This is a genomic window from Sporomusa acidovorans (assembly GCF_900101845.1).
Lineage (GTDB): Bacteria > Bacillota > Negativicutes > Sporomusales > Sporomusaceae > Sporomusa > Sporomusa acidovorans.
This window is the reverse complement of the sequence record NZ_FNAM01000003.1, coordinates 76,850-134,520: the sequence shown is the minus strand read 5'-3', so window position 1 is coordinate 134,520 and position 57,671 is coordinate 76,850. Positions and strand designations below refer to the sequence as shown.

The following is a 57,671-nucleotide window of genomic DNA, read 5'->3' as shown; positions in this document are numbered from 1 at the left end:
CATACCGTTCATACCCATATTCATACCTTGATTCATACCATTCATACCCATATTCATGCCTTGGTTCATACCGTTCATACCCATGTTCATGCCTTGGTTCATACCATTCATACTCATATTCATGCCTTGATGCATACCGCCCATTCCATTCATCATCATTAGTAGGCCCTCCTTGATTGTCTTTTGGTTTGGTTCTGTTATTAAGTATAACAAACAAAAATGAATATCTTATGAATAGTAAGTGAAGTTTTTATGGAGTTTTTCGGTGCCTTATGCTGAAATGTCGATAGTGTTGCCTAGCTTTGGATCTACACTAGTCGTCTTGCTGGCACTATTAGTATCCTGCTGTGCTGCAGCCTTACCAGTATTACCATGTTGATGTGAGCCACTGCAACCAGACATACCCGCCATACTACCTGCTGAACTACCTGCTGAACTACCTGCTGAAATTCCAGACATATTCATTGTTGAATTCCTCCTATTTTTTTGGTTCAAAATTACTGCCTAGGTATATTGTAGCAAATCAATATGAATATCTTATGAAGAATTCATCACAGCAACAAAAAAGCGAATCTTCAAGATTCGCTTTTTTTACTATCCGTGGTGACCGCTATGTTGATTTGCTTGACCGTTATCGGCTGGTGGCTGCACTTGTTGCTCGCTTTGTTGGGTATTATTTTCCTCTGCCATTGCAATCGGTGATACTAAACCTGCCGCTGCAATGAAGGCCCACAACATCAATCCTGCAACTATTTTAGATAATTTCTTGTTCATATTATCTATCTCCTCTTTACTATGTAGTATCTAGGGCTTTGTTTAACTCCCTTTATTTACTTTAATTTAACCATACAAATATGAAGAACTTATGAATATTTCATGAAGATTTTGTGCGAATTTCAAATGTAAGACCTCTACGCAAGTAGAGGTCTACATTATATCTGTAGGATTTTTTTAATGGCTATGACTGCTTAGATCGGTTTTAACTTTAGGCAATAAATCTTGCAGTTCTTTTATCTTAGCATCAAGACCAGTCTGATCAACTTTTGCCGCATGAACAGCCTCTTTAATAGCAGAAGCACTTTGGCGAGTCTTATTTCTAAGTCCCTCATCCATAATATGCTGTGCTAATTTATCGGCGGTTTGAACAAGCTGTGCGGAAACTTTCTGCGCATCAGCTACCTGATTAGCTTTTTGTTTAGCTGCAACATCAGCAACCTGTTTTTCCATTTCAGCTAAAATCGGCATCGGATCACCAGCTGGCATCGAGTGGGTTTGCATATTATGTCCCGAATGTTGTTGTCCGACGGGCTGTTGATCCGCTTGTTTTGCCGGTTGGGCAGTTGGTTGGCTGGTGCCACAACCTGCAGCTAGTGACATGGATAATAATAGTGCGATACCACCTAATACTACTTTTGCTTTCTTCACGAATAGCCTCCTCGAATACATATAAGCTTCATGCCTTTCGTTCCTATTATATCAAGTCATTATGAAGAACTTATGAAGAGGAAATGGTTTTATAAAAAAGACCTGTTGCACGAGTCTACTTTGAAACGTATGGTAAATAAACCAAAAATGTTGTTCCCATATTTAGGCTACTATCGATCAGCACTTTACCGCCGTGAAATTCCACCAATTGTTTTACAATCGCAAGGCCCAATCCTGTCCCTCCGCTTTTTCGGTCACGAGATTTTTCTCCCCGGTAAAAATGATCAAAAACATGCGGTATATCGTCTGGTGCAATACCCGGCCCGTTATCACTGACTACAATTTGAAGATATCGCTGACCATCCTTTTTTTCAAGCTTTGTTGTTACTAAAATCTTACCTTTATCTGGTGTATATCGTAGAGCATTGAGAAAGATGTTGCTAAACACCTGATTTATACGATCTGGATCAACCTCAATCTCAGGCAGTTTATCATTTAGGTTTAATTCTACGGCCATTTTCTTTTCTTCAATTGTCGTTTTCATGAGTCCAATCGTTCGACGAATTAATTGATTAATATTTGTTGGTTGCTTCTCAAGGGAAAGCTGGCCAACCTCCGCCAATGATAGGTCTTTTAGATCTGTTATGAGACGGTTAAGCCTAATTGTTTCCTCATGTATTGACGCAACTTCTTCTTTATTCATATCTATAACATCATCTAACATGCCTTCCAGATGTCCTTTGATAATAGCAATTGGCGTCCTAAGCTCATGAGCAATATTAGCCAATAATTGCTTTCTCAATTTCGCGTTGCTTTCGAGTGTGTTTGCCATTCGATTAAATATTACGGCTAAACGCCCCACCTCATCCTTAGACATGACCGGTACTCTCTGATCAAAATTTCCTTGTTCAATGGCCTCAGCTGCATTGCTCATCTTACGTAATGGCACAACAATACTTCGCCCAAGTGAGTAGCTTGCTAATAATCCAAGCAAAATGAGAATCGCTCCAACCCATATTAGCGACTTATGAACAGAGGCTAAGAATGTCAATTCAGGTTGCCCCATATGATGCATCATTCCGCCACGATTCATGATTAGCAAATATTCTCGAAAGAGCTGATTCATCTGGTAGTCCGCAAGATAGATAAGAAGTAATACAGTAAAAGCTACAAATCCGAACATAAGGCCAGTAATGCGATAAACAATACTATTCATCCTTGTTCACCCCGGCTATTTTATAGCCCATTCCATATACGGTAAGAATGTACTCTGGCTCTTTCGGATTGACCTCCAGTTTGCGGCGTATGTTTTTTATATGAGCATCAATTGTCCGCTCGTACCCTTCAAAGGTATAACCGTGAATTTGCTCAGCTATTTGCAGACGACTGTATACCTTCCCGGGGCTTGTTGCAAGTAATTCCACAATTTTAAATTCAGTGGGAGTAACTTCCATAATCTCTCCGTCTCTGCGTATCTGATACGAATCAAGATCAATTGTAAGACGCCCTACTTTAATCGCCTCTTTTTGTAAAACAGCCCTATTAGTTCGCCTGAGTATAGCTTTAGCACGGGCTACGACCTCTTTAGGACTAAAGGGTTTAGTAACATAGTCATCGGCACCTATTTCTAATCCCACCAGCCGGTCACTCTCTTCATCCCGAGCTGTAAGCATAATAATTGGAATGTCATTATCTTTTCTAAGCCGCCTACACACTTCCCAACCATCGATGCCTGGCATCATTAAATCGAGCACCATTATATCTGGCTTGTGTTCGCGCACAGCCATTAATGCTTCAATCCCATCTGACGCAGTATAAACAATAAACCCATCTTTTTCAAAATATATTTTTAGTAATTTTAGCAGTTTATCATCATCATCTACTAGTAACACCGAATTTTGCACCATTATATACCTCCTCATTTGCGGAATTATCCTTGGGGTTCATATACGGTAACGCATAATATAGTTTAGTATTTTCCCAAGTTTAGCCTGGTTAACACCAGTATACATATCTAATATGAAGAACTTTTGAAAAACCTGTGAAAAACTTATGTGAATTGCATTTGTATAAACATGATATTCGATAATAAGAGCGCAAAGGTTCATAAAGATTGCATAGTATCCTTAAAATAGTAATCGCACAGTAGTAAAGTTATAGGCCCGGCAATTGCCGGGCCTATCTTTTTCCACGAGTGAAGTCTAAAACTTCACCTGCGGCACTTGTTTTGAAGCCTCATCGGCTTTGAAATACTCTTTAGAGGTAAATCCCATCGGACCGGCAATGATGCTCGCTGGCAGCGAGCGAATGGCCGTGTTATAGGCTTGAACGCTTTCGTTATAATCTTTACGGGCAACTGCTAGGCGGTTTTCCGTGCCCGAAAGTTCATCCATTAGGGCTCGAAAGTTTTTATCTGCTTTTAAGTTAGGGTAGTTTTCCGATATTACTAACAGTCGGCTTAAGGCCGAACTTAATTCGTTATTAGCCTCTGCCTTGGCTACCGGCCCTTGGGCGCCGCCCAGTTTAGCGCGTGCATCGGCTACTGCTTGTATGGCTTGCTGCTCATGGCTTGCGTAACCCTTTACCGTATTGACCAGGTTAGGGATCAAGTCAGCTCGGCGCTGAAGCTGATTTTCGATCTGACTCCACTTACCATTTACATTCTCGTTCATACTAACTAAGTTGTTGTATCCAGAAAAAATACTTACTGCTATTACTGCTACGAACGCCAAAACAATCCACAGTGTCTTATTCATAGTAATTCCTCCATGATGTATTCTTACTAACCGCCTCTGTATTTCTGACTAAAGGGGGTTGTTTGAACTTAATTTATGGTTTCAGTATACACCATAATTATGAAGAAGTTTTGAAGAAAGAGTGAAGAAATTGTAGTATTTTGTTGGCATTAAAACATTCTCACTTTTTAATTAGCTTTGGGTAAATACCCTAATGCTAAGCAAAATATCATTTAAGAAGTTTCATCCCGGAACTGCTAAATGGAATAAAGCCAGGAGTGACCGCTGCATAACTAGCATATTCCTCGCCAAATTGCTCCAATGCTTCTTTTTCTTCTTTACGCGCCAACCATACGTACATGCGAACCAGTACCGGATACATCAGCACGGTAAGTAGTGTTGGCCACTGAATTAAGAAACCCGTCATAACAGCGATAAAGGCTATATACTGTGGATGGCGGACGTAGGCATATGGTCCGCTGGTTGCAACTACGCCCTTTCGCTGAGCTCGATATAAAAACATCCAGGTAAATCCTAAAAACATAAGCCCACCTGTAATCAGGAATTCACTAACTCCGTGGATTGGATTATTATGCGGATCACCGGTAAATCCAAGCAGCGTATACCAAAGATGTCCGTTATCGTGAGAAAAGATATCTAGCGCCGGGTAATGACTGCCAAGCCAACCAGATAATAAATATATTGTCAACGGAAAGCCATACATCTCCGTGAATAGCGCAACCACGAAAGCCGAGAAAGTTCCGAAGGTACGCCAATCTTTCAAGGAACGCGGACGCGAAAAACTAAACGCGAATATGATAATAATTAGTGAGTTGATAATCACTAACGGCCACAAACCGTAATGTGCCATCGTTACCTACATCCTTTCATCTATCTATTGCTATATTGCTGATAGCTTATTTTTTAATTTCAGCCACCTTATTCTGTCTTGCCCACCAACCCCAGAGTAAACTGGCTACGAAAGCAGTAAGTAAAGCGGTTAGCTGCGCGGCTTTGAATCCACCAACCAGGAGACTGTCTGTGCGCAAAAACTCTAATCCAAACCGCGCCAGCGAATAAAGTACAAAATAAGCGAGCGCCACCTGACCGTCAAATTTCTTGCGGGGATATAAATATAATAATATCCCGAGAATCAGCATATCCAAACCAGCCTCCATTAATTCGGCTGGCACTAATGGCACACTACCCCAGGCACTAAACGCCGGAGTCCCTGATTGATAGACTACCCCATACCAGGCATCTGTAGGTTTACCATACGCATCTCCGTTTAACAGGCATCCAATACGTCCAATAGCTTGGCCTAAAATCAGCGAAGGAGCGCCGATATCAACAAAACGCCTGAACGACAATCCTTTATGGGGAAAATACCACAAAGCTAGCAAGACATTGGCCAAAACGGCACCTTGAATGGACAAGCCTCCTTCCCAAAACATCAAGGCGTGCCAAGGATTGAGCACGTATTGTTGCCAGGAAAATGCGACCTCCCATAGCCGTGCTCCTATGATTCCGACGAAAAAGCCACACAACACATACTCTTGCAAAATATCCTCGGTAAATTCATTGTTTTTTGCCAGTCGTGTCGCTAGCCATAAACCTGCCAGCACTCCAAAAGCCACCATAAGACCCCATGCACGAATCTCAAAACCGTAAATACTAAATAAAATAGGGTACAAGTTTTCCCTCCTTTCGTCGTTAGGAACGCATGGCGTAAACCATCGCCATTACTGTCGTTGTCCATGCCCCCAACTTAAACAATTGGAGAACCGCTTTTTGCCATGGTGAATATGCTTCTGTAATTTCTGATTCAGGCAGTTCTTGTTTATTTGGTTCCACTATGTTTCCTCCTCACCAAGTACTATGTATTATCCTAATCTTATCATGCAATTTTGAAGAACCTGTGAACACACTATGAAGAAATTATGTTTTTTCAAAAAACAAACAGCCCTCCTTGAGTCGGAAGGCTGCTTGCGCAACGCTATTTATTGTCGTAGCTCAACATTAACCATGATGACCGCTGTGGCCGTCAGATGGATTACCCGAAGGTTGTTCAGCTTGAGTAGAGTTGCTATGATCGCTGGTCATATCCACAGAATTAACTAGATCAGACATCATTTGATGAAAGCTCATATCCTGTTGGAGCATTTGTTTCATAACACTTTGCATTTCGGGTGTTTTCATGACATCTTTCATGGCCTTTTGCATCTCCGGGTTTTTCATCATTTCGATGCACTGTTTTTGCATCTCCGGAGTTTTCATCATTTCAGCCATAGCCTTAGGATCCATGGTTCCCATCATAGCCCCTGTTTGATTTGCCTGCATAGTACAAGGCTGAGGTACTTTCTCAGCCGCACTAGCTATGCTAGGACTAACACCAAATCCCAATACAGAAGCACTTACAAGCCCGCCAACTACTAACATTGCTAATTTCTTCTTCATACTAAAACCTCCATAAAATATATTTTTTATCATACCATTTTGCAAATCACAATACTCGCTTTGCCCCGTAATACCGTTTAACAAAATAAGCATCATTCATATCTGCAATAGCCACAATACCCTGCGAAAAGGATGTATGGATAAACTTATTATTGCCGATATAAATGCCTACATGAGATGCGCCCGGTTCATAGGTGGTAAAGTATACCAGGTCGCCCGGTTGCAGAGCTACCGGCGATACTGTTCGCCCGACAAGAAACTGCAAGTCAGCCGTACGCGGCAAAATAATGCCGTTTTGCCTATATACATACTGCACCAAGCCGGAGCAGTCAAAACCCTGGGCTAAAGAAGCTCCTCCCCACACAACAGGCTGTCCCAACAAATTTCGGGCACTTGTCACGATTTGCGCAGCCTGTCCATTCAGGCTAAAGGAACGAACGGATGGCAGCGGTTCATCAGCAACCGGCATCACGGCACCAGTGAGGACTGCGTCCAGCGACTGCATAAATTGGTTATACCCGGAAGCCGGAGCGGCCTCAGCTGCTGACACTCCGCTTAGCAGCGTGCCAGTCAGTACGGCGATCAGTATCCATCTAACCATGACCGCTCCTCCTTTCCGAGTCATTAATGACTCATGCTCTGCAGATGCGTGGTAGTTTGCTTCATAATTTCCTGCATAGCTTTAACTTTACCTTCTAAAGCACTTGGATCAGTTTTGCCGGAGTTTACACTATCTTTAATGTCCACAGCTGCTTTACGCAATGTATTCTTTAAGCCATCATCCATCATGTGCGGCATAATCTTATCAGTAGTACTTACCAGTTGTGCAGCGCTTTTCTGCGCATCCATTGTCTGTCCGGCCTTCACTTGTTTAACCATGTCCTGCAACGCTTTGTCCATATCTTTCATCATTGGCATGGGATCTTCCTTAGGCATTTTCATGTTACTCATATCATGGCCTGAATGTTGCTGGGCTGCTGGCTGTTGCGCAGCAGGCGTCTGTTGAGTGGCTGCCGGCTTATCATTAGAGCCGCATCCCGCAACCAACGTCATCGCTAAGGCAATGGTTAAGCTACCAATTAATGCTTTATATTTTTTCATAAACAGCCTCCGTTTGTTAATTTTAACTCATTTTTTATATAGGGGGAATAATCCCCCTATAGTTTCACTGTCCGTTTATCATTGTCTACTCAGCCGCCTGCGAATTACCTTGTACCCGTGGTTTTTTGCGATCACGCCACTGGTTCCACACCAGATAGATGCACGGCAACACAATCAATGTCAAAATCGTCGATGTCACCAGACCGCCTACGACAACGGTAGCCATAGGCCTTTGTACCTCAGCACCAGTGCCAGTTGCAAAGAGGAGCGGGAACAAGCCTAAGCTGGCGACCAATGCTGTAATCATAACCGGTCGCAGACGGGTATAGGCACCTTCGATAATGGCTTCTTCTAGTGATCGGTGGTCTCGCAGGTGTTTAATATAAGTCACCATGATGACCCCGTTCTGCACGGCTATACCAAAGAGGGCAATGAAGCCGACGGCTGCCGCAACCGTTAGGTAGGTACCGGTCATGTACATAGCGACAATACCACCTACCAGAGAAAATGGAATGTTCATCAGAATCAGAAAAGCATCGCTCATTGAATTAAAGCTCATGTAGAGTAAAAAGAAGGTGAGTACAATAACTGCCGGTACGACGACTGCCAACCTGTCTTTCGCCCGTTGTTGATTTTCATACTGACCCGTCCACCGTAAGGAGTATCCAGGAGGCAAGTCCACCTTTTCTTTGATAACTTTATTAGCTTCATCCACAAAGCTGACAACGTCCCGACCTCGCGTATTCATCTGGACAATCATCCGATACGTTCCGTTTTCGCTGCTGATCATCGATGGTCCGTCAACTACTTTAAACTGTGCAACTTCACCTAGCGGTACATAGGCTCCGGTCGCTGGTTTTGCCGAAGTGGCTGCACCACCACCCATGCCACCCATACCGCCACCGGCACTTGACGCTGCCGCTGCACCGCCGCCGGTTACCGGAATAAGAATATTTTGCATGGCATCAATGGTTTCGCGATTTTCCCGGTTATAGCGCACCAGAACGTCAAAGCGTTTGCGCCCCTCAATCGTGGTAGTCGCCGTTTTACCGCCAACCGCGAGTTCAATCGCATCTTCCACATCAGCAATGTTCAACCCATACCGGGCCGCTTTGTCCCGGTTAACCTGAATTTCCAGATACGGAGCGCCAAAAACTCGTTCAGCCAAGAGATCGCTTACACCTGGCACAGTTGCCAATGCCTTCTCAATATCAAAAGCTTTTTGTTGTAATACACTGAGATCTTCCCCGTAGAGTTTGATACCTAATTCAGTGCGAACACCGGTAGTCAGCATGGACAAGCGACCGGCAATGGGCTGAGTAAATGCTAAGTTAAGTCCAGGAATATTGGCTAATTTAACCATCATTTCCTGTTCGATACTCTCTTTTGTCACACCCGGTCGCCACTGGTCTTTGGGCTTTAACGTGACAATGGTTTCAATCATGTTGATCGGTGCCGGGTCCATCGCCGAATTGGCTCGACCAACTTTGCCCACCGACATATCGATTTCCGGAATTTCCAGAATGACTTTATCCATAGTTTTAGCCGCTTCCACCGCTTCTGTCAGCGACACACTAGGCAGCATGGTCGGCATCACCAGGAATGTCCCTTCATCCAAAGCCGGCATAAAGGTAGTGCCAAGAAGCGGTACTAGCGAAAAGCCGGCAATCATTACAACAATGGCAATAACAATTGTTGTTTTATGGAACTTCATCACTGTTTTAAGAAGCGGTACATATGCTTTATGCATCTTAGCAACAATCCAGGTATCTTTCTCCTGAATTTTCCCTCGTAAAAGCAGGGTGCATAGTACTGGCACCAGTGTAAACGCCAAGAGCAGCGACCCGCTCATTGCAAAGGATTTAGCCCAGGCCATCGGGGTATACAGCTTCCCTTCGGTACCTGTCATGGTGAATACCGGCAGGAAAGTAACAATGATAATCGTGATGGAAAAGAAGATAGGCGCAGCAACTTCTTTAGCTGCTTCCAGCGTAACCTCGATAATATTTCGCCGTCCCTTATCTTCGGCTAAATGCCGGAAAACATTTTCAACCATAACAATAGCTGCGTCGGTCATAACACCAATGCCGATGGCAATACCACCCAGTGACATCAGGTTAGCTGACAGGTGAATCTGTTTCATGGCAATCAGGGCAATCAAAATGCCAATCGGGATGGCGCTGGTAACAATCAAACTGGTCCTGACATTTCCTAAGAAGGCAATGACAATGATCGATACCAGAATGAATTCTTCAACGAGTGCTCTGGTTAGCGTGTTGACCGCCTTTTTCACCAAATCAGTTTGGTCATAAAACGGTACAATTTTCATGCCTTCCGGTAAGGTTGGCTGAATCTCGTTGATTTTAGTTTTAACCTGATCGATGACATTCAGCGTGTTTTCCCCCATACGCTGAATGACGATACCACCAGCCGCCTCATAACCGGATTTCGTCAGCACACCCCGACGGAAATCCGGACCTGCGGTGACGCTGGCTACATCTTTAATATATATCGGCACATTGTTGTTCTGGGCAACCACGATGTTCTTAATATCTTCCACCGACTGGATTAAACCCAGACCACGGATAATATACTCCTGACCGTTCTGTTCGACGACCTTGGCACCGACATTGGCATTATTGCTGCCAAGAGCACCAAATACCTGATTGAAGGTAACCCGGTAGCTTTGCAAGAGATGCGGGTCAAGATTAATCTGATACTGCATCACATAGCCGCCGATGCTGGCAACCTCAGCCACACCGGGAACGGCACTCAGTTGCGGCTTAATGGTGAAGTCTTCTACCGTACGCAAGTCGGCCAGGTTGTGGCGGTCACTTTCTAACGTGTACATAAAGACTTGCCCCATCGGGGTACTGACTGGTCCTAAGGCCGGTTGCACACCACGCGGTAGACGAGGTATGGCCTGCTGCACTTTTTCATTGACCACCTGGCGGGCAAAGTAAGGATCGACTCCATCTTCAAAGATTACAGTAATCAGTGACATTCCAAAAGACGATGACGAACGCACTTCTTTGACCTTGGGCAATCCCCTAAGAGCCGTCTCTAGCGGATAAGTAACCTGATCCTGGATTTCCTGCGGTCCCCGACCCATCCAATCGGCCGAAACTAGCACCTGATTTTCACTTAAATCAGGGAAGGCGTCAATCGGTGTATCCCGTACGGTAAAGACGCCCCAGACAATGACCAGTGCAGATAATACCAGGATAATCACCCGGTTTTTCAAAGAAAACTCAATTAATTTGTTTAACATGCCGCGCCCCCTTAATGACCGCTATGGCCGCTGTGTTCGCCACCAGCAGCTGGTGCAGATGGGGTTTGAACAGGCGCTGTTATACCACTATTGGAACCGCTCGGCGCAGGTGCAGGTGTTGCGCTTCCTTTGGCAGCTCCTCCGCCGCCATGTCCGGCATGGCTGCCAAAACTACCTAGCTTGGTTTGTGAATCAATAAGGAAGGTCGCCGCAGTAACTACCGTTTCACCAGACTGCAGACCGGATAGAATCTGAACATAGCCATCGGCTTGCTGCCCAGTAACCACTTCCCGCTTAACAAAGGTATCTTCACTTTGGGCCACAAAAACAATTTTACGACTACCGGTGTCAAGGAGACTGGATTCCGGAATGACCAGACTATCGCCTAGCGGAATTTGAACATTGGCATTAACAAACATATTGGGTTTCAGTTTACCTGTAGGATTGGCCATTTCGACCCGCACTTTAACTGTCCGGGTGGCGTCGTCCATTACTGGGTTAATAAAGACCACATTGCCGGTAAAGGTTTCCCCTGGATAAGCACCGCTAGTTACCACCACTGGCTGACCTGGAGTAATGCCGGCGATGTCTTTTTCATAAATATCGGCATAAAGCCAAACAGTAGATAAGTCTGAGAGGCTATATAGTTTATCACCCGGCATAATAAACGCTCCCGGCAACACTTGCTTTTCCAAAACGGTTCCGCCAAACTGCGCATAAATAGTCATATGATCGTTAGGCTGCTGTGTATGTTCCAAATGGGCAATGTCACCATCTGCAACATTTAGCAACTGCAGTTTGCGTCTGGCAGCGTCTCGAAGGCGATTATTGATTTGAACGATATCTTTACTGGCATTACGTAATTTCTGCACGTTTTCGATTGCTAATAAATATTCTTCCTGAGCCGCTATATAAGTTGGACTATACACAGACGCAATTGCCTGACCGGGGGCAATATATTCGCCATCGGCGGTTATATAGAGTTCATCGACCCGGCCTTCAACCCGAGAAGTTATATATGTCCGGCCACTTTCGTTCATGGCAATTTTGCCGGTAGTTTTAATTTCCTTTGAGAGCGGCTTAATTACTGCTTGCGCCGTTTGCACCCCAGCTAACTGCCTGGCTTTGGCATCCAGGGTAACGGTATCACCCATGGCCATAACCGGGGTATTTGTGTTGTGCCCGCTATGATCCACCGCCGGTTTATTGTGCTGCGTATAGTAGTAGCCGGCTCCACCGACTACCAGAACACCGGCAGTCACACCAATAATAAGTTTCTTTTTGGCCTGTATTTTATCGATCATGCTGTCCTCTCCTTTTCGTGCTTACTTATTACGGTTGTGTACCACTGGTGAACAAGGGCTTGCCTACTGCTTTTTCCAGATTGACCGCCGCTTTTTCATAATCCACTTTTGCTTTATATAGCCCCAACTTGGCATTACGCAGGGTATTTACCCCTTCCAGAACTGTCATGAAGTCCACTTTACCGTTGGTATAGCTGATAACGGCAGCCTGGTAGGTTTGCTCAGCCTGAGGAATGAGGGTATTTTTATATAATTCAATTTGACGCCAGGAGGCTTGGGCTTCAGTAAGCGCCATTTGGACGTCAAGTTCGGTCATGTTTTTCATATTCTGCAGAGCAGCCTGAGATGCTTCCAGGCCGGCTTCTGCCGACTTTATTTCTGCTTTGTTTTTTCCTTGCCAGATAGGAAACATTGCCATAACTTCAATTTTCCAAGTAGGCTTCCGGTCTCCCAGCATTATAGTGGTTTTCATGGGATCCATAGGGTCAACTTCAGATTCGACCATCGGTTCTTTATTCTTTTTGTAACCCAGACTGACTTCAAAATCCGGCAGTTTTTGCTTTTTCGCTAACTCGACTCCATTTTGGGCCATTTCCACCCCATACCGCATACCAACAACTGATGGCTTGCCTTCGGCAGCCGTTTTTATGAGACTGTCCAAATCAAAATTTGGCGGCGGAGCCATAAATTCTTCTTTCACTTCAAAACTGGTATTCGTACTGCGCCCCATGAGATTATTAAGCTTTGCCTTTGCCACAGCCTCCATTGATGCCATGTTTAAAAGATCACTTGTCATCTGTGAAAACTCAGTCTGCGCTTTCAAGGTATCCTGCAGCGGCACCATGCCGGTAGAGTAATTGATCTGAGCCAGTTTCGCCAGTTGTCCCATAAGCTGCTGACTTTCTTTTCCGATCACCAAGGCCTGCTTGGAATACAGGTAGTCGTAATAGGCTTGTTTAGCCTGTGCATAGATTTCAACTTGTTTCTCGTTCCAACTGGCTTTAGTCATGTTGGCTTCACTTGCTGCCATCTTGCCCATGGCTCTAAGTTTGGACGAATTCATAAATTCCTGACTAATACTAAATTCCGTCATCATACCTTTGCCGGGATTGAGGCTCGAAGTTGGGATATCATCTTTCATAAATCCCACTTTAAGATTAGGCTGCGCCGTGACAGCAGGAATGCGACTGGATTTTTCTTCCCACTTTTTTTGAATTTCTGTGACCGCCGGATTGTTATTGATAGCGGTATTGACGATCTCTTGCAGGGTCATGGGCTGATCTTCTGCAAGCACAGGCTGCAAATTAGCGGTAAACATAATACTTCCTACAATAAGTGCTCTTGCAATTCCAGCCTTGGGAAAACTATTCATTATTCAACCTCCTCCAACTCCAGTTTAACTTCTTAAAATCAAAAATCGTACAATGTGTGAGAAAAGTACCGTTGTAACTATTCAACATATCTACATTTTATCATATAAATCGATATTTTTGCCTCAATTTTCTAAATTAACTACATTATTTTGTATATTTCGCCAGAAGTTACCTCTTTCTCGTAGAGTGTACCAATTGTCTGTTTTATAAAGAATTAACGTTGGGGCTTTGCTGATTAGAATGACAATTTGCTTGTTGCTCAACCATACTGTTATGTAACTCGCCCATTTGTCGGTCATCTGCGCATGGTATATCCTGTTGTGCAAACGCGAACGCGGCTCCTAACGTGATAACCAGCGCGGCAAACTGCCCCAATAAGAAAACGTTTTTTCATTTTGTAATCCTCCTCCTTATTTTTGATCTGTGTAAATTATAGCAGTCAATTATGAATAACCTGTGAAGATGTCTTGAAGAACTTATGCGATTTTATGTCATAACCTATTTTTTTTATAAAAAAAATACGCAAAAGCCCATTCTCAGGCTTCTGCGTATTAACAAAATCGTCTTAGACCACGTCAAATCCAGCATCTTCTACTGCCTTGGCCATCGCTGCACGATCACCCGTACCTTCAACAATCGCTTCTTTCTTTTCCAGGCTAACACTAGCGCTTGTCACTCCAGGAACTGCCTGAAGGGCTTTTTCTACAGCCGCTTTGCAATGACCACATGACATACCTTCAATCTTTAAAATTGTCTGACTCACTCTTGTCACCTCCCCTCAAATCTTATTTATATTACTCTCTATATGGGTTAAAACGCTTGAGTCTCAGCGAATTGGTTACAACAGATACTGAACTAAAGGCCATGGCAGCGCCTGCCAGGACTGGAGACAAGTACCCAAATGCTGCAATTGGAATACCAAGCGAATTATACACAAGCGCCCAAAAAAGATTTTGTTTGATGTTCTTCATGGTTGCCTTACTTAAACGAATAGCTGCAACAATCCCGGTGAGATCGCCACGCATAAGGGTAATATCGGCAGCTTCAATCGCAACATCGGTACCTGTACCAATGGCAAAACCGACGTCAGCGGTAGCCAGTGCAGGAGCATCATTTATGCCATCACCGACCATTGCCACAACTTTACCTTCCTTTTTAAGAGCGGCAACCTTTTCTGCTTTGTTTTCAGGCAGTACCTCAGCCAATACATTGTCAATGCCAACTGTATTAGCAATGGCCTTAGCAGTGCGGGTATTATCCCCTGTTATCATCCAGACCTCTATGCCGAGCTTCTTTAGTTCTTCTACGGCTTGAGCAGAGTTTTCTTTTACCGTATCAGCAACGGCTAGTAGACCGCTAAGTCTATTTTCTAAGGAAAAAAGCATTACTGTTTTTCCCTGCTCTTCTAAAGCTTCAACTTGGGCAATGGATGACTCTATCTCTATATTGTTTTCCTTCATAAGTTTGCGAGTACCCACCAAAATTCGTTTACCATCAATAGTAACCTCAACCCCGTGCCCCGGAATAGCTGCAAATGAATCGGGGTCTGTAATTGGTAGTCCCCTCTTTTGACCATACTTTACAATAGCTTGGGCTAAGGGATGCTCGGAGTTTTTCTCAGCGCGAATAGCCAATGGCAGAATATCCTCCTCACTATACCCCGCAAGCGGGACGATGTCGGTGACTTCTGGCTCACCTTTGGTGATTGTACCTGTTTTATCTAACACAATAGTGGTCAATCTATGAGCGTTTTCTAAATGTTCAGCGCCTTTTATCAATATTCCATTTTCTGCACCTTTGCCTGTTCCCACCATGATGGATGTTGGTGTGGCCAGACCAAGTGCACATGGGCAAGCGATAACTAGCACTGCTGTGAAGTTAACCAGTGCTCTTGAGAAATTGCCAGGGTCAAAAATAAAGTACCATGCCAAGAATGTTAATACTGAAAGCCCTACGACAGCTGGCACAAAGTAGCCTGAAACCACGTCGGCAAAACGTTGAATGGGTGCCTTTGATCCTTGCGCTTCCTCTACAATACGTACAATTTGTGCGAGAGCTGTATCTTTACCAACCTTTGTAGCCTTAAACTTGAAGGTTCCCAGTTTATTGATAGTTGCCCCAACTACCTCATCGCCGACCTTTTTATCAACAGGTAAGCTCTCACCCGTGAGCATAGATTCATCAACTGTGGATGTCCCCTCCACAATCACGCCATCAACTGGTATCTTTTCTCCGGGTCTAACTACCACAATATCCTCAACCAAAACAGACTCAACAGGGACGTCCACTTCCTGTCCGTTGCGTACGACTCTTGCGGTCTTCGCCTGAAGTCCCATGAGTGCTTTAATAGCTTCCGAAGTTCGTCCTTTAGCAGTGGCCTCAAGTAGCTTGCCCAGTATGATAAGGGTTATTAAAATAGCCGATGTTTCAAAATATAAATCAGGCTCATTACGAAAAACATTTGCAATACTGTAGAAATAAGCGGCTGAAGTTCCAAGTGCAACGAGAACATCCATGTTTGCGCTACCATTTTTGAGAGCCATAAAAGCTCCCCGATAAAACTGCCAGCCGGCAATAAACTGTACTGGCGTAGCTAACACCAACTGAAGATAAGGATTCATTAGTAGTTCCGTTATGGTTCCCATTACTCCAAGCATATGTAGAACCATAGCCAAAAGTAGAGGTAACGAGAATAAGGTTGCAATTGCTAGCCGAAGGCGCTGTCCTTTTACTTCCGCTTCGCGGGCTTTCTTTTCTTTATCCACTTCTCCAGCGTCAGCGATATCATGTGCCCCATATCCTAGGCTTTCGATTTTTGATTTAATTTCACTAACGTTAACTATGCCTGGATAGTACTCAATAGTAGCCTTCTCAACTGCTAAATTAACAACAGCGGTAGCTACTCCGAGCATTTTATTCAACACCCTTTCCACTCGCCCCGAACAAGCGGCACAGGTCATACCTGTTATCTTTAAATCTATCTTATCCTTAATAACCTTATAACCCAAATCTTCAACTTTCTTGGTGATATCAGCAAGACTAACTTGTTGCGGATCATAGCTTATCGAAGCTTTCTCAGTAGCAAGGTTAACAGTCGCCTTCTCCACACCTTGTAGCTTAGAGAGTGCACGTTCTACCCTACTTGAGCAAGCTGCACAGGTCATTCCTCCTATTTTAAAAGATATAGTTTGCTGGTCTTTTGTCTCGCCCATCTTATTTCCCTCCTTTAACACATATGGTTGTATACTTTACCTTGTAAATTTTGATAAGACGCTTATCAATTCATCGATAGTTTCATCGGTGCGGTTTTCCTTAATTGCAGTAACAACACAGCTTTTGGTGTGGCTTTCAAGCATAATGAGTGCAACCTGATTAAGTGCAGCTCTTGCTGCCATTATTTGCTGCAAAACATCTACACAATAACGGCGCTCATCAACCATTTTTTCGATGCCATTTATTTGTCCGCCGATTCTTTTCAGCCTTTTCTTAATATCTGCTTGTTCCGTTTCGTTCAACATATAACTCCCCCTATACTATACCCCCGTATAGTATATATTGTAAGTCTAAATTTATTAACTGTCAATACTCTTATTTTGGGCAATTTTTTATTTACAATCCGAATAATGAAGATATCATTGGAAAAGATAACACTGAAAAAAATATAAGGAGGAATTCTAGAAGTATGCCTACAGTATTAGACGCACCAGCCAAAATGCAAACTTGTATTGATGCCTGCAACGGCTGCATGCAAGCCTGCGAAGAATGTTTATCGCTTTGCCTAAAAGAGGCCGATGTCACAGCAAGAACCCATTGCATCAATATGCTCCGCGATTGTGCTGATATATGCTCTATGGCTGCTCAGTATATGGCTCGTGGCAGTCATCACTCTAGGCAGCTATGTTCCCTTTGTGCAACTATTTGCGAGGCATGCGCTACTGACTGCGCTCAGTTCAAAGATCCTCATTGTCAAAAATGTGCTGATGCATGCAAAATGTGTGCAGCCGAATGCAGGAAAATGGCTCAATAATAACCAAACGCCCCGTCACTTAAGCAAATATTCTTAAGTAACGGGGCGTTTTAGTTTTCACTAACGTAGAATTGTATCAATATCAACAGGAGCGGAAGAGATAACCTTGATGACAATGCGGTAAGGAAGACATACAATTTGCTGTGGGGCATGATCGATCCAGCCCATTTTAATACAATCTTTATCAGGGCAGTCTGCTTCGCGTACCCGGATTTTAGTACCTTGAACCTCAATGATATCGTAGTGAGAGTCGCCACCAATCCGTATTTCTTGCTTAAACCCCTCTTTAAGGGGAACAGTTTTATATAAGGCACCCTCTACCCAAATTTCAGCAGTTTGTTCTCCGGACGCTGACGCTATGAAAAGATTAAGTCCAATACCGACAACAGATACAAGAAGCAGCAAAACACCTAATACTTTATCGGCCCTTGTTATACCTACCATTTACGGTCAGCGCCTCCGCCTCCGCCCGAACCGCCACCATATCCGCCTCCACCGCTTCGGAAGCGTAAGAGCGAGAACAATAGTAATGTGATACTACCGCCAAAGAATATCCAGTCACCTGCAATAAGTGCTGCCAGTCCAAAAAAAGCTATCCATTGTATCCATACGGGCAAACCATTCCACCAGGCATTAATCCCTTGGTTAGAACCAGTTGTTCTATTTTTTTCGTTACGAGCATCTTTGTATTCCCCAGACACTGTACTAACTAACGCCTTATACCCTGTCCACACTCCCCGATTATATTCGCCCTGCTGAAAATACGGAAGTACCGACTCATCCAAAATTCTCCCCGCTTTGGCGTCATTGAGTACGCCCTCTAGCCCATAACCCACCTCTATTCGAGACTGCCTATCATTAACCGCAATTAGCATAAGAACACCATTATTCTGCTTCTTGTCACCAATCCCCCAGTTACGCAGAATGCCAAGTGAGTACTCTTCAATAGGCACACCCTCTAACGAATTTACCGTAACTACAACCACTTGCGCCGAGGTGCTTTCCCTTATCTTGCTACCTAGTTTATTAATCTTAGATTTAGTTTCGTCAGATAATACGCCAGCATAATCTTGAACATACCGACTGCTGACTGGTGCAGGCGGTATGTTCGCCTGTGCTGACGCTATTCCAGTCGTTATCAACGATATCATAAGAATAAGCCAAATCAGTAACTTCTTCATATAGTCGTCACCTACTTTAAAGATTCGTTAAACTCATTCTACTCTTTCCATATGAAGAAATTATGAATATTTTATGAAGAACTTATATTAACTTTACTTGCCATAAATAATTCTTATGTGTAATATAGAAATATTATATCTTGTAGTTTAAATATGACTTCTTGAGGAGAATACTAATGTCCGAAAAAACTTTGTGCGAAACAAAAGTTAATAATACCTCTGTACACAACAAAAATCTTATAATATTTCCGCTTATCTTTTTATTAGTTGCTGTCATAGGTCTATTTTACGTAAAATGGGATCCATATTATGATCGTGCGTTTATTGCTGCAACAACTCATTCTATAGGAACTTCGATTATTACCGGCAAAATTGCAGCCGCACCTGCTCCCTCCTGGGATGCTGCATTAGGCTATGCAACCGCTTATTTTAAAGCCGTTTGGAAGGCAGTTGTTTTAGGACTCCTCTTGGGCTCGTTGGTACAAGTTTTGATTCCAAAACATTGGGTGATTAATGTTTTGGGCAGTCAGCGATTCCGCAGTACCGCTTGGGCTGGAGTAGCTTCTCTCCCCGGAATGATGTGCTCCTGCTGCGCCGCTCCAGTCACAGTGGGTCTTAGAGAGCGCTCTGCTTCCGTTGGTGCCTCTTTGGCTTTCTTCTTGGGTAATCCAGTGCTAAATCCAGCTACAATAATATTTATGGGATTTGTTTTATCTTGGGAATTTGCGATATTTAGAATTGTCGCCGGTCTTATTTTGGTATTTGGTATTTCAACATTAGCTAATCGTCTGTCAGGTGAAACTATTGCCCCTTCAACTATGCTGAAGGAAGAAATCTCTTCATTGGAAGGTAATGCTTTATTTAGTAGATGGCTGCAAGCATTAGGTCGCTTAATTATCGATACTATTCCCGCTTACCTGATAATAGTATTTATCTTAGGAGCTCTTAGGGCGTGGTTATTTCCCGTTCTAGGACCGGAAGCTGGCAATAGTGCCTTAGCTATTATCGGTTTGGCTGTTGCCGGGACACTATTCGTTATACCTACTGCCGCAGAAATCCCAATCATTCAAACATTAATGGCATTCGGCCTTGGTGTTGGACCTGCTGCCGCATTACTTATAACGTTACCTGCGGTAAGCCTGCCTTCACTCTTAATCATAAATCGTGCTTTTCCCAAAACGATATTATTATTTGTGGTAGTATCCGTTGTCATCATCGGTATAATCAGTGGCTTTGTAGCTACAGCAATTTTGTAATGAAGTATTAGAAGAGGCTACTTCGAAGTAAACATATTAGATTATCAAGTTAGTTTAATACATGCAACGAATAATTCATATTAAAACAGTCGGTTAGAGAGTTTGAAGCCTCTCTTCCGGCTATTTTTCTAATATCTATTCTAGTCAATTTCACGCTCAACATTTGTGCCATCAACAAACTTACAATCACACTTATTGTGGTTAACAAAAATCTCGCACACCACTGGCTGAAGCCAATAAAATAAAAAACTCCTACTAGTATGGTGCTTACTAGTAGGGAGCATCACTGTCATAATGGATTTAACACAATCTAAGATCTATTCCTTTCAAAACGCGATTTCTTGTCTTTCATAATTTATTTTCTGCCATGGTGTATCTACATACAACATAATACATATTAATCTTGTCCTTTCATCGTGCCTTCCATATCGCTCATAATCCTGATAAGAGTTTGTGCTACACTTTGAACCATTTCGGATAAGTCTCGCCAAAGCTTCCAACCATAGGGTAAATGATATTTCCCGTATTTTGAACCATCTCACCAATCCATCGCTCGACTGTTTTTCTATTCGGCACTGGCCTTTCTGGAAAAGCGGCCTTATATTTTGAAATAAATTTAGCAAGTTGCCATTCCTTATCCTCCATTAGCCCTTTTGGGTGCATTTCTATAGCTTTTCGAATATTGTCATACACTTCGCTTTTCGTTCGACCGGTAGCCACACAACCGAAAGTTGGATTATGGATTTAAGAGTTATAGTTTCTTATTCATTTCTTGTATTTAATTGCATATTATGCTTAATTTACATATATTTGTATTCTAAATACAAGGTATGATATCTTATCCATTCTTCTAAATAAAATTACGTGCTTTACTGCTATTATTTACTATAGGGTTCCGATAAAGCTCTTGTAAAATCATCAATGAGTCTATCGGAATTTTTTTATTTTTAAGCGTTGCAAGGGTTTCTGCCGCTTCATTATTTTTTTCCGAAATAAGTAAATTTTTTAGCTTAAGTAAATCTTCGGCAGTATCATTAATTTGGCAATTTGTCATTTTACTTTTAGCTCTTAATAAATATTTATCGATATACTTTTCTTTTTCTTCGCTACTTCCGTCAAAGGTATAGAAGATAGTATGTTTTAACATATTACCTTTCGCTTCAATTTCAATTTTATATACACCAGCAATAGCAGAAGGTGCTGTTAAATCAGCAACGACATATGAAATATTGTTAGCTGAATAGCTAGTAACAGGAATTTCTGTTTTATTATTTGTGTTAATCATTTTAGCCTTAGATAAAATGTGTTGTCCCCGAATTTCTATAATTACACTCTTATCATTAGTTCCATATCTCTCTTTTTCTATAATTAAACGTGGGGTTGTTACATAATTATTCCCAAACAATAGAATAACAGTAAAACAAATCAGAATAAAAATTTGCACTTTTACTAGATTATGCGTATATATTTTTTTTCTTTCAATCCAATAAAGAAAAACACAAAAAATAATGACTAATACAGCGATAGCTATTCCCAATTCTAAATAGGATTCAAATTTAAATAACATATAAAGTCCTGGAAATAAAAATATTAGCATTAAAGATGCCGCTACAAAATTTTTCACAGCTAACCAAAATAAACTATTATTAAATTGTTCAGAGAAACTATTTTCTCTGAATATATTGATTACATTACAACTGCAAAATAAGAATAGAGGAATGCTTATCCATGTTAATAGAGCAATTAAACTTATTAGATAATAAGAAAGTATTGCAGTCATAGCATTGTCCTCAACCCTATAACTACCATCCTTAAGAATATTTAAGAGAAACCAAATCAAATTCAGTATCACACTAAACAAAATACTAGAAACTATAGATGATCTCTTAGTAACTTTATTATCAGATTCTTTTTCTTCGGAATTCTTTCTCTCTATGTTATTCAATTTTGTCCCTTTCATTCACAGTTTTAGAACGTAATAACTATTTATTATGCTGGCAGCCATTACTTTGTGGGCTTATCCAAGTACTTTGCATACAGGATGTTTCAAAAATCCCGCAGCATCTGGCCTTTACTGAGCAATAAGTACATTGATCTAGATAGTTTTTTTTCCATCTTGAGATACTGTCTCGTGCAAATCCCCATAAAGGCTTTTCTAGTAAGCAAAGCGGTATATTATAAATAGATACATTCATATTTCGAAGATGTAAAAGCCAAACTGCTTCATACAATTGCTGACTAAACTCTCTAGGATCAATCCATAAATCTTCAAGATGTTGTTCGGCCTTTCCGGTATACTCCATCCCCATAAAGGCAATATGAGCGACAAATGGTAAATTGCGATAAATGAATTCCGACAATGCTACTATTCGAGTAAAGTTTTGCCGCACAACAACAATACGGATTTCAATTCTCCGTCTTAGGCGATAGAGATTATAAATTCCCTGAATAGTATCCTGGAATGCACCTTTTATACCTACAATACCATCATGCTGAACATCGTTATCGGCATAAATAGGAATACAAAATAGCAGCTTCTTGTTTTCTGCGGCAACAACTTGCCTTGCTACATCAAAATCCTGAAATCTGCGGCCATTGGTTAATAAAGAAATAAAGGTGTCGGGAAAATGGTTATTTAAGTAACTCAAGGTCTGAGTTAGCTGGTCTAAGACAACCGTCGGTTCACCACCGGTAATACCGATATACTTTAAACTTTCTTTTTTAATTAACGATAAGACTTTTTCGTTGATATCGTATAAATCAGGTGGATCATCACTTGGTGGCTGAGGGCACATGATACAACGACTATTACAGCGGTTGGTAATAAATACAGTATGATCGTCGTGACCACTTTGGAACATAATGTTAATTCTGCCTTCGGGCGTAATGAGTACAATATCACCGTCATTTAATAGTTCTAAATTAGATACCGAATGTACTAATGCACCATTGCTTCTAGAAGTAATAGTCTGACTGGTAATACAGCAAGCATAGCCAAAGACAACCGTGTCAATATTGGTAGAAACCAATATTCTTTTGTGCCGTATGAGCAAATTTACTGGCGTAGTGGTAACAATCCCCACTATAGGGTATTTAATATTAATTACGTTCCCATTTAAAGCTATCATGCCGTACTTCCTCCAAGGGGCGTCGAGTTATCCAAGACCAAAAGACATCCATAACATCCGGATCGTTTTCATCAATTAACTGAAATAAATGTTCTAAAATCAAAGTATTCTTTTTGCAAAAATCACTACTAGGCCGATGCCCGACTATATCTTTTGTTTCCACGTAGTTTCGGACAGGATCAACACCACAGTAGGCTTGGAATACGCAGGAAGCGCAACCTGGTAATACTTCAATACAAGATTTTTTGACCAGTTCTTTCACCAAATCTCCGGCAAAGATCTCTTCATAACTGTTTTTCAAAACATGTCCCATCCGAAAGTGTTTTTCACCGGTACGCGCCAACATTCGTGCTTCATCAGTCGGATATACTTCACCATTAAAATCATAAATCACTCCACTGATTGCCGCCCCGGAAGGCGACTGTAAATCCACAAATCCAGTAGAAAAGGGTGTGAAAATTCGCTGCAATAACAGAGTTGTATAGTATTCGGTGAAGGGTGTTCCCTGCAAATTTAAATCAATCAGATAACGTAAAATATGTTTATAGGCAACGACAAACTCTTCCATGGAATACCCCAGTTTTGCCATGTTCTGCTGGGCAAAACCATAAGGGTTTAGCGCCCGTAGAAATACACCATCAAAGCCCAATTCCAAGTAGTGATCAATAACCTCCGGTAATTTGCTGAGACTAGTCCTGGTAATAGTCAGCAAGGCTGAACTAGCTTCAGACCCAATAGCTTCGCGTAGTCGCTGTAGGTTTTTCCGAAAAGCGTCGTAGCCACTAAATCCTTCGCGGGTTTTGCGGTGACAGTCTTGGATATGTTTGGGTCCATCCAGTGAAGTAGAAATAATAAGCTCATGTTTTTTAATAAAAGCAATCATTTCATCAGTAAGAAGCGTCAAATTAGTACAGATGACAAACTCAAGTTGCCGTTTAGCGAATCGATTCAGAAATTTACTATATTGGACAATTGCTTTAATGATTGGCCAATTTAATAGTGGTTCTCCCCCCTGAAACTCAATTTTGAGCACTGGAGATGGAGAAGAAAAGATTAGATCCACTGTTTTTTTTGCAACCTGCCAAGTCATATCAACGCGTTGTTGTTCAAGCGATGCACTAGAAGCATGACAGTAATCACAAATAAAGTTACATCGCGCCGTTACAACGATCATATGCAAAGAGGTGAAATGACGCAGAAAGCTTTTACGGCTACGCAACTGAGTAGCTACCATTTCTTGAGAGATATCAAGATCAGTGTCCGCAAGAAAATGTTTGCTTTTAAATTCAAAATATACAGGCTTCAGGGGTGTCAAATTATGATTTAGCAAATCATTAAAATCATCACTGCTTACAAAACTAAATTCCCCACTCGGGTTAACTAGAAGCAACCGACGTTGCGGTAGCCGCCTAAAATTGAAAGGTAGTATACTATATTCTATGCTTCTAATATTACTCATCTATGTCATCCATACGATCTTTAATAGGGCCAAAGGCAAATTGATATATATTATCCCTGATCGTCCCATACCGCTTTTCAAGGTCGAGTCTTACTTGCTGGTCCAGTACCTCATTGCAATATTCACATAACAGCAGCTCCGGATCAATATTGAATTGAGGTTTTGCTTTAAACCATATTCCCACATAGCCATCCTCGACAGCATCAATCTTGATAAAACAAGACTTAGTAAATTTATAGGAGGCTTGCATTACCGCTTCCTGCTCATAATATACTTTTTTTAGTTTTACAAAGAACACGCCGGGCTCCGTCTCAGTAATAAAAGGCTGCTTGTTCTGTGTATTCGTCATTAGCATCACCTAAAACTCGAATTGGAATTGTTTTTATTTGTCACTTGGGGCTTAGTCGATTCTGGAACTAACAGTTTGGGAACCTCTTTCTTTTCAATAGCTTCTTTGGTCACGCGATTGATCGTCCCATAGCTGTCGAGCCCTTCCGCTACTTGAAAATCTTTAATAGCTTGTATTGTTTTATCATCACGGGTTCCAGATGTATTACAATCATAGCCAAGTTGTTTGAGCTTCTTTTGAATATTGCTTAGGTCAACGGCTTCCAGCTTTACCTTGGTTTCGTTTCCTACAACGCCATCAATTGTAAGACCATAATCTGTTTGAAAGTTCCTAATCGCTTCTCTGGTTTTATCTCCTTTAATGCCATCGACAACACCGCAATCGTAGCCAAGATCATTAAGTTTCTTTTGGATCGTACGAACATCCATCACATCCTCAGGTGCAGCGGGTACACTACTGTAATATCTGCCACCGCCACCGCTACTGCCACCATTGCCACCTGTGCCGGAATAATGAGAATAATGTGAGCTATGAGAAGAATGCGACCTATGCGAACTGTGTGATCGATGGGAATAATGAGCCATCTGATCCAAATTATCAGTAGCGAAGATTTCTTCCAAAGAATTTTGTATTGTACTGGTTTTCTCTAAATAAATAGGATCCATGCTTACGTTTTTAAGCTTCGAATCGTTTGGCTGAGCATTTTTCGCTTCAACATAATGAGTATCAACTAACCCCAATTGCGATGCAAACCATAAAGTTGTAGCCGCTCCATATGCCCACATTTTTTTCCACTCTAGCATTTTCTCCTCCTATACAGATATTAATTTCTATTATTACTCGGTTTTAGAAATCTCATATCCACTAATATTCTGACTTTTTTCATAAGCATTATCTATGTATTTTTGTGGGTTAGATAAAAAATCCTCTTCCTCTATTAATGAAATATATGACCCTGTTAATGCGTCAATAGTTTTACATTCTTCACAATAATACTTTTGGGGCTTTTGATTCCAACGGTTGTTTACAATAATAGGATATAATTTACTATCATCTATTAAAACGGAAGCGTGTCCATCTGGTTTTTTTGTCTTGGTTTTCAACCAACTGTATCCACCATTATATTTCATAGCAACACCAACAACACCATTGGAACGTGAAACTTTATCACTTCTTGTTATTTCTTTTAAGGAATACTCAATTTCCCAATCAATCCATTTGCTTTTAGTCATATTCGGGGATATGATTACTATTGTTACAGAGGTTCCCCAAATCATATCTTTTAAATTTTTTTTAATGTTTTCAGTAGTAGTGTCTGTTAAATCCGGCGAATCACTAGTTTCGCCCTTATAATACTGTGCATCGTCGCCAAGAGCCTTTATTATGCTGTCGCGTAAATCTTGTGCCTCACTATACTTGTACGAAATAAAGGTTTTATGCGCCATACTTCTCTCCTCCAACTTTTATCTTGAATTACTTAAAAAAGAACATATAGATCAAAACCAGAATCGATACTGAGCCATAAAACAAAAAAACAGTTTCTGATTTTGTCATTTCAATTAAATTGGGTACATTGTTTTTAAAACGTTCAGGCGAAAAATCAAATAAATGTTCTTCGGTTTCTAAACGATTGTTGGCAATCCAGCGGTTCATTTCCCGAAAAGTTCTTTCCTGCTGCAAATAATAAGCATCAAGAAACCAAAATAAGATAATTGGAATAAACACTATAGGAACCTGATTTGCCATTTTTGCATCAACCTTAAACAAGAGAGTAGCTACAACTAATGTTAATGTCCAGCCTTTTATCATAAATGAATTTCCATTCATTCTTTTTATTATATCTTGAATTATTTTAATTTCTTCGACTAAAGCCTTATCCCTATCCATGTTCTACATTATTCCTCCTAAAATCCAACGGATTGTATGACTATATTAGCGAGTGTTGCATAATCAGTGCTTAGTAGCAGTTGTTTATTCTGTTGAATAGGCAACTTATTTAAACTTTTTTTCCAACCCTGTTTATCTAATGACATCGCAATTTCACTGGACCTTCCGCCGACTGAACCTAGAACGAATACAGGTAAACCTGCTTTTTGGGCAAGCTCAATTTCTTCGTCAATGCCAGGATTATGTCCGCCACTATCTGTTTTACCTCCAATTACGATCATACCCATAGCACAATTGTCAGAAATCATGGCTTCCCGCATAACTGTTAAGCTCTTTGTTCTATCGTCATCAATATTTTTTGTAACAATTGTAGTAGCTTTTTTTCGAAAATCTTCTGCTGCACCTAATCCAACAAAAAGCTCTGACACATATACATGGATAGCGCCAATAAAGTCATTTGGCCGGCGTCGCTGTGCCATATCAAAAATCAAATGCTGAAATGTAGGATGACCGCCAAAAATGACTACGCCACCCTGATCAAGAATTACTTGAGCAAACGCATGTACAGCAGTGGTTATATTTTGTTGGTACTGTGGCTCACAATCTGGAAAAGCTCCAGATATAATAAATCCTTTATGCTTATTTTCTTTATTATTTGATGTAAAATAGCTTTCAAGCATTGCTACGTATTCACTAGAGGAATCGATGTAAAAATGCTCTTTGTATGCGGGTGACTGTGCAGGAGTAATGCCTAGCAAGATCGCGGCATCATACTGTTCAGGCTGGCACCCTAAACAACGGCTTTTTTCTAAAAGCATTTCATAATCCTTGTCTTGAGGACGCCGACCATAAAATTGCACTAAATGGGATATTGGTTTTTGCTGATATCTGAAACTTGGTCGAGGGATTTTAACCTCATACACCATGTGTTTTTTATCCTTTTCAATAAGCACAAGATGTTTTTCACGTAATGCTTTAATTCTCCGCAAGTCATCAAAAACAACACAGGCATGTTCCCTTGCTATATCAAATGTTTTTTGAATTACCTCATCTACAAAAGTACTGTCAACTTCCTCTGACTTTAGCATCGATATAGGAAGGGAGAAATGAGGCTTGTCCGCTGGTTTTACGGATAACTTAACTCGATCACTATCACCTATTTGAATCCATAAAATTGGAATATTTAAAGATAGTGCTATAGCTAATTCACGGGCTATCCAACTTGATTCACCTGATTTAGGAGTATCAAGAAAAATAACAGCATCGCTATTGCTTAAGTTTTCTTCAATAATATTTTGGGCATTTTCACCAGTACGGATATTAATAAGATCTCTAAATCCTTGTTCAAAACGCAATTGTAGTTTTTGATGAAAAGAACGGGCAAATGCCTCTCCATCGAAACGCCTATAACTAAGAAATAATTGCATTCCATCTCTTGATAATGTTGGCTGAATTTTTGCTGTAATACTGCGCGCAAGTCCCACAGCGGCAGTCTCTAAATAATCCTGTGAAAGACAGCGGTTTGCAAGATACTCATAAACATCAAAACTCTGGCAATCCTGAATAATTGTAGGTGGTATTCTCGTTTTTTCATTAATTGCCACCGGAATTATCTCACATCTTATTTCTTTAGCTTCTGATAACAATTCTATTAAAAGTTTAGAATAATTTTGGTCATCTCGATTAAAAAAGATAATTGCGTCTCCAGAAGTTGGCGACGAAGATTTTAGAAGTTCTATACTACCAACTGAAATAACTCGAACATGTTTTTCTAACTCTTTACGCAACGCTTCATAAAATTGACTCGTTTCTAATGAGAATAACGAGAGACTAGGGTGAATTAATAGCACGTTCAAGAAATGCACCACCTAATATTATGATAAAAGTTTCTTAAGGTTCTCCCAATTCCATTTATATAATCTGCCTGCATTCGGAACAGCGTCATAATCTCCATCTTTATAACCAATAATCTGAACAATTGGCTTCTTTAATTCCCGCGCTATCTTAATTTCTTTCAAAACACCCGATGCCTTATATGTTTTAGGCCCAACCATCACAATTACAATATCAGCATGTGCAATTTTTCCTTTTGCTTTTGATTCCCAGTCTTTTTCTGGTGCTGCTTCCTTTAAAGAACCATCAATTACATCAAACGGAGAGTCCGGTAATTTTGCTTGTCCTATCAAAAAGTCTTTTAATTTTTTATCATTATCAAAGTCGAAACTTACAAATACTTTCTTCTTAGCCATTTCTCCGACCACCTTTTAAATTATTAGTACTATTAGAAGTAGCATAATTTCAAAATTCAAAGAAGCTACATCCTGATTTTTTTTATACTCATCTAGACGTTATGCCCGCTGCAACTTGTTATACATTTCTTCTAACACTGCAATTCCATATTCAAAACGCAAATGGCTTTTATCCATTAATTGGCTATTTGTATTTTCTAATGAGGGCAAACCAGTATCTAAATTCCAATCCTGATCGAGATAAGAACAATTATGTCCATGCAAAAAATCAATTGCTTGCATATTACCATCACTTTGTATAAAGGATTCAACTGCATTCCCCATCATTCGAACGCCATGTGCCGCCATATTAAACATATCAATATAGTTATAAGTAAAGGGGCTAATCACATCACTAGGAGGCCATGAACTTCGCTGTAAGTGTTTTTGCCTTTCATCAGCTAAAAATTCTTCTTCTAGCTGTTCGGGCAATGCTCCCTCCGCATACTTTTCAACCCGAAACAAAATATTATGGATGCCATATAATGTCTTCGGCATCTTACAGTATTTTTGATAGGCTTGCTGTAATGGATGCTTTTCTTCTTCAGTAGCATACGGAGCCAAATCTTCCCCTATTGATCGAGGATAAGCCGTAGTTAATGCTTGGTGAAATAAATAGGCAATATCTTGATCTAGCAAACCGTCATCACCTAAACAAAGCAACGGATTAGGAATACCAATCTGATCTCCTATAATTTCTTCCTGTATAATTTGATCTATACTTGCCTCCACTTTTTTATGCAACAACTCAAAAGCAACATCGTGCTCAGCCCAGTGATCCAATGATTTACGGTAAACATAGGGATGAAACACACAATCGGCTATAACATGGGCATAAAAGCCCATGGCAAAAGTTAATTGTTTTTCGCCACTTTTTACATTGTAAGAATAGGTGTTTTTAGCAACATTTAACATAGAACAAAATGCTTCGAATGATCCAGAAGCATGAATAGTGTCTGCATGTTGCGTTTTTCCTGATAATAGGTAGAATAAGTCCGGTCCGAAACTACCAAAAGCTAGTAAAGCGCCATTCTCTTGCACAAACGGTAGCTGTTCTAGTCCTTTTTTTGCTACCAGAAAATGAGTAATAGGTTGACACATATAGCTCCCTCCGTTTCAAAAAATATTATTTTATTCCAACAATTACAATTATAGCATAAAGCTACAATTTAGAGGCTATTTTGCCTAAATTTTACAAAAGAAGATTACGTAATAACCTGATAAAATAAAAAGCATCTCCAATAGGAAATGCCTTTAATTTTAAAGAATAATATAAGTTTGATTTTGTAGTAGTTCACCTTGAAATTTTAAACTTCGGCAATCACTGTCTCATTGTAAGGCCTGAAGATATCACATTTTTGCGAATTGGGTAAGATGTAAGTACAATTAAAATGGAACGATAATTTATGGTCTAAGCCAATCACTTTCAGGTTTTACTATGAGACGGGCATTATTGTAAGCCATATCGAGAGTAAGGCAGGTTCTCCCAGCATAATGCTGTTCTTCCCTATAAATAGCTAATGCCAAGTCAGCTTGTCCAGTAGGATTTAAAGTTAATGGTATTAGTAGCTGTACTCGCCCATTATAATATTGAGGAATTGCTAACTTATAATTTGCTGCTAATTTTTTCCGCACGGTAATTAAAGCCCCATCAAATAATGTCCTTACGTAACTTCTGTCAGTTTCCCGCAAGTCACTCGGTAATCTTTGGATATTTTCCGGAGTCTCAAGAATATGGTCAATATTTATTCTCATAGGTAAGCGAGCGTCAAACAGCAAATCAGCGATATCGCTAAAATAACTAGCCCGATCAGGTAATTGGGAAAACTGCCGAAGGTTAGAATCGCTTTCTTTAAAGAAGCCTATTAAATAACGGTCTTGTTTCCCCGGAATGCCATTAGGTCCAAATAATCCATAGATAGGCTCATAGTTTGCTGTATAAAGACCAGTGTTAAAACATGTTTTATCAGAAGCAGAGCAGATTTTAGTTGATTGTGCATCTTGTCCGAAAGAATCATGTTCTTCTTTAACTCGTTTAAATGTGTGCTGAATATAGTTAAAAAGAATAGGATAAGGTGAAGGGTTATGAGCCCGTATATAATCCCATTTTTCAGGAGAGGCTAAACCAGCTAGTCTTTCCAAGTGTTGTGCAAATCCCTGACAAAATGCATACTCATACAACGGTGATTTCGGTTTATCGATGAATGTAGACATGAAAATACCCTCCGCATTATTTTTTAAGCACATCAGCTCGTAAACTGGCATATTTTATAGTATATCAAAAATCCTACGTATAACCTATAAACAATTTGGGAATAATATATAGTATCATAATTTTAAGCCCTTAAATCCCAGCATTCTGTGCCGGGATAAAACATTTGACAAAAAATTAATTAGCTATTATACTTCTAATATAGTTTAAAAGTGATATATGTTTACTTTGATTTATTTTGGGTTACTATTTAGCTTTTTGAATTTTATTAAAAAAAGCAACGTGGTTAGTATAATGATTTAACAAAGGTTTCTTTTATACGCAACTGAATTATCAAAGAAAATAATTAAACCAAAAATGATTTATGAAAAGGGAGCTTACCATAAGCTCCCTTTTCTCTATTTATTGTGCAGTAATACAGTGTTACTGACAGTTGGTGCAGTAGTTTGCAACATAGGCTGCAAGAAAGGGCGTTTCGAGTAATATTTCAATGGAAGGTGTCTTTATATGTTCTGCCTTTCCCTTAGACTATAAAGATGAACTGTCAAACTTATGCGTTGAACTTCACACGCCCGAAATAATCGCTATTTCAATCGTATTCTAATTCGTTCCGCCAGCAGCCAAGACAACAAGTCAATTTTTTCCGATTTTGAGTGTTTAATGAATTCTCGCTGCCACCCACGTTCCAGTCCATCACTTTTTCTCGCCTTGTTATTCTTATTAATAGCCCACTCTAACATAATTAATTGTAATTCGTTAGAAGCACGAATTCCATTAGGTAACTTTAATAAATAAATACCAAACTCTGATTTATGTCCTTCCCATTCAATAACATAGTACCAGTCCCCTTGTTTTTCAATTTCAACCCATAGTGCTTGACGGCCTCTTCTTCCATTCTCCATTCTCATCCTGTTAAATTGACCGCTTAGTCTTAACCGAAAGCAATTACTATCCATTAATACCAGGCAATAAGAAGGCGCTCTTCTTTAATATTTTTCCAACTAGCACCATCATTTATAAATTACTTCATCAATTATTAAACCGTCAATTATCTTTTCAATAAAGTTATTTATTTCCATCGAAACCTTACCAAGCCCCGCTTTTCTTTTTACACGCCAGGCAACTATCGATTTATTTTCGTTGTATAATACTTTCACTGCCCAAATTATCCTTCTCTTCTGATAATCTTCTATATTTTCAACTGCTAATCTAAGATACTCCTTAGTTTGAGGTAACTTGTTTATTTTTTTCTCCAAGAAAGACAATATGCCCAATCTTTTTCCAAGAAAGCTCACAGAAATACGCATAGGCTTCCCATCAGCAGAAAGTATTTTGGTTACTTCTTGCCTAATTTTTTTACATATTTGAGCATCACGCTCTTCCCAATTAACCCGTTGGTTGTGACTTTTCCGCTTTCGATTTATTTGTGAAGAGTTATTAAATATCCATTCTCTTTCATGACGATACAACCAGGTATATAACGATGGCTTTAGTTTTCTTAAAAAAGTTACTGATTCATCGGAATACTGTTCGCAAAGCTTGATCCATTCGTCTTTTTTACGACTTGAAATATCTTGTTCCAATTCTAGATTAGAACAAGAATTTAAATGCGTTTCGGAATTAGAGTATTTTTGTACAGTCTTCGTGTCTACTTTGAGCATGCGGGCAATATTTCGAGCAGAAAGTTCCTGTTGCGCCAGTATTTTTAATTTTTCTTTCCATACTGATCCAAAGCTTTTTATTCTCCCAATTTTATAGCGATTATCGGGAGAAGAATCCGGGCCACGCCGCGAATATACAAAACCACAACTGCATGAAAATGTTCCAACAGGTAATTTTGTATCATGACAATATGTAATTTCAATATTTTTAATTACATTATGATGATAATGGTCTGCAGCTGCATTTAGGCACGGCCAAGGGCCATCACCAAACGGTTTTATTGTATGATTTTGGGCCAAAAAGCATGGTACTGAACCTGATAAAAACCTTATTAGTAAAATATGTCGTAATGGATGAAAACTCTTGCGTGGTTTTCGAACTAATTCACTCAGCCAACCTTCCTTATTTTCGTCCACAGTCGACTGTAATTTTTTTAGTAAATCATCACCATAATACTGTCTAAATGCCTTTATAAAATTAGCTTGATAAACGCGCCCCATCGCAGTTGCTAACTTCTTAGTAATTAATGAATAAATATACTGCTCCTGTAGCCATACTAAATTTTTTATCATTATTTTGTTATTAAGTATCCATTCAATATCTCTTGCTATACCTACAAGTTCGTTAAACATCTTTTGCGAATACTCAAATTCGACCGGTTTCGGTACACAATTCATATCACTAGCAGAAATAAATTCATGTTTATTAAATTTACATACTTTAACATAACTATCATGTAATATACTTTGATGCGTTAGACACACTTCCACTCCTGGTATCTGATGCAGTCGATGCCAATAACCTTCTCCAAACTTATCTTGTTCTTCCCTTAGGCATAAAGGGCAAAACCGTAGATAATCTGGGTGTTTAACGGCACTTGCTAATAATCCAAAAAGGTTATGAATATTCCCCCCATAAGAACCGAGCATCGCATTGTATACTTTTCGAGCTATATCTTGATTGGCAAACGGTTCATATATTGGGAATAGAGTATGCTTATCAATTAAATATTCAGGCGTTACTTTTGAACCTATCGGGAAATTTAAGCATAAGCCTACTAGGTTGCATGGCAAATCAACAATAGCAGCCGCTGTTCTTGAATTAAAGATTTCCTCCATCACCATTTTGGGACTTACTATGGCAGCACGTACGCGAAATCTAGCTATTATGCTATAGAGTAACTCATCAGGATAAGGAGTTGGGAAAAAACCTAACAAATTATTCACTCCATATTTATTTGCAAATCTCGCAACGGATCTTTTATATAATTACTAGCATACAGGTACTCATACGCAGGACGTTTCTCTATTTTGGCCTGGGTACCAATATAACGTATATCATTCGCATCATCGATGCCTTTTGGTCTTGACTTTTTTTCATTCTGAGTAAAATTATTTTCCACTTCTATCGCCAATTTATACGCTTTTTTAAAAGCCTTGTTGAAATCATATTTATCAGCTAACTGCCCAATTGCCCTTTTAGCTACTTTTTCTGCAATTTTAAGGTCAATTTCAAACTCGATTAGTTTTGAAACTAATTCACGATAACTTTTTTCTAAAGAATAATTCCCGTTTATTTCTACATTAGACTGTTCTTGAGCCATACTTGCTTGTAATTCTGAGTAATATTTATCAAAATAATCTTGAATATCAATCGACGTAATATCTGAAAATTGCGCAATACGTTCTTGATTTCCTGATCGCAATGCTTCTAGCGCTGGTCTAACTAAACGCAAACTGTCTTTTGCAACTTTTCTTATTATGTCTTCAGTTAATATTTCTTCTTTTCCCAATGCAATCGTTCTAAACTGAGCAATTGCATACAATTTGATTGCTATATCTAATATTCCCTGACTTTCATCATAAAGAAGATTAAGGAATTCATCCGAAATTTCGACTTTCGTCTTTGTCCATTGGTATTTCCATGCACCTTTCATTAACAAATTCCATATACCATCATTTCTCATCGGTTCCCAGACCATATCTCCTATGCCGCTACCGCGTCGAGCCTGTCGAAACTCTCCTTGCAATATCGGGAGTGCTTTTGTAGTGCCTATAAGAATTACTGGTACACCAATTGAATTTACCAATCCTACAAAGAAATTCAACATTTCGGAAGCACCGCCACTTTTGGCTTGACTAAGACATTGAATTTCATCAACAATAAGCATACCTAAGTAGTGATTCTGAGCAACTTGTCTCATTCCCGGCATCATTCGGTTTACCGCCCAACCACCTGCTCCATTTTCCTTGTAATAGGAAGTACCAAGTAGCCTATCGATTGCCTGAAAAAAATTACAACACAGTCCCTTGATTGACCCATCATGTGGACATTCCATTTTTAGCCATGTTATTTGGTAAAAATTCAGGGGAATACTCTTATACTCGGTATGCACGATAATTTGTGAATACATGGATAAAACTCGATCAATAGCTTTCGTTTTACCAATCCCTGAAAAGCCCATGATAGTAAAGCCAAAAGCTTTATTATCTAATTGATCGGCATGATTATAAAACATTTTCCCACTTTTCAACTCATGGTAGTTTTTTTGAAGATGTCCAACATATAAGGGATTATTAGGGTTCCTGTGCTTATACCCTTGACGAATTGCAATCGAAAATCTTTGTTCAAGGTCAAAGTGCCGGCCCCACGGTTGAAAATAGTCAAACACTCTCATAACTGCATGCATTCGTATATGAGGATCTAATTTTCTCTCGTCATTACTATACGCCGGATATGATAACAAATAGTCAGTCACTTCTTCTTGAGACATTATAGGTGGAAGAGCTTCAATTACCGGATTATCTTTATATTCCGGTAACATCTGCGGCAGATATTTTGCCCACTTTCCAATTCCTCCCCCTGGTAAAACTATATAATCCTCATTATTTATTGTTGTCATCCAGTTTCTCCTTTTGACGACGAGCTAAAAAATCAATATCTGAGGGAAAATCTAATGAATCGTTGGAAGAAATTTGGTGTATGGGAATAACCTTACCAAGGTTAGTTGCGGATCCTCTTTTATTCCGTTGTCCGTCAAGCACAAATTTGTTTTCTTCTCGAACAATTGCAGCCTCTTGTTTACGATTATTTTTTATACTTTTAATTCTATTGCGATTACTTTGCTTATTTAGCAGAGCATGGTCGGTCATTTCTGTTGCCTTACCCACATCATGCTGTATCTCTGCAATTAGGTCATCATTCACTTGCTTCTCTTTTTCTTGCCGTAATCTTCGCTTCAACTCTTGATTTTCAATATAGTTTTCAAATTCAAAGACATTTCTATTGAAAAAGGCCTTCTGATACGGTAGCAAGGAGCACACTTCATATGAATTATTTTCCATTTCCCAAATATAAATTTGATCTAAGTTACTTGGATCATAGGAAACAGCTATTTTTTTGGGAGCTTTAGAATTACTCCGAACATACCACCCCTCACGAACGGCTTTCTCGCAACTATACAGTAGTTTTCGTTTAAAACGAATTCCATGTTCTGATACATCTGCATTTGCTCGCGGCATGAGGCTCAACTTCACATAGTCATCATCCCGAGTTGAAAGCCTGCCGAATTCTTCAAGCCCCATTTCCATAATTCACAAGGAATCGGATCTATATCTTCTGCAATCATCTCTTTACTGACAGGGTAATACTTCATAAAATGATAATTATTGTATTTTAACACACATTTTATTATGAGTCGCGTAAACTGATAAATATCCAATTTTGCATCTAAACGATAATCATGTCCACCACGCACAGCAAAATCAGGTTTAATACTACCAGGCATAAACGGTTCCACTTTTTCATGTATCGTCTTAAAGTACCTTTCAACTATTCCCTTCCAGTCCGCTCGATAAGGTGGTGCATTTTCAATACGAAAATTTAGTGCATTTGCTGCTGGCTCAATCATAGTCCCGGCTAGCTCACCTCTATCACCAAATAAGACACTCATAATACCATAAGCAGGCCATTCTTCATCACTTATGTCTATACCATACTTCGCGCAATAGCTTTTTTTATTGAGTATCGCGTTAGCAATAGCAATACTTGCTTCATCCCAGGATGGTCCTCGTAAGCTAATGTGTAACCCAACAATCATACGGCTAAATACGTCAATAATTACATAAATTACAGGTCTTCCCACAATCCAAGATCGGTTAAATCTGCTAACTAGATAAATATCACCAACGGTCGCATCCATCTGATATTTAAATCCTGGTCCGAAAGCTTCAGCAGTCGAACTACCTAAAATAGGTCGTTTATTTAGTTCAAAATATCTATCACCCTTACTTGACCTAATTCTGCTTTCGCAATCATATTTTTTGAAATACCAATATCTAAATTGCTCAAAAGTAGGTATTTCGTCACTACCTTTTAGGATTGTTTTCTTTACTCCATTTTCGTCATATCGAATATCACAATAGTAGTGCTCTTTTAGCATCATATCATATGTATCAGGCAACTCTAACCCTTGACGTTTGAAATGATAATTATCTAAAGCCCGTTCAAATTTAACCAGATCTTCAGGAGTAATATTTTTTCCTTCGCCAAGTATAGACGAAAAGTTTCTTGGACGTCCTCTCTTTTTCTCTCCAGATTTCTTGTTCTTTCCCTCTCCTCCACAATTCTCATAGTCAGGTAGGAGAGCATTCCTATTTTTACCTCTTTGCCAGTAACGCCGCAAATACTTATATACATACTTTGCATCAGATCTATGCTTCTTTGCTTCAGTTGCAACCAACGGACCACGTTTTTGCGCATAATAAATATCAGGCTCATTACAATTGGAAATCCCGTATTAGCAGCAATGTTATATAGAAATGCAATGTTATTGCCTTCATCTACCCAAATTACTCTCTCCTTTATAACCGTTCCATCGTTAAGTGTGCGCCTAAATACTTTATTAACCTCAATTATTATCGATTGCATATTGTACATTTCTCCTCATCGAGAAATTTAACACTTTTTACTACATTCACTAAGCTAGTCCCACTCAAAGGCAAAGTCATATCAACCGTAATTTGCTTATGTGCAATTAGACGTCGTAACAAGGTCAAGGAAGTTCCCATTTTTAAGTTCATGTCTATATCTAAACGCTTGCATACTTGTTTAATCTGACAATTCTTTGTTTCAACCAAATAATGTTTTAAGACTTCACTAATTTCATAAACGTCTTGATTTGAGCAATCGTTAAATGTCGCATGATACGCTGAATCCAGCCATTCAATGTTGTCAACAAAAATCCTCGGTATTTGTTTTTCAGTTATTATCCCCCAATCGACACCTCGATTCCGCCAATACCTTTTTTCTATCTCAAACAGTTCTTGAATGCGTGAATCATCTAGTTCATGGGCTTCTTTAAAAGTTCGCGCTAACAACACAAGCTTATTATCCATTTTAACAGTAAGAAGAAAATCAGTAGTTAATACCCTCGGAAATCTACTCCTACTATCTCTGGGATGTTTAATTCCAGCTTCTTCTGCAATTTTTACTGTTTCTTCATATTCTAATAATGGGTATTGCTCCCGAATATCTACAACAATATCAGACCATCCGAAAAGGATGATACTTCTTTTTTCATTATCAGAAAATAATTGATGAATTCTATTTGTCTTCCAGCCTGGCCCCGGAGATCTTGAGACGCGACCATGGGATGGAAAATCTTGCATGTGCAGCCATGGATTATAATTTTCTCCTTCGCCTTTCCCTCGGCCTTCTTTTAAAAAGCGCTCATACTTTTGTTCATCCCAACCATACTTAAATTTACTCATAAAAACACCACCAAATATTGATCATACTTTAAGTATATCAATATTTGGTGGTAATTTATACAAAATAATTTGCCAACTTTATTTTCGTTTACTAACTTTATTTTTATTATTTGCCAACTTTATTTTTATTTTACAGCGTTCTGAGGGAAAACATCATTTGACATGCCTTGGAGCTGTGGCTCGTAAGCTTTGTTATACGATTCATGCAGTATTAAAAAACAACTGTGCCTATAAAGTTCAACTTCCTTAAAAGTTGATCTCCATTAAATAGACCGACCTTTTTTCGACCTGCTACACACAGGTCTATTTTTTGTGCATAAATATTAAGACCGGAACTCAACATTTTTAGATTTTCTCTGTTGACTTTTTATAGTTGGTCTTTCATTAAAAATTCAAGTCTTGTTTACAGTTTTCCAATTTTTTCATAGATACATTTTTGAAATGATATATGTTGTGTTCTTCTCTTTTAAAATTACTCAAATAATCTCCTGCATCACTTAAAATAGATGAAGATTCTAAGTCCTTGCTGATAATCACTTCATAATCCATAAATACGTGTGACAACGCGGTATTCTCAATAATATTTTTACATACTTCTTTAATCGGCTTTCTGGATACACCATTATCACAAATTGTTGTTAATAGATACAGTTTTTTATCTCTATCGATATATGACACTGGAATTTTTTCTTTCCCATATTTTTGAATAATTTCTTTAATCCCATTGTAAAAAGGATTGAAATATCGATTTTTTCCACAGTAATCTATAAAGCCTCTTTCATCAAAATTTGATGCAATATCGGGATTTGTTACAATTACCAATTCCCAAATCTCATCAAAATTCATCGCTAAGACTTTGTGTTTAAAATCGTTTAATTGGCACAATGTACAGGGTGAATTGTCGTCCTCACTGCAATCCTCATAACATATTTTCTCGTATTCATCGCAATACTCCAGCAGTTTTTCCTTAATAGTATAAAGATAATACTCTTTACATCTTTTAATAGGTGCATCACTCTTTAAAATTTCTTCAAATTCACAAAAATTTAATTTCTCAATATCTTTAGAACCGTAATTTCTATGTCGTTTCATAATATGAGAATCTATTATTCCTGTAAGACATCGTAAAATTATTTCCTGAAAACCTGTATCTTCAATTTTCCATTCGTCGCCTGTACCGGTATTCCAAAAATTGATAATCTCTGCTTTTATTAAATTATCAATTTCATCAAGTGGGCAATACTTTTGGCCATTATCGTATGAATACAAAATTACTTTTTTCAAACTTTCATCCGAAAAACCTTGTTGTATTTTATTCAAAGTTACTTCCAAATCTGATTTAAAGTTCCCCAATATTTCATCTATATTTTCAAGAGTAATCTTATTCGAGTATTTTTTAAATTGCTTTGAAAAGTCACTGCGTTTTTTGGGAAAGGTATGGACAAACTCACTCTTTTTAACGCTATCTCCCAATAAACTATTAATATCGTGAATCCATTCCTTTACTTCTTTATCATCCACGGAAACTATTTTCAATTCATCTAGCCAATTATTTTGATAATCTACATTTTCCATAGTATGGAGAAACGCGTTTTGTATATTGCCGTCTGCTTCTACTTTTTGAAGTAATTTTATTAGTGCTGATGAATATGCAGGTAATTTTCGCTCCTGTCGGGCTTTAACTTGATGGATTGACTCATACACCAACACACCTGAGTCATTCCTGTATAGAATAGAAAAGTCTTCCATCCATTCCAATTCCAAATAATAGTTTTCTATACTACAGTCAGGTTTTATAGAACGTAAATAATTGATTTTTTTCAAAGTAATATATATCGCAACTTTTCCTTGATATGTATAGCCACTCCAACTCGCTGTTGCATCATATTCCATACTGGGATTACACATATTTTCACATCCCCCCTCCATTTTCTTAATACTATTAGCAACTCAATACAATATTTATTGTATAACTTTTCCAACTGCCTCACAACATCTCAAAATTACTTTTTTTTGATATTTATTTTCAGAATATTAGAATCTTCCAAGGATAATTATTAACTCTTCCAATAGTGAAGAAACCTTTAATTTGCAACGACATAAAATCAAATCATAGGTCGGTCTATAAAATAATGTTGTAATATATGCTATACTTAAAAAAATACTTACTATGCCAAAATATGTTAACGTACACATCGACAATGTTTGGCATAAATTCAAAAGGGTGATGATATGAATTTAAAAACACTCCAATATTGGCATAAACTAGAGCATTTTTATCCGTATATTTTGAATGATCAAGACAGTCCTTTCATAAAGACTTTTTCCGTCAATAGCGAATCTATATTCCCGAATTTAGAAAATCCAACTGTACCTATTTCTAAAAAGCTCCGACGCTATGCAGTTTATCTTGGAATTTTTCGGCTGGACAGTGCCCTGTGCGACTTGGAAAAAAGTATGCAAACATCGATGAATTTTCGAGACACGGGAGACGATGAAAGCTGTTTTTGCATGTTTACTTTATCGCCTAGTGGAGTTTTGGAACCTGAAAGTTTTCGCATATCCTCTTTTCCTTGGGCTATTCACAGAGTAAAAGATGGCGGAATTGCCATTGACCAGTGGGAAAATGATTTTAAAGAGTTTGAGTTTAAGCTGTTCCAGTATCTCAATGATAATAAAGAGCCCTATACTTACAATTTTTTAGAAGCCAGTCGTAATTACTTTGCATCGCAGATAAACTGGGATATAGCTTTCTCGGATTGCTGGCTACGAATTGATATGATTTTGGAAGATGTCACAAAAACAAAAGAAAACGGGACTACCTCTGGTGATTCAGAAAATAATACTATGGATGATTTCTCAGAGGAGGCCAAAGCGGAAAATGAAGCCACGGATGAACAGGTCAAACAAAACGATCTTCTCAATAGTTTCTATATCAGGGATCTTGAGCGAATCATTGAAAGCCTGCAAAAAGATAGCGCAGATTATGGACAAGCCTTTGAACAATACATGTCACAGCAAGCTGGACAAAGAGTAAATGTTGAATCTGATACTAAGGCTCCACTCGACTTAATGTCTCCAGCCCATCTACCATTTGGCCGTTGGCCAAGTGATTACGGAATGCGTTTTATGCAACAGATGGATGTCAACGCCTTCATGTGTAAAGATGCCAAATACCAGCAAGCTCTTTTTTCAGTCAATGGCCCTCCTGGAACAGGTAAAACAACACTACTCAAAGATATCATTGCAGCAATTATCGCAGAGCGGGCCATAGAAATGGCTAAACTTGATATGCCCGATAGTGCTTTTGGTGAAGAAGTATGTACAATTTCTTATAAGAATTTCCCTAATCATATAAGGGACATTATGCCTGCCATTAAGAATCATGGAATATTAGTAGCGTCTAATAATAACAGTGCTGTTGAGAATGTTACTAACGAGCTGCCGTCCATTGAAGAAATGCCTAAAAACTATAGAAATATTGACTTTCATTATTTCTCTGAAGTATCTGACATGATTTTCGGTGAAGGAACAACATGGGCACTCAATGCAGCTTCACTTGGCAATAAACGAAAACGAACTGCTTTTATAGAGAAATTTTGGCCAATTTCTAAAGAAGAAGTAAATGACTTAAACTATGACTTCAATAAAGAATTGCGGGAGAAACTCAAAAATGTTTCACCCGAAGAATGGACTAAAGCAAAGAAGTCTTTTAACCAGGTGCTTGAGGAAGTAAAAAACGAATATGAACGTATCCAAATAATATACAATCAGACATGTCTATTATTCGAAAGCAATAATAAACTAACTGAATTGACCGCAGCTCTGCAGAATATAGAATTTGAGATACAAAAAACTGAAGGACAACAAGCCACCAATAAAAATAATATCTATGACTATTCACAACGAAAAGAACTTCTGCTCCTTCAAAAAGCAGATTTAAGTAGCATTGACCGGCTATTATGGTTAAAGCGGCTACTATGGCCTAAACATCGAATGGTTCAAAAATATAAGGACATTGTATCTGCCTTAGAACAAAATACTATTGACCTTATAAATGCGAGGGAAAGACTTGCCTCTACTGAAAAACAAATAAAAGATCTGAATAAGCAAATGGAGCATTTACAGGAAGAAAAAAAAGCAATCTGCGAGAAAATTTCACAACTCGAAACTAAGTTGGAGGAGTTTCGCACCGAAGTGAAATCCCCTTTTCGTATAGACCAATATTTTACCAAGCAAACTGAAGATATTAGCAAATCATCTCCATGGGGATATTCCGTATTAAATGTATTAAGAGAACGCCTCTTCTTAGAGGCACTTCAGCTCCATAAGACTTTTGTATGTAATTCAAAGTATTTACGAGACAACCTTGATGCTTTCGGAAAAATGATGCGAGGGCAAATACCGAAGGGGCAGTTGCCAATTGCAGCGCCGATTTTACTCCAAAGCTTATTTTTAATTGTTCCTGTCGTGTCAACTACTTTTGCGTCAGTTAGCAATTTTCTAAAAGATATTCCAAAAGACGAAATCGCTTATCTTTTTATAGATGAGGCCGGACAAGCCATGCCTCAATCGGCCGCCGGAGCCATATGGCGGGCAAAGAAAGTAATTGCGGTGGGTGATCCGTTACAGATCGAGCCTGTTGTTACTTTACATGATGATGTAATTAAGATATTAGCTGATTATTACCATCAAAGTCCGTTGATTAAAGATAAATATACTAGTGTTCAAAGTCTTGCAGATCTAACAAACATTTTGGGTGGATATCGGACATTAGAGAAAAAAAATGACTTGTGGATCGGTGCGCCACTAGTGGTACATAACCGTTGTCAACAAAAGGTTTTTCATATTTCTAATAAAATCGCTTATGACGGCAAAATGGTGTATGCCACAAAAAACCATCAAGATGCTGTTTGCCAATGGATTCACGTGGCTGGAAACAGTCAAACTGGGCATTTTGTGCCGAATCAGGCGGAAGCAATAACCGAAATTGTGCTTGATATTTTCAAATCACTTAAACAGACCGAAAACGGGGATATAAAAATACCATCACTATTTTTGATTACTCCATTCAGGAGTGTCAGAGCAGGCCTAATTAATCACTTTCGAAAAGTACTGCTGGAATTATTAGTTCAAACCAGACCAGACATTCCTAAAAAAGTACTTCGTAAATGGATTAGCACTTCTATCGGCACAATCCATACATTTCAAGGCAAACAGGCAAATACTGTTATACTCTGCTTGGGAGTAGGTTCCGACGGTAAGGACATGGGGGCTGTAAGCTGGGCTAGTGCTAGACCAAACATCCTTAATGTCGCTGTTACAAGATCCAAAATACAGCTATATATTGTCGGCGACAAGGCTATTTGGCATAATAAGCCTTACTTTGATACAGCTTATTTATTTTGCAATCAACCTGTCCAGCTTTAAGACAAACACAAGGCAGTTTTTCTTGTATAAAGAAAGCCACTTATTACATTTTTGATACACTGCCGTAACTGCTCCAATAGTTCTTACATGCAGCCTAGAAATATTTTCCCTGCCTACCTATACTGACTCAGCATTCACTATTTTTCTGTGGTTAATTTACACAACCCTTCCCAAAAAATAAACATTGCACCCTTAAAACGCATCACATATCTTCCCGCTGTCGATTCCGACACATAAAACCGTCCGGCAAGTTCCACATAGGTGAGACATGGATCATTGCACCAGCAAAGTAAGAGCTGGCGTTCTTGCGCATTCACTTTTTCCAAATACTGCTCCATATATAGTCGCAACTGAAAAAGAGAAGCCCTTCTGGTTTCCAGTTGCCTGATATAGGCGGGATCTGCATATTTCATTCCCTCCGTCAAAAAAAAATCTAAAATCGTATTGAGATAGCTTTCAACCGCGCAGAGTGCTTGCGGGGACAAGATAAAATCCCCTACTATCCCTTCCCGCAGAGCATAAAGACGTTCCAGAATTTCCGCATTCCATACGCCGGCGACTTTAGGCGAAATATAGAGTTTAGGCGCAACAAAAACTAACGGCATCTTTTTTAGATAGCGCAAGCGGACGAATTCTTGTTTTTCTTTAGGCATCAGCCTAATCATGGCGGCAACTAAGGCGGCATCGGCCTTTCTTTGCACAATTTCCTGACGCAGCTTAAAAACAAGGCGCGGTTGATTGAGCTTTCTTTCCACATACGTCAAAGTTCTTTCTAAGTTACGTATTTTTTCCAATGCATAGTAATCAGCGATCATGCGTAATAATCTTCCCCTGACAAGAAATAGGTTCATCCGTCTTCCTCCTTTTTTTCTCTCTCTTTATCTGCCATTAGCTTATGTATTCTATCCAGCATTGCCTGAAATTCCGGCGAAAGAGATTCATTACTCTGCTCGGGCAGCGGCGGTAGTGGAGGCGGTTGAACGACAATAGGCTTCGGCTTTGGAAGTGGAGTATCATAATCCTGTTTCAAGGCCTGAAACAGCCAGGCAACAGGGTTATGCACTTTACCCTTTTGCGATTCTAAATAGAGAAGCTGAACGTGGATCTTATCTCGCGGATAGCGTTTGAGAAGTTTTCCTATGCTTTCTTCCGGAATACGGCACCGAATCGCCACTTCAATAAGTTGCTCTAGCGAAATATCTGCGTTCGCATCCGCTTCTCCTTGTCCATTTTCCTCACAAGAAAACACACCGGCATCGCTTTGTTGTGTGTGTATTTTCTTTTTTTCTTGTTTAGTAGAATACGTATTTTGTAGTGGCTGATTTTCCGCCGGCGGTTTTTCCGTTGACGGGTTTACCGTTGACGGGTTTACCGTTGACGGAAAATCGGTAAATGGTTGATTTTCCTCCAAACTGGCCATTGACCGATTTTCGGTAAATGGTTGTTCCGCCTGTATTTGCGGCTCTTCGTAAAGAACATATTCCGTACCGGTAAATTTGCCATTTTTATCGTGCAAACGCCTGCGTATGAGATAGCCGCAAGCTTCTAATTCGTGCAGTGCCGACTGAATAGAGCTTTTCCCTTCACTGCCAATCACTTTTACTAACCCGCTGACGCTGTACGTCCAGTTGTCCGGCAGGCTCAAGCAGTAGGTAATGAGGCCGCGCGCCTTTAAGGACAGGCGGGCATCCTGCAAAGGAACATTGCTTACACAGGTGTATTTTCGCTGTTTTTCGACCCGGATGATGCTCATGGCCCGTCCTCTTTTCGCTCAAGTTTTTCTACACGTGTTTCAAGACTTTTAACCAGCAGCCGTAAATCAATTAGCTCATCATCTTCTAAAAGCTTCCGCACGTTGATCCCATAAAATTGCGCAAGCAACGTAAGGCTGGCTAATGTTGGCGTCGTTATTCCTTCCTCCCACCGGTAAATGCTTGTCCGGTCGACGCCTACATGCCGGGAAAGTTTGGAAATGCTGTAGCCGTTTTTTTCCCGTAAACTGCGAATTTTCTCTGCTAATGTCATGCTAAGCACCTCCTACTTGAGCAACTCATCAAGTTGGCGTGCACCGCTGTGGAGGTTATGAATGATCTTCTTCAGTATATTTCGTTCCTCCAGCCCCACAGGAAAGTTCTCAAATTCTACGGCGATTTGTTTAAGGCGAGTTTGTAAAACCGAGAGAAGATCTGTCGCCAGCATGTCCAGCGACTGAACACCGGAAAAGGACAGAATATATCGCAGGGCCTCAACCTCTTGCTCCAGCTTCTCGGCATGGGCTTTCATATCTCTATAATCTTTCGGCTCAACAATTTGTTCGATAGTCAATACGCCGCGCTCGTTTAACTCTGTTTCCAACACCAAAATTTTCTCTTGCAGCGCAACAATTACAATTTCTAATTCTTCCCGGCTTGTTTTCTCCAACAGAATTCCCTCCTTTAGTAGCATAAAAAAAGCGGCAGAAGCTCTGCCGCCAATAACTAGCACCTTATCCCACTATATTCTTTTCCAAACTATCCAGATGTGAAAGTAACTCCTTCCATACAGCGATTCTGCCCACGGTCTGTTTCGAGGTATCTTTTTCTTCTACCAAACGCTCGGCTGTCTGCTGCATATGATTACGGCAAAAATCCGCTACCCAAAGGATGCTCTTTTTTTGAATCTGTACGGACAGACTGTGAAAATCCGCTGTTTCGATTTGTTCCTTTGCCATACCATCTACTTCATCTTCTTCGGAAACGGCCGCCGCAAATTGTTCAGGAAGATCGTTCGGCAGGGGTTGATTCGCATGGATGGGGGATACGCCACCAGGTTCCTCTTGGGAAGAATTCTCTGCTTTTGGTGAAGGTTTTTTTCTGCTTTTCTTGCTGTCAGGAGTCCCTGCCGTTTCCCCTTCTACAGTAAGCTCCTCCTCACCAGCAGCTTCTTCCCGGGCCACCGCCAAAGGTTTCTGCGCCCGGATTTCCTCTTTCACCTCAATCGCCGCTTGCACACTTCCTTCTTCCGGCAGGGCATATTCCGCCTCTTCCTGCTCTTCCGGCGATAAGCCGGTTAATTCATACGCTGCCGATAACGGCAGCTTTCCTTGTTTTAGACGGTTTAAGAGTGCCGGTGAAAGCTTCAATAGCTCCAACTTCCTTTTCAGCGTTGACTCGGACACTCCCAACTGGCGGGCAAAATATGCGCGGAACTTTCCGCCTGGCTTCTCTTCCTCAAACCGTCTACGGATAATCGGCTGCAAATATTTCAGCTCATTGAGTTCATCCTCTATGGTTTTGTCGCGTTGGCAGTTGGCCGAAATGATTGCTTCTATTTCGTCTGCCTCTGATTCATAACGGCGTATGATGCAAGGGACTTTCTCCGGAATGGCTTCTCCCTGAGCTTTTAGATACTTTAAAGCGGCAAGCCGTCGATGCCCTGAAATCAGGCGATAAGTTACCCCATCCTGCTGCATCACAACTTCAAGCGGCTGACGAATCCCATTGCGCAGAATGTCCGCCGCTAAAACCTCTATATCTGCGATACTGTAAAAGTTCTGTTTGTTCTCAACAAGTGCGGACATATCAAGCAGGTGTGTCCGTTCTGGCAGTATCTCCGGGCTTTGTGAGGCCCGATTGAAATATGCATTCATATCAAGTTTTTTGGCCATCAGAGTTTCCCACTTTCTTGCGTGTAGAACAACTCTTCCATAAAATGCTTAAAATCCCGCGAAAACCCGCAACTTGGTGAAAGCGCTTGCACGGAAATTCCACGCTCAGCTGCTTCCTGCAAGCGTTTCGCCCCTGTTTTGGTTAAACGAATGGTGGTTGAAAAAGTGGGCATTTTCTTTTGGATACTTTCTAAAATTGGGGCAGAATCCGGCGTATATTTGTTTAGCACACAACCCCGGAAACGAAGGCGGCAATCCGGTAAAAATTCATTATACCCTGCGTCCATCGCTATGCGGTCACTCTTTGCCGCTTGCAACTGCTCATACATTAAATCCATGCCATCGCGTGCATAGCAATCCGGTGTCGTTACAAAGATAACTTCATTGGCAACCATCAAGGCATTATAGACGCTGGTATTGATGTCCGGCGGATTGTCTATAATGCAAAACTGATATTGGGTACGAACCGGTTCTAATGCTTCTTTGAGTAAAAACTTTTGATTACGATTTTTATATTTATCGGAAAGCATAATGTCAAAATTCACTGCGGCTAGTCCCATATCCGCTGAAATAATATCAATGTTTTCATATGCCGTTTTTTGAATTGCCTGTGCTGCCGAAATGCTGTCATCTAAAACTTCGGATAAAGTATTTTCTGTCTGCACTTGAAAAAAGCGGCTGGCGTTTCCCTGTTTGTCATTGTCAATGAAGAGTATTCTGATCCCCAGCTTTGCCAAGGCGCAAGCAACGTGCGTAGAAAGTGTCGTTTTTCCCACGCCGCCCTTGAGGTTCATGAAGCAGATTATAATCATGCCCGTGCTTTGTTCCACAATTATTTCCCCCTTTTCTGGAAAAAAATAGACGTCCTTTTTACTAGCAGACGTCTACTTGCATTTGTGAAATTGACACCACTGTCCTGTTGTATTTTACTGGACAAACTTTCCATATCATTATATAGATCATCAAGAACCTAAATAAACTTGCATAAGCAGCGTAATGGTAACTCGATCAATGACTCCGCATCACTAGGATCCAAAAACACGGCTTCCACCAGTCCAAGCTTCGGTGGAACCGTGTTTTTTTATTCCATCACTGCTGGCAACTCCCGGAAATGTCAAGTTTAGCTGATCGCTTATAATTCGGGTACAGGAAACACAGCTTTCCTTTTTTAGCGATTTCCATTGACACGATCTGCTTAATCTAGATAAAATAGAGTATTCGCATGTGTTTCCTGGATAGTAAATGTGGGGCTGTAGCTGTCCGTACAAATAAGGAGCATTGGTTATGGAAATCAGACATTTGGAGTGTTTTATGACGGTGGCCCGCTGCGGAAATTTCACAAAAGCAGCCGAACAAATTCACATATCGCAACCGTCAATTAGCAAAATGATCAAAGAAATAGAAGCGCAGATGGGCATTGAATTGTTTTACCGTGATACTAAACACGTGGAACTGACTGATGCCGGCATTGCCTTTTGGGAACAAGCACAGCAAATTGTTGCGTTGTTTGATAACCTTAATACTACCAGCCTGGACGGAATATTGGCGGAAAAGTCGGGTAAAATCCGCATAGGGTTTCCACCGATTACCAGTGTAACTATGTTTTCAAAAGTGCTGGGAGTTTTTAAGAAAGAACACCCCAATATTGAATTTCAGTTGTTTGAGTTTGGTTCAAAAACGATTGAAAAGGGTGTTCAGGAGGGGGAACTGGATATTGGTATTGTATCGACGCCAGTTACCAATGAAGAATTATATGAGATGTTCTGGCTTACACGGGATTCGTTAGCAGTGGTCATGCATCCCGAACACTCTTTGGCAGCCTATTCAGCAGTTGCTATAGCCGATTTAGCGGAAGAGTCCTTCGTGCTGTATAGCAAGGATTTCCGGCTGCATGACCAAATTATTGAGCGCTGCCGCCGTGAAGGCTTTGATCCTAAAATCATCTTTGAAACTTCACAGTTAGAATTTATGATTCAGATCGTCGCCGCCAATGTGGGAATTGTCCTTTTGCCAACCCGCATTTGCCGTCAATTGGATAGCAGTCAGGTAGTCAGCCGGCCATTGGCTGGAAAACCGATTTACTTGCAATTAGGAGTTATATGGAAAAGAGGACGCTACCTTCCGCACGCCGCCCGTCAGTGGATTCAGTTTGCCCGTACTTTTTCTGGTTTTAAGGATATGGATATTGATATTATTGCGGCGGAAAACGACTAGGACTTGGCACAAGCCAGGTCTTTTCTTATATTTTTTCATAATTTTTACACTGAAATATATTAGACCTATTCACAATAAGAATAGGCCTATGCGCAACATATATTGTACTTGCGCGCTTCGCGCCAGTACAATAAAACACAAACATACAAAATATAAACCTTTGTGTGTACTTAAAGGAGGTTAGTATCTTGAACACGCCCCCAACTGTAATAGACCCCGTAAATACGCAAAAGCAATCTGAACCAAAGAAACCTGACACTGCTAACACTGTTGCAACGAAAAAAAACCTTGTTCGTGATATTACCAGAGAAAAATGGTTCTGGGAAATTGCTGTTCCGTCTTAAGCAAACTATTTTTCCTCTTCTGCTTCTGCAGAAAAATGCTATGCGGAAGCTAGATACAGTGTCACCGGTATTTCTGACAAAGGCAAAAACGCTTTTGAAAATTGTTGTCCAGGTAAGTTTTTTAGGGGTAATTGCCTGGCTGAGCAATCTCCTCGCCCGGCACATGGCCTGGGGGATACCGGGAAGTATCCTGGGTATTGCCTTTCTGTTTATTGCTCTGCAATTACGAATTTTGCCGCTTAGCTGGGTTGAGGCCGGAGCCAGCCTGTTAATTGCCGAATTGGTTCTTTTTTTTATTCCGTCAGCGGTTGCCGTTATGCAATTTGAGCCACTACTAAAGCAAAACGGATTATCGTTCTTTGTAGTTATTACCATCGGCACGCTAGGAGTTATGCTGGTGGTAGGAATTATAACAGAAACACTCATGCGCTACCAGGAAAGGAGATAATCCATGTTTGCACTGTTAAGTGTGTCTATAACCATTATTCTCTATAAGCTGTTGCAGCATTTTTACCACCAATTTTCATCTGTGTTCCTGCTGCCAATACTTAGCTGCCCAATTCTTTTAATTGCCGGCTTGAAGCTATTTCATATTTCCTACGATTTGTATGATCCCGGAGCCGCTTTATTAAGTTCTATGCTACAGCCGGCGACAGTGGCGCTGGCTGTGCCATTATATAAATACAGAAGAATTCTACGGTTCTATTTGCCGGAACTTGCCGTTAGCATTGTTTGCGGTGCCGTTTTTGCCATGGTAACCTCCCTGATGATGTCAAAGCTATTACATTTAGATCCGCAGATGATGCAAAGTCTTGCACCTCGCTCTATTACCACGCCGCTTGCTATCGATGTGTCCAGACAACTTGGCGGAATACCGGCGCTGACAGCTGTCTTTGTAATTTTTACAGGTATTACCGGCAGTATGTTGAGCCCCGTCGTTTTCCGCTCGCTAAAACATGTCAGCCCCATAACCAAAGGCTTAATACTGGGTGTGGCTGCTCACGGAACGGGTACTGCCAAAGCACAGGAATATGGAAAAATGGAAACAGCCATTGCCAGCCTGGCAATGATATTCGCAGGCATTATTACAACCCTTCTAGCCCCTGGCTTTGTACCGTTGCTATTACAGCTGATGGGTACAACCTAACCGTTTAGACTTTATTTCGTGATACTCTCATCCCGCAGCAGAAGCCAAGAGAACATAAAACTAAGAGTATTTCAAGACTTGAACGGCAGGGCTATATGTAGCTAAATTCACCCCAGGAATCACACAAGGCTGATAAATCGACGCAACAGGCACTGTCCGTAAGAATGATCTTGTATCCTGTTTTTTAATTTATCGACATCAAATCCCTCCTTGCTAAGTGCCTGACTTTCTTCTTCAACATAAGCCAACATTACTTTCGCGTTAAATTCGGGATGAAACTGAACAGCCCAAATATTATCATGAATTACTTTTTTTACTATGCTTACTACTATACAGAGCCTTATCAGCAAGCTCAATTAAATTATCGATAGAATTAGTACACAGTCCAGTCATGTATACTTATTTTAAATACAAAATAATATTTTATTATAGCAAAGTAATACGTACTTCAATTTCATCCATATTTAGCAAAATAAACAGGCCGTTAACTCTGATTAAAAGAACTGCCCTAACCATGCATTTTCAAGGCTAGGACGGTTCTTATTCTACATAAGTTACCAATTCAACACTTAGATAATAGCCATCATTTAACGTTTGAATTTGCAGAAACTGTTTTGCTTCTTCTTTTTTGATTTCTCTTGGAAGTATCTTAGATCACTTTTTTAAAAATTTATGCCAAAAACGTGTTTGCATCTTCTCGGGAGGTTGCTTTTTTTCAAATAAACGCGCCGATAAGCTTCCTAAAAGTTTGGTTAATTCATTTTCGAAATTACGGCTTTCATCTGGAGAGCCGCTTGTTGCGTGTGATAATTCATGCAGTAAGGTTGCCGTATAATTTTTTATACTCGTAAGCTGTGAGCGGTTAATTATGATTGTTCCGGTTGAAGAATCCCAAAAGCCATCCGCTTCTTGATTGCTTTTTAACTCTTTTAGCATTTTTTCGGCTATTTCTATGTGTTTTACATGAACCGGTTTACCGCCAATCATGTTAAAAATCGTAGTTGTTGTATTAAAAATTTCACGTTCGTCAGGCTGAAGGTCTTCGGTGGCAACGAATCTAAATTTAAATCCTTTTTTGTAATCATGATAAAATTGATCAATATTTCGTATTGGCGTACCAGTAATGTCGAGAGAGCCGTGAATACGTTGTTTTAAGTTGCTAGGAATTTTGATAATTTCATATCTTTCTCCCTGGGCCCTGTCCACTAAATTAGCGTAATTTTGTAAATCCTCGGGAGTTAGGAAAATTGCTTTTGAAAAGGAGTTTAATATCTTGATAGCATTCTCCTGTACTTCGAGCCAACTTAGTTCATCATGATTAGTTCCCTGCGAATAATTAGCCATATCATTAATCAATAGTTTGGCTAACTTTTGCGTTCTACAGGAAACTAAAATTTCCTTTACCTTATCGGCATAAGCACTGCGGCCAACATGTGGCCGTTCACGGTATATAGTTTTAAGCATCTTACTATCTAATGATGTTATATTGTAGCTAAATAAAAAATTTTGTTCACTGGCAGCCTTTACTCCATTGATATAAATAGCGGCATAATTGCCATTTTTTTTAAGAACTTGACCCACAGCGGCATTTTCTAAAACAAATGACTCTGAAAACCTTAAAAATAAATTTTTGGCTTGCTCAATGTCTTTATCACTTATTCCTCTAAAAATAAATTCGGTTCCGAGAAAAGTAGTATTTTTCGGCGGGTATATAGAAATCAGTGTAACTATATTGTTAGAACCATCCTGGGGTGATTTACCGAAAGTAAATAAGCCATGGCAAGATTTGATAATAACGCTTATATTATTATGGTCCAAAGTTGCCAAAGCCTCTTTTAACCCCACCCCAAATTTTCCGATCAAATTAGGATTGGATAATTTTTCCGTGCTCTCGTCTTGCGTAAAGCATTCAGCTTTAATCCCGCGGCCAAAGTCCCTGATATGCCAATTGTTCTTTTCATCCTTAAATATAGTGATGTCTTTGGAATTAGTTATGTATTGCTCATCAAAAGCATTTGCTATAATTTCGCGCAGTGCGTGATATATTTCCCAATTTTCTATAGATCTTTCTATTCTTAAATTTATTTTTCTAATTTCAGGTTTCATAAAGCAAAAATTCCTTTCATAACGTAATGGAGTATATATCAATGAAATTATAACATCCCATAATAGTATAATTCTTCACTTTTATTTAAAATACTTCTATTTTTTCATTACTATTCCTTGGCATGGCATAATCTCGTATAAACTCCCTCAAATTCAAAAATTACAGGGGATTGAACCACAGCCTTACTAAAATTTTCTGCCCCCCATAGTAGCAAAAACCCAAAGCCATAAGGGTGGCTTTGGATTTTTCTGTTACCTTCACATATTACCAAAAGATCGCCGCTTCGACAATAGCCTTCCAAACAAATGCACGTCTATCTAGTTCCCCATTAGTTCCCGCTACGTTTCAGTAATAGTGCCTCCATTTACATGAATTACTTGCCCTGATACATATCTGGAGTCATCACTTGCCAGATATACATATGCCGGGGCTACTTCAAACGGTTGTCCGGCACGCTTCATGGGAGTATAAGCACCAAAATGCTTGATATGCTCAGCAGGATAGCTCGATGGATTTAATGGAGTCCAAATTGGCCCAGGCGCTACTGCGTTTACACGAATGTGCTCCGGCTCCAAGGATAGCGATAGTGACCGGGTAAGACTAACGATTGCCCCCTTTGTCGCCGTTTTCTTTTAAAATGCCGTAGACCATTAGCTTGCTTAAATCTTAAACTTTCGGATAGCCTGTTGCAATTCCTCTGCCATTTTTGCTAAATGCTGGCTGGCAGAAGCAATTTCTTCCACAGACGCAGACTGTTCTTCTGTTGCCGCTGAGATAGTCTGCGTTTGTTCCGCCGTTTTCCGGCTTTCTTTCTCATTATCCTGAACTGCATTTACAACCCTTTGAATACCATTCGTAATTTCCTGTACAGCTGCAGATGTTTCGTGAATTTGATTCGTCATATTTCTTATCATTGTCAATATTTCTTCGAAACTTTGACCTGCCATAGATACAACGTTTGTTCCTGTATCTACTTCTTTTTTACCATCATTCATATAGGTTACAGCACTATCAGTTTTTGCTTGTACTTCACTTATCAACTCGGTTATTTGTTTCGCAGCATCTTGTGATTGCTCGGCAAGTTTCCTGACTTCTTCAGCAACCACGGCAAAGCCTCTGCCTGCTTCGCCGGCTCTTGCCGCCTCAATTGCCGCATTTCAAAATCCAGCAAGACAATCAAACGATTTTCCATCTTTACAACCCCAATAACCCGCTCTGAATCCACTATGTTTGGCGCCGGCTCCATTTGGTCCCAGGAGATGCGATGGATTCTTGAGACTTCGTCAACCTTAAAACCTATATAAACACTATTCATCTCAGCGACTATTATTTTGGCTGCAGCAGCTTGTGCTTTATCATTGTGTAAACAAGTTGCCAAATTAACAAGCGGCATTATTTTACCGCGCAAAGTAAAGATTCCATCAATATACGCATGCGAGTTGGGCATGGCAGTAACAGAAACTAAATTTATTATTTCTCTGACCTTGGCTACGTTGATGCCATAAGCGATATTCCCCACCGAAAATTCAATAATCTCAAATTCGTTTGTGCCTGACTCCAGCAAGATACCTTTATTCTTTTCCATAATAATTACTCCAATCGCTTGTTTTAGACATCCACCAAAAATCCTATGCTGACAAAAAAGCTTTTGAATAGCTTTTCGCATTGATTGGCAAACCTACAGATCAATAGATTGTATTCTCCCCCTTTACCAATTAGTCAATGAATCCAGTAATTATATATTGCAAAAATCGTGCCAAAAAGTAACATGTTCTCATTTTTCCCGTTTTTACTGTAAATACCGACATATTTTTACAATACACAGTAATTTCAACTTAAAAAACCCTTACAAAAACTTCTCAGATGAGAAATTTTTGTAAGGGTTTTGGACTCATTTGTCCACTCTAGCGTCAATGGTGAGAGTCGCTAGGAAACTGCAAAGGCTATTGTCAGATCGATTCTTTTGCTAAATCGTGGATTTGTTTTTCCTGATCAACATTTGCTAATATGTACAAATAATCACCAACTTGAATTCGTGTGTCTCCCTTGGGCACTAGCTCGCTATCACCGCGCTTAATGCTTATCAATAAACATTGCGGCGGCCAGTCAATATTTTTTATTTCTCTCCCCTCCAGTTTTGACCCAATACAAATAGCCAACTCAACAATCACTCGTTTCTTTGAAGTCATATTTACCTGAACCTTTCCCTGCTTGCTGAGGGACCGCTCTAAAAGTTCTTCATAAATAGGTTTTATTTTGAAAATATCTGCAACAAAATACGAGGTCATGGATACGACAATTAATGAAAGAATATGATTAAAAGAACCCGTCATTTCCATGATCAGGATACTACCTGTAATAGGGGCTTTAACGACCGCAGAAAAATATGCAGCCATCGATAAAACTATGATATTAGTACTATAACAAGAATCTAGATTTCCAATCTGGATAACAATATGGCTAAAAACACTGCCAGCCAAGGCCCCAATAACCAGCATTGGCAAAAAAATTCCCCCCGGGACACCCGAACCATAACTAAGCATTGTGAAGAAAAATTTAGCTGCTAAGAGTATGCACAATATTGTGATGCTAAATGACTTTGCCGATAATTCATTTACTAAATTATTACCGCCACCTAAGACATCAGGCAAAATAAATCCGATAATTCCAGCGGTAACCAATGGTAACGCTGCTTTACCCATACCGGATAGCAACTTTTGTTTTTCATAAGTATTCAATGTTTTTATTAACACCCGATTGAAAGCGACACCCAATAGTCCAATTACAATACCCAGTAAAATAATATACCCGTAGTAAGAAATCGGGAAAATAGGTAGTCCATTAAAATTAAATACCGGATTAACTCCAAAAAAATGCTGTGTTACTACTGCTGCAGTTAGCGCCGCAGCTACAGCGGACATTAAAACTGTAGGTGAAAAGTTTTTGTGCAGTTCCTCCAAAGAAAATACGACTCCGGCCAACGGAGCATTAAAAGCCGCGGCTAATCCCGCACTGGCTCCACTTGTTACCAGATAGCGTTCTTCCAGTTTGGTCCTGTTAAATAATTGACTCAATCCCTGTCCTATCGTTGCACCCAATTGAATTGATGGTCCTTCACGGCCTAGAGATAAGCCTGCACCAATGGCTAGTACTCCTCCAATAAATTTACTTATCAGAACCCTTAACCAATTCATTTCCATTAAGCCCAAGATTTTGCCCTTAACCTGTGGAATGCCGCTACCGGCAGACATAGGTTCGAAGGTAACGATCCAGTTCAGCGCATAGGCAATACACAGTAAGCCTAGAAACAACAGTACTATAATAGGCGAGTTTCCCGCCTGCAGATAGTGATAAACAGCATTACGCAATCCCTCTGCCTGTTCAAGCAGGTAACGAAATAATACAATAATGACGCCAACAAAAAAGCCAATTATTATGCCTTCAGCAAATAATTTGAGCTTAAAATCACGCCAATGAGTTAAAGAGAAATATACCTTACTAATCTGTTGTGGGCGCATAAAACTTCCTCCATCAATGTCTAACTATATCCTATTGCAAATTATAGATTATCTATAAAATGATTCTACTGCGAAAACTCCCCCTGCACAGGGGTATCAGTTGCCGAGAGAAAATGACCTAAAGCCCTTATGAAATAAGGTTTTGTAGGTATTGCGAACAGGGATTTTCTGCTTGAAGTCGAATATTATTATTATAAACATAACGATATTTGAAAGTGAGCGAATATAAATGTTTCGCAAAAATAATTCACACCTTCAGGAACGCTTGTTTGATGACTTCCAGCATTTACACCCCAGTCAACAAAAACGCTTAATGGCCAGTTGGGCTCCCATATTTTACGAACACGTTTTCAGCCAGATTGATGAAGCACCCTTTGCA

The 57,671-nt window shown here is 39.9% G+C and carries 56 protein-coding genes and 3 pseudogenes (1 of these 59 cut by a window edge); 7 read left to right on the top strand and 52 right to left on the bottom strand.

What is annotated here, in order from left to right; translation table 11 throughout:
* The 19 genes from BLR65_RS04200 to BLR65_RS04115 all read right to left on the bottom strand — a co-directional run.
* On the bottom strand, positions 1-159 hold the start of the coding sequence (locus BLR65_RS04200) for a hypothetical protein (RefSeq protein ID WP_093792804.1). It extends 258 nt beyond the left edge of the window; 159 of the gene's 417 nt are visible here — the first part of the coding sequence; the start codon lies at positions 157-159; the stop codon falls past the left edge of the window.
* A gap of 111 nt (positions 160-270) precedes the next feature.
* Entirely contained in the window at positions 271-465 is a 195-nt protein-coding gene (locus BLR65_RS04195; protein ID WP_093792802.1) for a hypothetical protein, read from the bottom strand.
* Between the two features lie 129 nt (positions 466-594).
* Positions 595-774, bottom strand: coding sequence for a hypothetical protein (locus BLR65_RS04190; RefSeq protein WP_093792800.1), 180 nt, complete (start codon positions 772-774; stop codon positions 595-597).
* 177 nt (positions 775-951) lie between these two features.
* A complete protein-coding gene (locus BLR65_RS04185; protein WP_093792798.1) occupies positions 952-1,425 on the bottom strand; it encodes a hypothetical protein in 474 nt (157 codons plus the stop codon).
* 115 nt (positions 1,426-1,540) lie between these two features.
* Entirely contained in the window at positions 1,541-2,641 is a 1,101-nt protein-coding gene (locus BLR65_RS04180; protein ID WP_093792796.1) for a sensor histidine kinase, read from the bottom strand.
* Positions 2,634-3,332 (bottom strand): response regulator transcription factor, encoded by a 699-nt coding sequence (locus tag BLR65_RS04175; protein WP_093792794.1) that lies wholly within the window; start codon positions 3,330-3,332, stop codon positions 2,634-2,636. Before BLR65_RS04175 ends, BLR65_RS04180 begins: the two co-directional genes overlap by 8 nt.
* Before the next feature lie 294 nt (positions 3,333-3,626).
* Positions 3,627-4,181 (bottom strand): LemA family protein, encoded by a 555-nt coding sequence (locus BLR65_RS04170; RefSeq protein ID WP_093792792.1) that lies wholly within the window; start codon positions 4,179-4,181, stop codon positions 3,627-3,629.
* A gap of 208 nt (positions 4,182-4,389) precedes the next feature.
* Complete coding sequence (locus BLR65_RS04165; RefSeq protein WP_093792789.1) at positions 4,390-5,031, bottom strand: methyltransferase family protein; 642 nt, start codon at positions 5,029-5,031, stop codon at positions 4,390-4,392.
* A 46-nt stretch (positions 5,032-5,077) separates the two neighbouring features.
* Positions 5,078-5,854 carry a prolipoprotein diacylglyceryl transferase gene (lgt, locus tag BLR65_RS04160; RefSeq protein WP_093792786.1) on the bottom strand — a complete coding sequence of 259 codons (777 nt, stop codon included), beginning with the start codon at positions 5,852-5,854 and terminating at the stop codon, positions 5,078-5,080.
* 19 nt (positions 5,855-5,873) lie between these two features.
* The gene (locus BLR65_RS29485) at positions 5,874-6,014 is read right to left on the bottom strand and encodes a hypothetical protein (protein ID WP_169716886.1); all 141 of its coding nucleotides are present in this window, start codon (positions 6,012-6,014) and stop codon (positions 5,874-5,876) included.
* Positions 6,015-6,179: 165 nt separating this feature from the next.
* Positions 6,180-6,617, bottom strand: coding sequence for a GerD family protein (locus BLR65_RS04155; protein WP_093792784.1), 438 nt, complete (start codon positions 6,615-6,617; stop codon positions 6,180-6,182).
* A gap of 46 nt (positions 6,618-6,663) precedes the next feature.
* The gene (locus BLR65_RS04150; protein WP_093792782.1) at positions 6,664-7,218 is read right to left on the bottom strand and encodes a C40 family peptidase; all 555 of its coding nucleotides are present in this window, start codon (positions 7,216-7,218) and stop codon (positions 6,664-6,666) included.
* A 23-nt stretch (positions 7,219-7,241) separates the two neighbouring features.
* Positions 7,242-7,718: a hypothetical protein gene (locus tag BLR65_RS04145; protein ID WP_093792780.1), complete on the bottom strand. Its 477-nt coding sequence runs from the start codon at positions 7,716-7,718 to the stop codon at positions 7,242-7,244.
* A gap of 85 nt (positions 7,719-7,803) precedes the next feature.
* Positions 7,804-10,989 carry an efflux RND transporter permease subunit gene (locus tag BLR65_RS04140; protein WP_093792778.1) on the bottom strand — a complete coding sequence of 1,062 codons (3,186 nt, stop codon included), beginning with the start codon at positions 10,987-10,989 and terminating at the stop codon, positions 7,804-7,806.
* An 11-nt stretch (positions 10,990-11,000) separates the two neighbouring features.
* Positions 11,001-12,293, bottom strand: coding sequence for an efflux RND transporter periplasmic adaptor subunit (locus BLR65_RS04135; RefSeq protein ID WP_093792776.1), 1,293 nt, complete (start codon positions 12,291-12,293; stop codon positions 11,001-11,003).
* Positions 12,294-12,321: 28 nt separating this feature from the next.
* Positions 12,322-13,665 carry a TolC family protein gene (locus BLR65_RS04130; protein WP_176772682.1) on the bottom strand — a complete coding sequence of 448 codons (1,344 nt, stop codon included), beginning with the start codon at positions 13,663-13,665 and terminating at the stop codon, positions 12,322-12,324.
* Between the two features lie 566 nt (positions 13,666-14,231).
* A complete protein-coding gene (locus BLR65_RS04125; RefSeq protein ID WP_093792774.1) occupies positions 14,232-14,429 on the bottom strand; it encodes a CopZ family metallochaperone in 198 nt (65 codons plus the stop codon).
* A gap of 31 nt (positions 14,430-14,460) precedes the next feature.
* Positions 14,461-16,878 carry a heavy metal translocating P-type ATPase gene (locus BLR65_RS04120; protein ID WP_093792772.1) on the bottom strand — a complete coding sequence of 806 codons (2,418 nt, stop codon included), beginning with the start codon at positions 16,876-16,878 and terminating at the stop codon, positions 14,461-14,463.
* Between the two features lie 36 nt (positions 16,879-16,914).
* Positions 16,915-17,184 (bottom strand): metal-sensitive transcriptional regulator, encoded by a 270-nt coding sequence (locus BLR65_RS04115; protein ID WP_093792770.1) that lies wholly within the window; start codon positions 17,182-17,184, stop codon positions 16,915-16,917.
* A 164-nt stretch (positions 17,185-17,348) separates the two neighbouring features.
* On the opposite strand from BLR65_RS04115, the gene BLR65_RS04110 reads away from it, so the two are divergent.
* Positions 17,349-17,693 carry a four-helix bundle copper-binding protein gene (locus tag BLR65_RS04110; protein ID WP_093792768.1) on the top strand — a complete coding sequence of 115 codons (345 nt, stop codon included), beginning with the start codon at positions 17,349-17,351 and terminating at the stop codon, positions 17,691-17,693.
* A 60-nt stretch (positions 17,694-17,753) separates the two neighbouring features.
* Here the strand turns inward: BLR65_RS04110 and BLR65_RS04105 are convergent, their stop codons facing one another.
* The gene (locus tag BLR65_RS04105) at positions 17,754-18,137 is read right to left on the bottom strand and encodes a NusG domain II-containing protein (RefSeq protein ID WP_093792766.1); all 384 of its coding nucleotides are present in this window, start codon (positions 18,135-18,137) and stop codon (positions 17,754-17,756) included.
* Entirely contained in the window at positions 18,131-18,844 is a 714-nt protein-coding gene (locus tag BLR65_RS04100) for a TPM domain-containing protein (protein ID WP_245692400.1), read from the bottom strand. Before BLR65_RS04100 ends, BLR65_RS04105 begins: the two co-directional genes overlap by 7 nt.
* 206 nt (positions 18,845-19,050) lie before the next feature.
* Between BLR65_RS04100 and BLR65_RS04095 the strand changes: the two genes are divergently transcribed.
* Positions 19,051-20,130, top strand: coding sequence for a permease (locus BLR65_RS04095; RefSeq protein WP_093792762.1), 1,080 nt, complete (start codon positions 19,051-19,053; stop codon positions 20,128-20,130).
* A 456-nt stretch (positions 20,131-20,586) separates the two neighbouring features.
* On the opposite strand, the gene BLR65_RS04090 is transcribed toward BLR65_RS04095, so the two are convergent.
* The 19 genes from BLR65_RS04090 to BLR65_RS03995 form a co-directional block, all read right to left on the bottom strand.
* A complete protein-coding gene (locus BLR65_RS04090; protein ID WP_218130616.1) occupies positions 20,587-20,850 on the bottom strand; it encodes a hypothetical protein in 264 nt (87 codons plus the stop codon).
* A gap of 130 nt (positions 20,851-20,980) precedes the next feature.
* Positions 20,981-22,090 carry a hypothetical protein gene (locus BLR65_RS04085; protein ID WP_143122494.1) on the bottom strand — a complete coding sequence of 370 codons (1,110 nt, stop codon included), beginning with the start codon at positions 22,088-22,090 and terminating at the stop codon, positions 20,981-20,983.
* A 22-nt stretch (positions 22,091-22,112) separates the two neighbouring features.
* Positions 22,113-23,258: a His-Xaa-Ser system radical SAM maturase HxsC gene (gene hxsC / locus BLR65_RS04080; RefSeq protein ID WP_093792756.1), complete on the bottom strand. Its 1,146-nt coding sequence runs from the start codon at positions 23,256-23,258 to the stop codon at positions 22,113-22,115.
* Positions 23,230-24,717 (bottom strand): His-Xaa-Ser system radical SAM maturase HxsB, encoded by a 1,488-nt coding sequence (hxsB, locus tag BLR65_RS04075; RefSeq protein ID WP_093792754.1) that lies wholly within the window; start codon positions 24,715-24,717, stop codon positions 23,230-23,232. The genes hxsC and hxsB overlap by 29 nt, the downstream gene beginning before the upstream one ends.
* The gene (hxsD, locus tag BLR65_RS04070) at positions 24,710-25,066 is read right to left on the bottom strand and encodes a His-Xaa-Ser system protein HxsD (RefSeq protein ID WP_093792752.1); all 357 of its coding nucleotides are present in this window, start codon (positions 25,064-25,066) and stop codon (positions 24,710-24,712) included. The genes hxsB and hxsD overlap by 8 nt, the downstream gene beginning before the upstream one ends.
* Before the next feature lie 5 nt (positions 25,067-25,071).
* Positions 25,072-25,869, bottom strand: coding sequence for a peptidoglycan-binding domain-containing protein (locus BLR65_RS04065; RefSeq protein ID WP_093792750.1), 798 nt, complete (start codon positions 25,867-25,869; stop codon positions 25,072-25,074).
* 33 nt (positions 25,870-25,902) lie between these two features.
* Positions 25,903-26,511: a TIR domain-containing protein gene (locus tag BLR65_RS04060; protein ID WP_093792748.1), complete on the bottom strand. Its 609-nt coding sequence runs from the start codon at positions 26,509-26,511 to the stop codon at positions 25,903-25,905.
* A 28-nt stretch (positions 26,512-26,539) separates the two neighbouring features.
* The gene (locus BLR65_RS04055; protein ID WP_093792746.1) at positions 26,540-26,953 is read right to left on the bottom strand and encodes a hypothetical protein; all 414 of its coding nucleotides are present in this window, start codon (positions 26,951-26,953) and stop codon (positions 26,540-26,542) included.
* 17 nt (positions 26,954-26,970) lie between these two features.
* Positions 26,971-28,803 (bottom strand): SLOG domain-containing protein, encoded by a 1,833-nt coding sequence (locus BLR65_RS04050; RefSeq protein WP_245692413.1) that lies wholly within the window; start codon positions 28,801-28,803, stop codon positions 26,971-26,973.
* 24 nt (positions 28,804-28,827) lie between these two features.
* Complete coding sequence (locus BLR65_RS04045; protein ID WP_093792742.1) at positions 28,828-29,202, bottom strand: TIR domain-containing protein; 375 nt, start codon at positions 29,200-29,202, stop codon at positions 28,828-28,830.
* 99 nt (positions 29,203-29,301) lie between these two features.
* Positions 29,302-30,342: a zinc dependent phospholipase C family protein gene (locus tag BLR65_RS04040; protein WP_093792740.1), complete on the bottom strand. Its 1,041-nt coding sequence runs from the start codon at positions 30,340-30,342 to the stop codon at positions 29,302-29,304.
* A 303-nt stretch (positions 30,343-30,645) separates the two neighbouring features.
* Positions 30,646-31,455, bottom strand: a complete 810-nt coding sequence (locus BLR65_RS04035; RefSeq protein WP_169716885.1) for a DUF3825 domain-containing protein — start codon at positions 31,453-31,455, stop codon at positions 30,646-30,648.
* 582 nt (positions 31,456-32,037) lie between these two features.
* Positions 32,038-32,355 (bottom strand): hypothetical protein, encoded by a 318-nt coding sequence (locus tag BLR65_RS04030; RefSeq protein ID WP_093792736.1) that lies wholly within the window; start codon positions 32,353-32,355, stop codon positions 32,038-32,040.
* Between the two features lie 108 nt (positions 32,356-32,463).
* Complete coding sequence (locus BLR65_RS04025) at positions 32,464-34,341, bottom strand: TnsD family Tn7-like transposition protein (RefSeq protein ID WP_093792734.1); 1,878 nt, start codon at positions 34,339-34,341, stop codon at positions 32,464-32,466.
* The gene (locus tag BLR65_RS04020; RefSeq protein WP_093792732.1) at positions 34,338-36,017 is read right to left on the bottom strand and encodes an ATP-binding protein; all 1,680 of its coding nucleotides are present in this window, start codon (positions 36,015-36,017) and stop codon (positions 34,338-34,340) included. The genes BLR65_RS04025 and BLR65_RS04020 overlap by 4 nt, the downstream gene beginning before the upstream one ends.
* A complete protein-coding gene (locus tag BLR65_RS04015; protein WP_093792730.1) occupies positions 36,001-36,705 on the bottom strand; it encodes a Mu transposase C-terminal domain-containing protein in 705 nt (234 codons plus the stop codon). Before BLR65_RS04015 ends, BLR65_RS04020 begins: the two co-directional genes overlap by 17 nt.
* Positions 36,648-37,856, bottom strand: a complete 1,209-nt coding sequence (locus BLR65_RS04010) for a DDE-type integrase/transposase/recombinase (RefSeq protein ID WP_143122493.1) — start codon at positions 37,854-37,856, stop codon at positions 36,648-36,650. Before BLR65_RS04010 ends, BLR65_RS04015 begins: the two co-directional genes overlap by 58 nt.
* A gap of 175 nt (positions 37,857-38,031) precedes the next feature.
* Positions 38,032-38,886 carry a TnsA endonuclease C-terminal domain-containing protein gene (locus BLR65_RS04000; protein ID WP_093792724.1) on the bottom strand — a complete coding sequence of 285 codons (855 nt, stop codon included), beginning with the start codon at positions 38,884-38,886 and terminating at the stop codon, positions 38,032-38,034.
* 384 nt (positions 38,887-39,270) lie between these two features.
* Positions 39,271-40,794, bottom strand: a complete 1,524-nt coding sequence (locus BLR65_RS03995) for an ABC-three component system protein (protein WP_093792722.1) — start codon at positions 40,792-40,794, stop codon at positions 39,271-39,273.
* Between the two features lie 324 nt (positions 40,795-41,118).
* Between BLR65_RS03995 and BLR65_RS03990 the strand changes: the two genes are divergently transcribed.
* Positions 41,119-44,316: a DEAD/DEAH box helicase gene (locus BLR65_RS03990; protein ID WP_093792720.1), complete on the top strand. Its 3,198-nt coding sequence runs from the start codon at positions 41,119-41,121 to the stop codon at positions 44,314-44,316.
* Between the two features lie 137 nt (positions 44,317-44,453).
* On the opposite strand, the gene BLR65_RS03985 is transcribed toward BLR65_RS03990, so the two are convergent.
* The 6 genes from BLR65_RS03985 to BLR65_RS03960 are packed head-to-tail and all read right to left on the bottom strand — an operon-like array spanning position 44,454 to position 48,792.
* Positions 44,454-45,167 carry a hypothetical protein gene (locus BLR65_RS03985; protein WP_093792718.1) on the bottom strand — a complete coding sequence of 238 codons (714 nt, stop codon included), beginning with the start codon at positions 45,165-45,167 and terminating at the stop codon, positions 44,454-44,456.
* On the bottom strand, positions 45,164-46,069 hold the full coding sequence (locus tag BLR65_RS03980; RefSeq protein ID WP_093792716.1) for a helix-turn-helix domain-containing protein: 906 nt from the start codon (positions 46,067-46,069) through the stop codon (positions 45,164-45,166). The genes BLR65_RS03985 and BLR65_RS03980 overlap by 4 nt, the downstream gene beginning before the upstream one ends.
* A complete protein-coding gene (locus tag BLR65_RS03975) occupies positions 46,066-46,341 on the bottom strand; it encodes a helix-turn-helix domain-containing protein (protein ID WP_093792714.1) in 276 nt (91 codons plus the stop codon). Before BLR65_RS03975 ends, BLR65_RS03980 begins: the two co-directional genes overlap by 4 nt.
* A gap of 12 nt (positions 46,342-46,353) precedes the next feature.
* Positions 46,354-46,761: a hypothetical protein gene (locus BLR65_RS03970; RefSeq protein WP_176772681.1), complete on the bottom strand. Its 408-nt coding sequence runs from the start codon at positions 46,759-46,761 to the stop codon at positions 46,354-46,356.
* 40 nt (positions 46,762-46,801) lie between these two features.
* A complete protein-coding gene (locus BLR65_RS03965; RefSeq protein ID WP_093792710.1) occupies positions 46,802-47,962 on the bottom strand; it encodes a ParB/RepB/Spo0J family partition protein in 1,161 nt (386 codons plus the stop codon).
* Entirely contained in the window at positions 47,962-48,792 is an 831-nt protein-coding gene (locus tag BLR65_RS03960; RefSeq protein ID WP_093792708.1) for a ParA family protein, read from the bottom strand. The genes BLR65_RS03965 and BLR65_RS03960 overlap by 1 nt, the downstream gene beginning before the upstream one ends.
* Positions 48,793-49,246: 454 nt before the next feature.
* Between BLR65_RS03960 and BLR65_RS03955 the strand changes: the two genes are divergently transcribed.
* From BLR65_RS03955 to BLR65_RS03945, 4 genes are all read left to right on the top strand, one after another.
* Positions 49,247-50,176 carry a LysR family transcriptional regulator gene (locus BLR65_RS03955; RefSeq protein WP_093792706.1) on the top strand — a complete coding sequence of 310 codons (930 nt, stop codon included), beginning with the start codon at positions 49,247-49,249 and terminating at the stop codon, positions 50,174-50,176.
* 188 nt (positions 50,177-50,364) lie between these two features.
* Positions 50,365-50,520, top strand: a complete 156-nt coding sequence (locus BLR65_RS29480) for a hypothetical protein (protein ID WP_169717042.1) — start codon at positions 50,365-50,367, stop codon at positions 50,518-50,520.
* A gap of 40 nt (positions 50,521-50,560) precedes the next feature.
* Positions 50,561-50,968 carry a CidA/LrgA family protein gene (locus BLR65_RS03950; RefSeq protein WP_093792704.1) on the top strand — a complete coding sequence of 136 codons (408 nt, stop codon included), beginning with the start codon at positions 50,561-50,563 and terminating at the stop codon, positions 50,966-50,968.
* A 3-nt stretch (positions 50,969-50,971) separates the two neighbouring features.
* Entirely contained in the window at positions 50,972-51,667 is a 696-nt protein-coding gene (locus BLR65_RS03945; protein WP_093792702.1) for an LrgB family protein, read from the top strand.
* Between the two features lie 119 nt (positions 51,668-51,786).
* Here the strand turns inward: BLR65_RS03945 and BLR65_RS30375 are convergent, their stop codons facing one another.
* From BLR65_RS30375 to BLR65_RS03920, 6 genes and pseudogenes are all read right to left on the bottom strand, one after another.
* Positions 51,787-52,017, bottom strand: coding sequence for a type 1 glutamine amidotransferase family protein (locus BLR65_RS30375; protein ID WP_143122490.1), 231 nt, complete (start codon positions 52,015-52,017; stop codon positions 51,787-51,789).
* A gap of 304 nt (positions 52,018-52,321) precedes the next feature.
* Positions 52,322-53,773 carry an ATP-binding protein gene (locus BLR65_RS03940; RefSeq protein ID WP_176772679.1) on the bottom strand — a complete coding sequence of 484 codons (1,452 nt, stop codon included), beginning with the start codon at positions 53,771-53,773 and terminating at the stop codon, positions 52,322-52,324.
* Between the two features lie 339 nt (positions 53,774-54,112).
* A pseudogene (locus BLR65_RS03935) lies at positions 54,113-54,388 on the bottom strand (SDR family oxidoreductase); the annotation flags it as partial.
* A gap of 45 nt (positions 54,389-54,433) precedes the next feature.
* A pseudogene (locus BLR65_RS03930) lies at positions 54,434-54,931 on the bottom strand (methyl-accepting chemotaxis protein); the annotation flags it as partial.
* A pseudogene (locus BLR65_RS03925) lies at positions 54,931-55,359 on the bottom strand (chemotaxis protein CheW); the annotation flags it as partial. The pseudogenes BLR65_RS03925 and BLR65_RS03930, both read right to left, overlap by 1 nt.
* A gap of 364 nt (positions 55,360-55,723) precedes the next feature.
* On the bottom strand, positions 55,724-57,142 hold the full coding sequence (locus BLR65_RS03920) for a ClC family H(+)/Cl(-) exchange transporter (protein ID WP_245692397.1): 1,419 nt from the start codon (positions 57,140-57,142) through the stop codon (positions 55,724-55,726).
* Between the last annotated feature and the right edge of the window lie 529 nt (positions 57,143-57,671).

Bases quoted from the DNA above. Each gene is read 5' to 3' on its own strand.
- BLR65_RS04195 (WP_093792802.1), bottom strand. From the start codon at position 465: ATGAATATGTCTGGAATTTCAGCAGGTAGTTCAGCAGGTAGTTCAGCA.
- BLR65_RS04190 (WP_093792800.1), bottom strand. From the start codon at position 774: ATGAACAAGAAATTATCTAAAATAGTTGCAGGATTGATGTTGTGGGCC.
- BLR65_RS04180 (WP_093792796.1), bottom strand. From the start codon at position 2,641: ATGAATAGTATTGTTTATCGCATTACTGGCCTTATGTTCGGATTTGTA.
- BLR65_RS04175 (WP_093792794.1), bottom strand. From the start codon at position 3,332: ATGGTGCAAAATTCGGTGTTACTAGTAGATGATGATGATAAACTGCTA.
- BLR65_RS04170 (WP_093792792.1), bottom strand. From the start codon at position 4,181: ATGAATAAGACACTGTGGATTGTTTTGGCGTTCGTAGCAGTAATAGCA.
- BLR65_RS04165 (WP_093792789.1), bottom strand. From the start codon at position 5,031: ATGGCACATTACGGTTTGTGGCCGTTAGTGATTATCAACTCACTAATT.
- BLR65_RS04155 (WP_093792784.1), bottom strand. From the start codon at position 6,617: ATGAAGAAGAAATTAGCAATGTTAGTAGTTGGCGGGCTTGTAAGTGCT.
- BLR65_RS04150 (WP_093792782.1), bottom strand. From the start codon at position 7,218: ATGGTTAGATGGATACTGATCGCCGTACTGACTGGCACGCTGCTAAGC.
- BLR65_RS04145 (WP_093792780.1), bottom strand. From the start codon at position 7,718: ATGAAAAAATATAAAGCATTAATTGGTAGCTTAACCATTGCCTTAGCG.
- BLR65_RS04140 (WP_093792778.1), bottom strand. From the start codon at position 10,989: ATGTTAAACAAATTAATTGAGTTTTCTTTGAAAAACCGGGTGATTATC.
- BLR65_RS04135 (WP_093792776.1), bottom strand. From the start codon at position 12,293: ATGATCGATAAAATACAGGCCAAAAAGAAACTTATTATTGGTGTGACT.
- BLR65_RS04130 (WP_176772682.1), bottom strand. From the start codon at position 13,665: ATGAATAGTTTTCCCAAGGCTGGAATTGCAAGAGCACTTATTGTAGGA.
- BLR65_RS04120 (WP_093792772.1), bottom strand. From the start codon at position 16,878: ATGGGCGAGACAAAAGACCAGCAAACTATATCTTTTAAAATAGGAGGA.
- BLR65_RS04115 (WP_093792770.1), bottom strand. From the start codon at position 17,184: ATGTTGAACGAAACGGAACAAGCAGATATTAAGAAAAGGCTGAAAAGA.
- BLR65_RS04110 (WP_093792768.1), top strand. From the start codon at position 17,349: ATGCCTACAGTATTAGACGCACCAGCCAAAATGCAAACTTGTATTGAT.
- BLR65_RS04105 (WP_093792766.1), bottom strand. From the start codon at position 18,137: ATGGTAGGTATAACAAGGGCCGATAAAGTATTAGGTGTTTTGCTGCTT.
- BLR65_RS04100 (WP_245692400.1), bottom strand. From the start codon at position 18,844: ATGATATCGTTGATAACGACTGGAATAGCGTCAGCACAGGCGAACATA.
- BLR65_RS04095 (WP_093792762.1), top strand. From the start codon at position 19,051: ATGTCCGAAAAAACTTTGTGCGAAACAAAAGTTAATAATACCTCTGTA.
- BLR65_RS04085 (WP_143122494.1), bottom strand. From the start codon at position 22,090: ATGAAAGGGACAAAATTGAATAACATAGAGAGAAAGAATTCCGAAGAA.
- hxsC (WP_093792756.1), bottom strand. From the start codon at position 23,258: ATGATAGCTTTAAATGGGAACGTAATTAATATTAAATACCCTATAGTG.
- hxsB (WP_093792754.1), bottom strand. From the start codon at position 24,717: ATGAGTAATATTAGAAGCATAGAATATAGTATACTACCTTTCAATTTT.
- hxsD (WP_093792752.1), bottom strand. From the start codon at position 25,066: ATGACGAATACACAGAACAAGCAGCCTTTTATTACTGAGACGGAGCCC.
- BLR65_RS04065 (WP_093792750.1), bottom strand. From the start codon at position 25,869: ATGCTAGAGTGGAAAAAAATGTGGGCATATGGAGCGGCTACAACTTTA.
- BLR65_RS04060 (WP_093792748.1), bottom strand. From the start codon at position 26,511: ATGGCGCATAAAACCTTTATTTCGTACAAGTATAGTGAGGCACAAGAT.
- BLR65_RS04055 (WP_093792746.1), bottom strand. From the start codon at position 26,953: ATGGATAGGGATAAGGCTTTAGTCGAAGAAATTAAAATAATTCAAGAT.
- BLR65_RS04045 (WP_093792742.1), bottom strand. From the start codon at position 29,202: ATGGCTAAGAAGAAAGTATTTGTAAGTTTCGACTTTGATAATGATAAA.
- BLR65_RS04040 (WP_093792740.1), bottom strand. From the start codon at position 30,342: ATGTGTCAACCTATTACTCATTTTCTGGTAGCAAAAAAAGGACTAGAA.
- BLR65_RS04035 (WP_169716885.1), bottom strand. From the start codon at position 31,455: ATGTCTACATTCATCGATAAACCGAAATCACCGTTGTATGAGTATGCA.
- BLR65_RS04030 (WP_093792736.1), bottom strand. From the start codon at position 32,355: ATGGAGAATGGAAGAAGAGGCCGTCAAGCACTATGGGTTGAAATTGAA.
- BLR65_RS04020 (WP_093792732.1), bottom strand. From the start codon at position 36,017: ATGACAACAATAAATAATGAGGATTATATAGTTTTACCAGGGGGAGGA.
- BLR65_RS04015 (WP_093792730.1), bottom strand. From the start codon at position 36,705: ATGGAAATGGGGCTTGAAGAATTCGGCAGGCTTTCAACTCGGGATGAT.
- BLR65_RS04000 (WP_093792724.1), bottom strand. From the start codon at position 38,886: ATGAGTAAATTTAAGTATGGTTGGGATGAACAAAAGTATGAGCGCTTT.
- BLR65_RS03995 (WP_093792722.1), bottom strand. From the start codon at position 40,794: ATGTGTAATCCCAGTATGGAATATGATGCAACAGCGAGTTGGAGTGGC.
- BLR65_RS03990 (WP_093792720.1), top strand. From the start codon at position 41,119: ATGAATTTAAAAACACTCCAATATTGGCATAAACTAGAGCATTTTTAT.
- BLR65_RS03985 (WP_093792718.1), bottom strand. From the start codon at position 45,167: ATGAACCTATTTCTTGTCAGGGGAAGATTATTACGCATGATCGCTGAT.
- BLR65_RS03980 (WP_093792716.1), bottom strand. From the start codon at position 46,069: ATGAGCATCATCCGGGTCGAAAAACAGCGAAAATACACCTGTGTAAGC.
- BLR65_RS03975 (WP_093792714.1), bottom strand. From the start codon at position 46,341: ATGACATTAGCAGAGAAAATTCGCAGTTTACGGGAAAAAAACGGCTAC.
- BLR65_RS03970 (WP_176772681.1), bottom strand. From the start codon at position 46,761: ATGCTACTAAAGGAGGGAATTCTGTTGGAGAAAACAAGCCGGGAAGAA.
- BLR65_RS03965 (WP_093792710.1), bottom strand. From the start codon at position 47,962: ATGGCCAAAAAACTTGATATGAATGCATATTTCAATCGGGCCTCACAA.
- BLR65_RS03955 (WP_093792706.1), top strand. From the start codon at position 49,247: ATGGAAATCAGACATTTGGAGTGTTTTATGACGGTGGCCCGCTGCGGA.
- BLR65_RS03950 (WP_093792704.1), top strand. From the start codon at position 50,561: ATGCGGAAGCTAGATACAGTGTCACCGGTATTTCTGACAAAGGCAAAA.
- BLR65_RS03945 (WP_093792702.1), top strand. From the start codon at position 50,972: ATGTTTGCACTGTTAAGTGTGTCTATAACCATTATTCTCTATAAGCTG.
- BLR65_RS03940 (WP_176772679.1), bottom strand. From the start codon at position 53,773: ATGAAACCTGAAATTAGAAAAATAAATTTAAGAATAGAAAGATCTATA.